A 43,068-nucleotide genomic window follows, 5' to 3' on the forward strand; every position below is an offset into this window, starting at 1 on the left:
CGGTCACCGCCGCGCGGTAGGGGTAGAGGCCCTTCAAGATCCCGTCGTCCACGCCTGCGGGCTTGGGCGGCATCGAGTAGTCCTGATTGTAGAGCGTGAGGTAGTAGAAAATGTCCTCGCCCTCGATGTACATGCGCCGCATTCCTTCGCGCACGATCGCCGCGACTTCGTAGGCAAACGCCGGGTCGTAGGCCTTCACGTTGGGCAGCGCCGCTGCCAGCAGCTGGCTGTGGCCGTCCTCGTGCTGGAGCCCCTCGCCGTTCAACGTGGTGCGCCCGGCGGTGGCGCCGAGCATGAAGCCGCGGCCGCGCGCGTCGCCGAACGCCCACAGCAGATCGCCGGTGCGCTGGAAGCCGAACATGGAGTAGAAGATGTAGAACGGAATCATCGGCTCGCCGTGCACCGCGTAGCTGGTGCCGGCGGCCGTGAAGCTGGCAGTCGAGCCGGCCTCGGTGATGCCTTCCTCCAGAACCTGGCCGTCCTTCTTCTCGGTGTACGAGAGCACCAGCTTCGAATCGACCGGGTCGTACTTCTGGCCGAACGGCTGGTAGATGCCGACTTCGCGGAACAGCACCTCCATGCCGAAGGTGCGCGCCTCGTCGGGAATGATCGGCACCACGCGCCTGCCGTAGTCCTTGTCGCGAAGCAGATTTCGCAACAGCTTCGCGAAAGCCATGGTGGTCGAGACCATCTGATTCTCGCCGGTGCCGGTCTCGAACTCGGTGAAGGATTTGGCAGCCGGCACGGGCATGGGTTTCGCGCGCACGATGCGCTTGGGCACGCAGCCGCCGAGCGCTTTCCGCCGCTCGAGCATGTACTTCACCTCGGGGCTCCCGGCGCCGGGATGGAAGTAGGGCGCGTCGGCCAGCGTCTTGTCGGTGATCGGAAGCTCGAGCCGGTCGCGGAACTTCTTCAGCTCCTCGAGGTCGAGCTTCTTCTTCTGGTGCGTCATGTTGCGCGCTTCGGCGCCGCCGCCCAGCGTCCAGCCCTTGACGGTCTTCGCCAGCACCACGCTCGGGCGCCCCTTCACCGAGGTTGCCGCCGCGTAGGCCGCGTACACCTTGCGGTAGTCGTGGCCGCCGCGGCGCAGCGCCTTGATCTGATCGTCGGTCATGCCCTCGACCATCTTCAGGGTGCGCGGATCCTTGCCGAAGAACTTCTCGCGAATGTAGGCGCCGCTCTCGATCGAGTAGCGCTGCCACTCGCCGTCGACGGTCTCGTTCATGATCTCGACCAGCGCGCCTTCGTAGTCGCGCGCCAGCAGCTCATCCCACTCGCGCGCCCAGATCACCTTGAACACGTCCCAGCCGGCGCCGGTGAAGATCGCCTCCAGCTCCTGGATGATCTTGCCGTTGCCGCGCACCGGGCCGTCGAGGCGCTGCAGGTTGCAGTTGATGACGAAGGTCAGGTTGTCGAGGCCTTCCCGCGCCGCCAGCGTCAGCGCGCCCACCGCTTCGGGCTCGTCCATCTCGCCGTCGCCGAGGAACGCCCACACCCGCTGCTGCGAGGTGTCGGCGATGCCGCGCGCCTGCAGGTAGCGATTGAAGCGCGCCATGTAGATGGCGTTGATGGGGCCGAGGCCCATCGACACCGTGGGGAACTCCCAGAAGTCGGGCATCAGCCGAGGATGCGGGTACGACGAAAGCCCCGCTCCGCGCACGATCTCGCGCCGGAAGTGGTCGAGCTGCGATTCGCTGATGCGGCCCTCGAGGAACGCGCGCGAGTAGATGCCCGGGGCGGCGTGGCCCTGGAAGAAGATCTGATCGCCGGGCGATTCGTCCTTGCCGCGGAAGAAGTGATTGAAGCCGACCTCGTAGAGGCTGGCCGCCGAGGCGTAAGTCGAGAGGTGGCCGCCCAGGCCGTTGAAGCGATTGTTGGCGCGGATCACCATCAGCGCCGCGTTCCAGCGGATGATGCGCCGGATCCTGAGCTCCATCTCTTCGTCGCCGGGGAAGCTCGGCTCCTGCTCGGGCGAGATGGTGTTGATGTAGCGCGTCTGCACCAGACCGGGCAGACCGATCTTCAACTGGCGCGCGCGCTTCAGCAGCCGGCGCAGCAGCCAGTCGGCGCGCTCGTGGCCCGCGTTGCGCACGATGTCGTCGAGTGCCGCCATCCATTCGGCGGTCTCGGTCGGGTCGGCGTCGGGGAGTTGGCGCTTGAAGCCCTCGAGCAAACTGAGGTGGAACGGCTCGTGGTTCTCGCTGCGACCCGAGGGCCGGTCGGCCCGGATTTCCGTGCTCATGGCTCGCGAAGGTCCTTTCCGTTGGGGCTCGAGCCCACAGAATAGCGCAAATCGGTTGGCGCCGGATTCGGGCAACGCGACAGTTCCAGCGTGGGGGCGCGACCGATTCGGCGACGCGGCCGGCGATCGCGCCCGCCCCAGCCGCCGCCGGGCCGGCGTTGGTCGCCTCGTGCACGGCGCTGGTCGGGCAGTCGCGCCGGCGGGGCGATCCCTGACGAATCGGCTTGGGGCCCATGCAACCTTTTGGACCGGTCACCCGTCCAACCCAGCGTTCGAAAGCCAACACCGATGCCCCACGGGGCGCACCGCCGAGGAGACTCCCATGAACAAATTCGGCAAGTGGACCGGGATCGCCCTGATCGGCGCGTCGGTGCTGGCCTTCGATGGAGTGGCGCTGAGTGTGGGAGTGGGCGCGGCAAGAGAGTTCCTGGCCAGCCCCGAGGCCCACGCGGTCGAAGTCGCTTCGCGCATTGTCGGACGCGCCCTGTTGCATCAGGCGGTCGGGGGCGCGTTGCGCATCGCCGACAATCTGCGCGTGGTCGGGCTGCGGGGCGCGCCCGACGCGCTGGCCGACGCGGCGCTGGCGCTCGAGCCGAAGCCGGGCTTCGACATGAACTTCGTCTGCTGCGATCGCACGACCGAAGCGGCGATCCGTGAGGCCCAACAGCAGGTTCGGCAGATGCACTGCGAGCTGAGAGCGCAGCAGCGTCAGTTCGAGATCCAGGCGCGCATGGAGGCGGTGCGGGCGCGGATCGAAGCGCGGTCGGCTCAGCGCGTGATCGATCGCGAGCAGCTTCGGCAGCGGATTCAGCAGCAGATTCAGGAGCAGCGCGAGCTGCTCGAACGGATGAGGGCGCCGAAGCAGACGATTTGATGGTGGGAGGAGCCAGGAAACCCGATTTCCTGGCTCCTCCGGCTCTTCGTCGACCGGGTGCTGGCTGCCTGGTTCGGCACAGGGGCGCGGTGAGAACGGGTGAGCACGCACCCGGAGGATCCGCGCCCCGGCGTTTTCCGTGGTTGGCCGGCCTCGCCCGCCCCCGCTACACTCTCCGCCTTCGCTCCGTTCGCGCGCGCTCGACCTCCCACCCCCGGAGACCCGCCATGTCCGTGATGACGACGCCCGAGACCGTGCTCCACGCCGCACGCAAGGGTCCGCGGCCCATGACCGCCGAAGACCTGTGGGCGATTCCGCGCGTCGGCGCTCCGATTCCCTCGCCCGACGGCTCGCGCCTGGCGGTCGCGGTCACCACCTACGACCTGGAGAAGAACGAGGGCCGCTCGCGCCTCTGGATCCTGCCGGCGATGGGTGGCGAGCCGGTCGCTTTCACCGGCGCCGACATGTCGAGCAGCGAGCCCGCGTTCTCGCCCGACGGCAAGCGGCTCGCCTTCATCCGCAAGGGCGCTTCAGCGGCCAAGGACGCGAAGTCGGAGGCCGGCGCCGGAAAGCCTCAGTTGTTCGTGATGCCGCTCGACGGCGGCGAGCCGCGGCAGGTGACCCGGCTGCCGCTCGGCGCGTTCGATCCCACCTGGCTCCCGGACGGCAAGCGCGTGGTGGTAGCGGGCGCACTGCTCAAGGGCCACCTGACGGTCGAAAAGACGGCGAGCGAGCTCGAGCGCCGCGAGAAGGACCCGGTCAAGGCGCACGTCACCGAAGACCGCGTCTATCGCTACTGGGACCGCTGGCTCACCACCGGCGAGGTGCCGCACCTGTTCGTGGTCGACGTCGAGAGCGGCGAGACCCGCGACCTCACGCCGGACTCGACGCTGTGGTTCGACTTCATGGAACCGTCGGGCCAGTACGACGTCTCGCCCGATGGACGCGAGATCGCGTTCGCCGGCATTCGCGTCGAGGAGAAGACCGGCTTTCTGCGCTCGGCGATCTGGACGGTGCCGGTCCAGGGCGGCGCGATGACCTGCCTCACGCCCGACCATCCCGCCGGCGATCTCGAGCCGCGCTATCGACCCGACGGCCGCGCCATCGTCTACGGCATGCAGCACGATCCGCTCTTCTACGCCGACCGGGTGCGCGTGATGGAATTCGATCGCGGATCGGGCACGCATCGCGAGATCGCGCCGGACTGGAAGCTCTCGCCGACCCACTGGCGGTTCGCGCCCGACGGCACGCTGTTCTTCGAGACCGAAGACAACGCCCGCACCGCGCTGTTCGCGTTGCGCGGCGAGGGAACGCCCAAGCGCCTGGTGTGGGACGGCACGATCGGCGGGGTGCGCACGACCAGGGAGCGCGTGTTCTTCACGCGCCAGACGCTGTCGGAGCCTCCCGAGGTCCACTCCGCCTCGCTCGACGGATCGAGGCTCCAGCGGCTCACGCAGTTCACCGAGGCCGTGACCTCGCGCTTCGCCACCGGCGAGGTGCGCGAGATGACGCTCGAAGGCGCCTACGGTGAGATCGTACAGATGTTCGTGGTGTTCCCGCCCGACTACCAGGCCGGCAGGAAGTATCCGCTGCTGATGCAGGTCCACGGCGGCCCGCACGCCATCAGCGGCGACACCTTCCTGTGGCGCTGGAATTCACAGGTGTTCTCGGCCAGCGGCTACATCACGGCGCTCATCAACTTCCAGGGCTCGACCTCGTGGGGGCAGGATTTCGCGCAGCGCATCCAGGGCTCGTGGGGCGATCGGCCGCTCAAGGACACGATGGCGGCGGTTGACGCGCTGGTCGCCGCCGGCCTGGTGGACGAGTCGCGCATGGCGATGGCCGGGGGCTCGTACGGCGGCTACATGGCGTCGTGGATCGAGGCGCAGACCGATCGCTTCAAGTGCATCATCAATCACGCCGGCGTGTTCGATCTGATTCAGCAGTACGGCAGCGACGTGACCCAGGGTCGCGCGCGATCCATGGGTGGCGAGGCGTGGGACGGACTCGATCGGATCGACCGCTGGAACCCGGCGCGCAACGCCGCTGGCTTCAAGACGCCGATGCTGGTGATCCACGGCGAGCGCGACTATCGCGTGCCGGTCGGGCACGCGCTCGAGTGCTACGGGATCCTCAAGGCCAAAGGGGTCCCGGCGCGCCTGGTCTATTTCCCCGACGAGAACCACTGGGTGCTGAAGGCGCGCAACTCGATCTTCTGGTACGGCGAGTTCATGAGCTGGCTGAAGCGGTGGGTGCCGTAGCGCCCGGAGTCCATCTCGCGGCGAGGCGGCGTCCTCGGCGTCAGTAGCCTTCTTCGTACTCGAAGTCGCCGGGGTCGAAGCCTTCCTTCTTGCCTTCCTTGCGCAGGTCGCGCCAGACGTGCGACTTCGCGCGACCGCGCATCTCCTGCCAGTTTCCGGGTTGCTTGCGGGTGTCGAGATAGATCTTCTTCAGCCCGCGGATGAACTGGCGGAGGATCGGTTGCGCGATCTTCTTGTCGGTCTCGACCGACGGGGTCCCGCTGGCGTAGGTCGCGAAGATCTTGCCGACGTCGATCGGGTTGCCCGCTGCGGGCACCCACGCGCGCAAGTGAGTCACCATGAAGTACAGCGCTTCGGTGAACACCTTGTCCTGGTTCGGCCATAATGCGGTCGAGGTCTTGTAGACGGTATACATCGCTTCCGCCACTGCCTCACGCGTCGCCGGATCCTCGGAGATGCCGATGAGAGCGCAGAGTAGATCGGGTTGCTCGCGGCACGACTTCAGCGGCACGATGTGGCGCCAATCTTCGCCCTTGCTCTTCCCCACGCTGCTGGTCACGACCTTCTTCTTCGCGACGTCCACCACGTGGTAGTCGACGTCGAAGAAATTGATTCCGATGTCGTCCAGCCGCTGCTTCATGGCCGGATCCTTGTTCAGATTCTCGAACGTGTGGACACCGTTGCCGGTGCCGCCGAGCCCGACCCCCCAGGTGACGATCAGCCCGTCGTAGGTCTGCAGGCTGGCCGGGTAGCCTTCGTGGACCAGCATGTTGAGGTACGCGGTCAGCCCCGACTTCTCGTGTCCGGTCACATCGGACTGTTTCTTCTGGAAATACGCCGTCGCCCACTTCTGGTGTGAGGCGGGCGGCTTGTAGTCGTACTTGTCGGGACCTTCGTAGGAGTTGTTCGGACCGCCTTGCGCCGGCGGGAGGGTCTTGGTCGGGTACTTGGCCCGATTGCGCTTGACGATCTCGACGATTTCGTCGGGCAGCGAATCCTTGCCGACGTAGGGTCGCCAGTCCGCGCGCTCGAGCACCGGCGCGGTCGACGGCTTCTGGACTTGGAGCGGCGCCTTGGTCGTGGTCTCGAGCGTGCCGCCGTCGCCGATCGCGGCGGTGACGGTGGCGCGCACCGACGCGCCGGCGCCGAAGTCAGCCGGGATCGGCACCGGCACTTCGATCTTCTTGGCGTTGACGTTGAACTTCGCCGTGCTCGTGACCTGCTTCCCGCTCGCGTCGTCCTTCAAGACGATCGGACATTCCTGGCCGATCTGCAGATCCTCGCTGTGCAGGCACAGCACCGCGGTGCCCCCCGGGGCCACGCTGTTGCCGAACCAGTAGAGATGCTTCATCTCCGGGGCGAGCCCGGGCTTTTCCGAGGTCGCCGCGTGGCCGTCGCGCACCGCCTTCAGCTTCTCGTAGGTGTCCGCGTCGGGCACGCCGGTCACGGGCAGGCCATTGGCCTTCTGGAACTCCTCGACCGCGCTCCGTGTCTGGGCGTGATGGACACCGTTCGCGGGTCCTGGGTCGGTGGAGATCTTCTTCCCGCGATAGAGATCGGCGAGCATGAGCTGCGCGCTCAACTGGGTCACGCAGTAGGGCAGCTGCTTCAGCACCGATCCCAGCGTCTGCTTCCCGACGATTCCGTCGACCTTCAGCTTGAGCAGCGTCTGATACTCCTTGATCGCCGCCTTCGATTTCGGATCGTTGATCATGTCCGGGTCGCCGGGGTCGGACTTGATCCACTCAGTCCGGAAGAATGTTTGCAGCGCAGACTCGACGATCAGCTGCCAGGCCGCCGGCGTGTCGGGGTTCTGCTTTGCGGGTTGCGCGGGCGCCGCCTTCGGCTTCTCCGGATTCTTCTTGAGGTCGGCGCCGGCGATCACGACCGGCCGGGCCGGCGCGTGGGCGGCGACCGGAGCGGCCATCGCCGCCGCGCCGCCTTTCTTCATGCAATAGGGCTCGGGGACCGGATCGGTGTAGTTGAGCCGGCCGACTCTCACCTTTCGGACCGTGAAGGTTCCGTCCTTTGGATAGGCGATCTTGCCCTTGTCCGGCTCGACCAGAAAGGTCTTGGGGTCGATCGAGCCCTCTTTCACCCCCGGAAGCACCAGCCACTGTCCACGCTGCACCACCAGGGGCTCGTCCTTGAAGACCGGGTCCGGGGCGCGCGCGTTCTCGATTCCGGGATCACCGGCCTTGCGATCCATCTTGGGATTGCCCTTGATCCACGGCTTGTAGGCGCAGTGGCCGATCGTCACCCCGGCCCACCAGGGAACCGAGTTCGCGCCGAGGTACTGGAACGCGTCGACCTTCCCGTTGGCGTCGAGATGAACGTCCCAGCAGAAGATGGCGTGGCCGGATTTGTTCACGTCGAGCCAGTCGACTCCCAGAAGGTCGCCGCGACGCATCTCGGTGGGATCCTTCTCCACGCCCAGCATGTATTTTACGATCGATTCGATCGGCTGATTGTCGCCGTTGTGCTGCTGGTAGAAATCGTGGAACGGCAGCTTGTCCTTGCCGTTGTTGAACATCGGCACGTACGGGTCGCCGCCTTTGACCGGCATGTCCTGGCGAGGGTACTCGGGGTCGAACGCGAGGGCGATGACCGTGGCGGTGAACGGCGAGCACGTGGTGCCCTGGTTGACCGCGAGCCCGCCGTGATCGATGACGTTCGCGAGAATGCCGCCTCCGTTCGCGCTCGGGACGTAGCCGTCGCCGTTGCGGGCGCGCAGGTCCTCCCAGATCCGGTAGATCTTCTGGATTCCACCGGGGACACCGTCCTTGCCGGGCGGGATGTCGGTCTTCGTCCACGGCAGCGGGGGATCGGGAAAGATCGAGAGGTGCCTGGGCTTGGTCATGCGATCTCTTCCTCTCCCTCTTCGCTGGTCGGATACTTCGGCAGGGGTTCGGGCGCGTCGGCCTCTTCGGCATCTCCCGCCGAGTCCGGCTCCGACTCCTCGGCGCGCACCACGAACACGTGCACCGCCTCGTCCCGGTCGGCGTCCTCGGCCGGAACGGAATGCGCGTAGAAGGTCTGATCCCCGATCACCAGCTCGTACGCGCCGAGATGCGCCACCGCCTCGATCTGTCCGTCGGCGTCGGTCACGAATGGAATGTCATCGTCGCCGAACTTGGCTTCGACCTGCTGGTTCGCGATCGGGTTGCCCGCCTCGTCGACGAAGCGACAGCGCAGGAAGGCGTGCGAGTCGCCCATCCCGTAGTCCGCGTCCGGGAACTCCATCGGCGTGTCGGGCTCGACCAGCTCGATGTGGTATTCCTTGTTCTCCGGCACCTCGGCGCGCACCACACCCTCGTCGTCGGTGGTCAGGTCGTCGAGCACCACCTTTCCGGTATCGGGGTCGACGATTCGCACCGCGTGGTTCACCGCCGGGTCGTCTCCGATCAGCTTCACCTGGGCCGCGAGCCAGTAGGCTTCGGCGGCGCGAACCCGGAAAACGTGCCGCTTGCCCGTCCACACCATGAACGTCCGGGGCTTCGCGTCGGCTGTTCCCGCGTCGTTCCCCACGTTTCCGGGTGACTCGCTCATTCCGCCTCTCCGCCGCTCTCGCTCCTCGCCATCGTCCGGCCGGACCGCGAAACGTACGCCCGGGGCCCGCTGTCGTCCACGCGCTTCATTCGCCTTCGGGCTCCGCGTCGACCTCCGGGAAGCGGACCTCGAGCTTGCCGCTCTTGAGTCCCGTGAGCCGCGCCAGGCCGTCATCGCCGGTCTTGCCGGAGCGGCTCGAGCCGTCGGCGAGCGTGGCCTCGTACGCCACGCCGGCCACGGGCTGGCCTTCACCCCCGATCAGCAGCAGCTCCGTCCAGTCCGAGGCCTCGCCTGCGTCCAGCGTTTCTTCGGCGTCGTAGTCGGGAAGCCGGAACTGGCATTCGCCTCCCGGAAGCCCCTCGAAACGCACCAGCCCGCTCTTCGTCGTCCGGCCGGTCTGCAGCGTCCCGTTGGTCAGGCGTGCTTCATAGCGGATGTCACCGAGTGGCCGACCCTCACCGTCGGTGACCAGGAACTCGATCCAGTCGGTTCCCGCCGCGCCGTCCACTTCTTCCCACGCATTCCCGTCGAGTCCCTCGAGCACGAACTCGCAGAGTCCGGGATCGAGCTCGTCGAAGCGCACCAGGCCGTTCGAGTCGGTCTGGCCGGTCTTCTTCGTGCCGTCGGTGAGCGTCGCGCGGTACTTGCGCCCCGCGATCGGTTGCCCGGCCATGTCCTCGACCAGGAACTCGATCCAGGTCTTGGTCGGACGCGGCGACTCGGCGGGAGGTGGCGCGGCCGCCTCGCTGGCCCGCTGGGCGGCCACGGCGCCCCGCCACCCTTCGCCGCCCTCCTCGGTGATCATCACCAGCTCGCCCGACTCGACCGCGCGCCGCAGTCTGGGCCCGAGCGTGCGTTGCAAATCCACGGGCGCCATGCCGCCGCGCGCGTGCTGGCGATTCCCGGTGAGGCCTTCCCAGATCCGGAACAGCTCGGAGCGTCGGTGCGGATCCAGGATCCAGGCGTCGATCCAGGCGGTCGCGATTGCCGGAGGCACGCGGCGGGCGCCCGGTTTCACGTCCTTCCACAGCACGAGCGACCAGGGCTTGTGGGAGGTCAGAAGCAAGGCGCAGTCCTCGGCGGTTTCGAGACGGCGATCGGAAGGTGCGAGGATCTCACTGGAGTGACGCCTCGAGCTGGTAGAGCTTCTTCGATGAGCCGACCACCATCCGACCATCGGCGAGCAAGAGCGCCGGAGTGGTCAGCGCGCCGTCGGGACAAGTGAAGAGCAGGTGGGAATCGAATGCCGCCGTGCTCCCCGGCCTGTCGGCCGGACGCATTGCCAGGATCGAAGCCCCCTGCGTGACGAGCGCCCAGCCGTCGGGCGTGAGCGTGAGTCCGGCGATCGGGTTGGACAGCGTGGTCGTCGCCAGCACGCGACCGGTCGGCGACACCACCGTGAGTCGAGCGCCGTCACGCACCCAGGCCCGATGGTCGAGGCCCACGGCGGGCGGCGTCACGTCGGTCGCGGAAAGTCCGGGCAGCTCGCAGTCGTAGAGGCGCCGTCCATCGCGCTCGAGTCGCCAGAGGAACGCGCGGGCGCTCTGGCGCCCGATGAGATAGACGACGTCCCGCTCATCGAGACTCAACGCCAGGGATTCGAATTCGCCCCGCAGCGCGGAGTGAATGCGCAGATCGGGGCCAGCGAAATAGATTGTGTCGTGGCTCGCCACCACCAGCCCCTCGCTGCTTCCCGCGATCGCGACCTCGGCGCTCGAGAGCATGAGCTTCGCGATCCGGTCGGTCCGCTCGAGGAGTCCGATCGAGGTCACCGCCGGCGACTCGCCGATGCGCTGCACTTCGAGTGCCGTGGTCTTGGGGATCCGGCTGCTGTGCGGGTCGGTCACCCGCTCGATGCTGGCGATGGTGAGCGAGTCGCCGTGGCGGGCGACGTGCGCGCGCTCGAAATCCGCGCCGAAGTAGGGCTCGATGGCGTAGCGGAACGCGCCATCGCCGAGATTCCAGACCTTGATCGGCCCGGTCGGGTCGGCGGCGACGAAACAGCGCCGGCCGGCATCCATCGTGGCGCCGCCGCGCCCGATCACGCCGCGCGCGATCGAGTGGCCCGCCGTGTCGAACAACTGCCAGAGCGAGGCGCCGTTCAGCAGCACGCGGTCGCCGGCCGTTGCGATCTCGGTCGGGTAGAGATCCGGAGTGAAATCCGAGGCCCCGACGATCTTCCAGTGCCCGGGAGTGAGCGCGATCGATTGGCGGCCGTTGCGGCGCTCGCCGCCGAACGGCCCGATCCACGCGTCGCGTTCCGGATTGGGCGCGGCGGGCGCCGAGTCGGCGGGCGCGCCGGCGTCGTGGATCGCGGTCGGCGCGAAGCTCAGTTCGTACGCCGGGGCCGAGCGGCTATCGGGATTCGGCGTGGTCATCACGTGTTCTCCAGTCGTGGCCTTGCAGCTCGCGCTCGGCGCCGCCAGCAGCAGGATCGTGGCGAGGGCCCGGGCGCGAGGGTCACAGGATATCGGCATCGGTCAGCACTTTGCTCGCGACCCGTTTCGCATCAGCCTTGTTGGGTGACGCGTCCGGCGCCACCGAAAAGAATCCCAGAAACTCGGTGAAGAAGTTCGAGAACTTCGCCAGCTCGTCGAGCCTGAGCTTGAGATGAGTCTTGCCCGCCCCATCCCATGCCGAGACGACCGCCGGCGGTGGCGGTGGCGGGGGCAGCGGTGGAGGAGGGGGCGGCAGCGGCGCCGCGCCGCGTGCCGGCGCCGGCGCGCGTGGAGCGGGCGCCGGAGGGGGCGGGAGCGGTGGAGGCGGAGGGGGCGGCGAGATCACCTCGACCCAGAGGTGCACGTCGTGCTTCGCGACCAGGGCCGCCACCGCCGTCGCGTAGGCCGCGACGGTCTGCGCGCTCCCGCTCGGGAGCTGGTCCTTCAGGTAGTCCGCACTGGAGGCTTCGAGAGTCACCGTGTCGACGATGTAGCGCGGGACGAAGATCAGCGGACACTTTTCGAACTCGAGCGCTCCAACCTTGCCCTTCGCCACGAACTTTCCGTTGAGCAGGGCGTTCACCTGGTTTTCGAGCTTCGAGAGCACGTCTCGAACCAGACCCATCGTGCCTTCCTTGCCGGCCGGCGGATCGGCGGCGGTCATGGGCCAGTCGGGATCGGGTGGAACGGACAGGCGCATCTTGATCTGCGAGACGACCAGGCCGTCGGCGGGGCCGATCACACTCTGGCTGAACGCGTCCTTGCCGAGTGCGTAGAAGTACACCTCGTACTTGCCGCCTCCAGTGTGGGTGCCGATTTTCGCCTTCATCGGCCAGTAGGTGAAGGTGCGCGTCGGAGTCTTGGTGTCCTTGGTATTGCTGGGGTGCGGGGGCACCTCGTATTCGTAGGCTCCGTGCACGACCTTGTAGTCGCCGCCGTAGAGTTGGCGCGTCCACTCGGCGACGTGCCAGAAGTGTCGCGCCCGCACAGTTCGGTTGGACATCATGATGCTCTCGGCGTCACGATCGAAGAAGTCCGTCAGGCAGCTGTTGTTGCGGATCGGACGCTCGTAGTAGGAGCAGAGCGTGGATTTCTCGGAGTATTCGTCGGGCAGGCTGAATCCGTGGCCGGCCTCGTGCGCGGCGACCAGCGCGCCTGCGCCGCCTCGGCGGGGCTCGATCGTGTGGGCCGACTCGCGCAGCTCGCCCAGCCCGCTGCTCGCCATGAACGATCGGCCGTTGTTGTCGACGGCGTCGATCCGGAAGTGGCTCTGCGGCTCGGGAAGACTCTGCGCCACCCACCGCACCATCATTTCGAACTTGTCAGCCGGAGTCTTCCTCACGATCACCGCGGGCCCGGAATTCTGCGCGCCGTCCGGTCCGTTCCAGCGCTTCGGAATGTTGCAGATCGCGGCCTTGATGTAGGCCTTTTCCTTGGCCGGGTCGCCGGCCATCGCCGAGGGACGGCTGACGCCGGCGAAATTGAAATGAAAGCGGAAGTACTGAAGGCAGATCGCCTTCTCCTTCTCGCCCTCGGCGTCGCAGCACCGCAGCGCGACCATGTCGAAGCGACCGATGCCTCCAGTTTGAACGCGTGCGCCCGCGGGCGGACTCCAGCTCGCCGTGAAATCGTACGCGCCGGCGTCGAGCGCCGCGACTCTTTCGACGTACTGCTGCTGATAGCAGGGCTGAATCGCGAAGAAATCCCACTGGGTCGCGGTCGGCGCGCTGGGATGAAAGATATGGCCGGGTGCCGGCGTCGTCACCGCATCCTTGGTGGCGGATCCGGCGATGAACTGCCAGGTATCGACCCCGGCGAGCGCGCCGGTGGCGTCGACCCAGCACACCGCGGCGCGCGCGCCGACCAGCGGGTTGTCCGCGTTGGCGGGCGTGCGCTGGTCGAAGACATCGAACACGCGGCCCTTCGCGAGTACCAGCCGGGTCCAGTCCGGGTACTCGCAGACCCGGGCGCCCGGAACGTAGGTCGCGGGCGGTTCGCTGAAGTAGGGGAAGTTGCCGTCTTCGTCGGGATTCGCGATGCCGCGCCGGTAAAGCCCGGCGGTGCTGAGGTCGGTGCCCTTCGCGAACGTGTGCTTGAAGATCGCGATCCGGTCGTTCGGGTTCGCGGCGTCTTCCGGAGAGGCGTTGACGATCGCGATCGGTTTGAGCTTGTCGTCCGTCAGCACCAGATCGTCGAACGAGAAGATCAGCGGCTTGTCGAGCGCTCCGGTGAACTTGCCGTCCCCCAGATCCTCCCAGAGCTTCCCGGGCGAATCGCCCTTCGGCTTCTCGCGAACGAACCAGCCGTTGCTGCGCCACAGGTGCGGCAGGTCGTAGAAGCGCAGGCGATCGGCGTTCGCGGTGCGCCGGATGGCCGGCTGCTTGTCGAGCAGCGTCAGCGCGCGCTTCTTGTCCTTCGCCGTTTCGATGAAAGTGTTGGGCTCGACGGTCTTCACCTGGAGCAGGCAGTTCTTGTCGGGCACCTTGAACCGGCGGTCCCCGACCATGGTCAGGATCCACGGGACGCACTGCACCGCCTTCAAGTCGTCGGCGCCGACGTTCCAGCGCGCCTCCGTGAACGGCGTCTTATCGGCGTCGGAGAGCCGGCGATGGCCTTCGATCAGCAGAGGCGGCGTGCTCACCTGCTCGTCGCCCTTCAGGAAGCGATCGTAATAAGTGAGTCGTACGAATTGCCACACCGGCTGGAGCACCAGCTTGCGCGGCGTCTTCTCGTCGCCGAGCTTGTCCGGATCGGTGACGGGGACGGTTTCCTGATTCGTGTCCCAGAACGCCTTGTCTTCGGGATCGAGCTTCCAGGTCGCGCGGTCGAGGGTCAGCCCCTCGGGCAGCCGGAAGAGCCGCTTCGTGGTCTTGAGCGTCCCCGCCAGGTTCTTCGCCGCGACCACTTCGGTGGGCGCGAGAGCCGCGCCGGCCGGCTCGACCACCAGATAGACGGGCGTGTCGCTCACGATCTCGAGGGCCAGGGACTCCGCCTTCTTGAGATCGATCGAGAGCGTGACGCGTCCACCGTCGCCGATCGTGGCGTCGACGCGTTTCGGCTTCACTTTCTTCGAATCCTTGGCCCCCGAGAGCGTGCCGCGCACCTTCAGGCCCTTCGGGAAATCGCGCTCCTTCTGATCGGGATCAAGGAAACAGAGGCGAAAGTATGCCTTCGGGATCTTCGGCTTGATCGGTTCGGGCTTCGCGTTGTGGCCGGCTGGCCGCCGGCGGATCGCGACCTTCGGTCGCTTGGTGGCGACGCCGCCTTCGTCACCCATGCTGCATGTCCAGAGCGGCTACGGTCGCCGGGTCGGCCTTGCCGGTCGGATCGATGCCGCTCGCGGCCTGGAAGGAGCGAAGGGCTTCGGTCAGCGCCTCGCTGTCTTTCCCGTCGAGTTCGCCACTGTAGTAGCCGAGGTTGGCGAGTCGAGACTGGACGCCGGTGCGCTCGGTCGACGGATCGAGGTAGCCGATCGCGATCGTGACCTCGACCCGGTCGTCTCCCTCACCCACCTGGAGCTTCGCCTCCTTGGCGTCGGCGGGCACGAACGCGCTCACGATGCCGTCGGGCGTGGTGGTGCCCTTCACCTGCTTGCCGCCGGCATCCACCGTGAATGGAGCGTCGCCGAACGGCTCGGTGCCCGACGTGAACACTTGCACCTGAATGTGAGCCGGAATGCCCTTGATCCGGATGACGTGCCGGTTGCCGGTCGCGCCGCGCAGCGAGCGTTCCTGGATATCCGGCACCACGACCTTGTCGCCTTCGACCAGTTGGAAGGGATCCTCGCGGAGCGCCTTGAGCTTCGCGTTCCCCGGATGGTTCCACACCGTCTCCCAGAAGTGACCGTTGGCGGTGGCGATGCTGAGGATGCATTCGCCGGCCTGAACGGTGTGGGTCTTCACGGCAGACCTTTCGAGGGACGGTCGTCGTCGAGGGTGGGAACGGCGCTCGGAGTCTAACGCGGACCCCGGGCCCGGTCTACGGCCGCTCGAGCCCCCGCGCGACGCCCCGATCACGCACCAGCACCGCGGCGAGATGCCCGCCGGCGAACGTCAGCACCAGCATGGTGGCCAGGGTGTGGACCGCGGACAGCGCGGTCGGGTAGCTCGCCGGCGTGGCCCGTGGTTGCGCGCGCCACCAGAACCACGCCAGCGCGAGCCCGGTGAGATTGACCGCCGCCATCGACAGCGCCGCGATCAGTCCGAGCACATAGTCGGGGCGCGAGCGCCACGGCGCCACGCGATGCCAGTGGGTCCACTGGTAGATCGTGTAGACGATCGTGAGCGCGAGTCCACCAACGACGTGGATCGTCACCCCGGGCATGGCGCCGAACGCCACGCGGACGAACAGCAGCACCAGTCCGCCGGCCGATTCGAGCGCGAGCAGTGCGGTGAGGCTCAGCAGCAGCGGTGCGCGCAGGCGGGCGAGGCGGGCGGTCGCGATCGGCACGGCCGGTCAGACGAGATAGCGCAGAACGAAGATCGTCTCGCCCGAGATCACGCTGATCGACCACACGATCAGGAATGCGAGGGTGTGCGCGCGATGCTCGCGAAACCAGAAGCGGCCGGCCTGCTGATTCACCCAGGCGATCACGCCCAGCACCACGAACCACAGATAGGCGCCGAGCGACAGCATGCCGTGCAGCGCAAACGCCAGGCGCATGCCGGGGGCGAGCGCCTCGGCGCCGCTGGCGGCGTGCGCGGTGCGATTGGCCATGTACATCACGTTGACCAGCGCCTCGAACAGCGCCACGGTCAGGAACAGCCCGAGCGGGAAGGTCTTGCGATTCCAGTTCCTTCCCACCACCACCAGCACGGCGGCGGTGACGACCAGCTCGCTGATCGCGGAAAACAGACTGAAGGGCGGGGCGCGCATCGAATCCTCCTCGGAGCGGCCAAGCTAGCGGCAGCCCGCCGCGGCTGTCCACCCGCGGCCGGCCCCGTGCTGGGGTAGATTGACGGCGTGGATCGACAGACCGTCGAACTCTACGCGCTGGTCTTCCAGGCCGGTTTCACCCTGCTCCAGGCGCTGGTGTTCTGCGGCCTGTGGGTGAGGCAGCATCGCCCGTTCTTCGCCAGCTGGTCGCTGGCGTGGGCGGTCTATGCCCTGCGACTGGCGTTCATCGCCATCTACATCGCGACGCGCGCGGAAGTGTGGCTGTTCGCTCACGAGGCCGCGACCTGGATGAGCTCGTGGCTGCTGCTGCTGGCGGCGCTCCAGTTCTCGCGCGGGCTTCGCTGGCGGTGGAACTACGCCTGGCTGGGCGCGCTCTCGATCGCGTGGGCCGCGGTGGCGGTGTTCGGCATTCGCAGCATGGCGGTGGCGGGCTCGACCTCGGTGGTGATGCTCGCGGCGGTGACGCTCTGGACCGGCTGGGTGTTCTGGCGTCACCAGCGCCAGAGCCGCTCGGGCGGCGCGCTGTTGCTGGCGGTGACGTTCACGCTCTGGGGACTCCACCGCCTCGACTATCCGCTGCTTCGCCCGCTCGGCAGCGGCGTGCTGTTCGGCGTCTTCATCGACGTGCTGTTCATCGCCATGGTCGGGCTCGGCACGCTGTTCCTGGTGCTGAGCGAGGGCCGCCGAGCGCTGGAAGCGCGCACCGGGCAGCTCGAGCAGCTCACGCACCTGCTGCTCACCAGCCAGGAGGACGAGCGGCGCCGGATCGCACGCGAGCTGCACGACGAGGCCGGCCAGATCCTCACCGCCGTCAAGATCGAGCTGGATCTCGAGGGGCGCCGCGAGGCCAGCGACCTGGTGGGTCACGCGCTGAGCCAGGTGCGCAACCTCAGCAATCTGCTGAGACCCACCGTGCTCGACGACCTCGGACTGCTGCCCGCCCTGCGCGCGCTCACCGACGATTTTTCGAAGCGCGCCCGGGTCGAAGCGACACTCGAATCGCCCGAGACCGTTCCGGCGCTGCCCGCCGAGGCGCAGGTCGCGATCTACCGGGTGGTGCAGGAGGCGCTCACCAACGTGGCGCGCCATGCCGGCGCGCGGCGCGTGAGCGTTCGGCTCGGCCTCGAGCCGCGCTGCGTGCGGCTGCGCGTCGAGGACGACGGCGCGGGGCCGGCCGGCGAGATCACGCCCCACCTCGGCCTGCTCGGCATGCGCGAGCGGGTGACGGCGCTGGGAGGGACCCTCACGCTCGAACGCGCGCCGGGCGCGGGGTTGCGACTCGAGGCGGTGATTCCGCTCGGGGCGGCGGCGTGAACGCGAGCTCGGAGACGCGGCTGTTGCTCGCCGACGACCACACGCTGGTGCGCGCCGGCGTGCGGCGCATCCTCGAAGCGCACCCCGGTTTCCGCGTGGTCGGCGAGGTGTCCGATGGCGCCGCCGCGCTCGCGGCGCTGGGCGACCGCCCGGTGGACGTGCTGATCCTCGATCTCACCATGCCCGGGCTCGATGGCTTCGAGGTGCTGCGTCGCGCGCGCGGTGTCGCGCCCAAGGTGCGCATCCTGGTGCTCAGCATGCACGCCGACCCGGAGTACGTGGCGCGCGCGGTGCGTGAAGGCGCCGACGGCTACCTCCTCAAGGACTCCGCAGTCCAGGATCTGGTCGCGGCGGTCGAGGCGGTGCGCGCCGGCCGGGCCTACCACTCGCCCGAAGTACAGCGTGAGCTGAGCGAGCTGGTGCGCGGCGGCGGGAGCGCGAGTCCGCTCGCCGAGCTCACCGAGCGCGAGCGCGAGGTGCTGAAATGCGTAGCGGAGGGGCTCTCCACCAAGGAGACCGCGGCGCGCTTCGAGATCAGCGCCCGCACCGTCGAAACGCACCGCGCGAACCTGATGCGCAAGCTCGGCGCGCGTTCGGTGGCGCAGCTCGTGCGAATCGCCATCCGCGCGGGGCTGGTCGGTCCTCCGTAGTTCTACGGAGCCCGGCTCCGAATTCTTCCCAATACCGAAACCGTTCTCGAGTGGCGATACTGCGAAACGTAGGAGTACGTCGCCCGATGCGCGATCACATCCCGTGCGTTCGCGCGCCCCAATTCAGGAGGACGGCCTCAATGGCTCTGGGAAGAAATCAAGCCGCCCGGCTCAGCCGGGACATGACCTGCGGTTCACTGCTGCTCGCGGCGCTGCTGCTCTCGACGCCGCGGGCGCAGGCCGCCGATTCGAAGCCGCCCAGGGATGGCACGAAAGCGGCGCCCGCCACGAAATCCGCGCTCGCCGACACCAGCAAGCCGGTGATGTTCCTCGACGAAGTCCAGGTCACCAGCTCACGCTACCCGCGGGCGTACTTCGATTCGCCGCAGGCGTTGTCGTTCGTCTCGCGCAAGGAACTGAATGAGGCGATGCCGAGCGTCCCCGGGGACGTGCTCTACGCGCTGCCCGGCACCGACAACGGCAAGGACAGCCCGTGGGAGCAGCGCCCGGTGCTGCGCGGGCTCGGCGGCCAGCGCGTGCTGGTGTTGATGGACGGCAACCCGATCAACAGCGCGCGCGGCAACGGCCCGCATCCGTCGCTGGTGGATCCGACGCAGATCGACCGCATCGAGGTGGTGCGCGGGCCGTCGTCGGTGTCGTACGGCTCGGACGCGCTCGGCGGCGTGATCAACATCATCACGCGTCCGGCGCCGATGGCTCAGGCGGGCAACGAGCTTCACGGTGGCGCCACGCTCGGTGGCAGCACCGGCGATCGCCAGGTGAACGGCGATCTGCAGTTGATGCCTCAGATCGGCAAGCTCACCGCGTTCATCTCCACCGGCGCGCGCAAGGCCGAGGATTTCCAGACCCCCGACAACGGCAAGGTCGAGAACTCGAGTTTCAAGGCTTACAACGCCATCGCCAACCTGCGCTATCCGCTCTCGCAGCAGACCGCGCTCACCGCCGGCTGGCAGCTCTACCGCGGCAAGGACATCGGGCTGCCGGGGCTCGACCTCTCGGTGCCCGGATTCTCGCAGAGTTTCAACTTCCCCTACTACGACCGCAATTCGGTCGAGGTGAAGGCCGAGCACGCGCACGCTCCGTCGTCGTGGTTCGCCAGCTCGAGCGCCAAGCTCTACTGGCAGAACGAGCGCCGCAATTTCTATTCGACGATGTCGTTCGACAATTCGTTCCTTGGCCCCGGACCTCCCGGCACCTTCGTGGACCAGACCGACCGCAATCTCAAGCTCGACACCTATGGACTCCGCGCGCAGGCCAGCTCGCGGAAGTTCGACCGCTATTCGCTGACGTTCGGCCTCGACGCGGCCCGCGATGTCACCGGCGGCGACAACGTGGATCGCACCGTGGACAACGATCCGACCGGTGCGCCGTATCCACCGGGGGAGACCGCGGCCCAGTCCAGCTCGCTGCCCAAGGGCAATTTCGACAATCTGGGCGTGTTCGCTCAGGGCGAAGCCTATCTGCGTCCCGAGTGGACGCTGAGCTACGGCGGGCGCTATACGCACTACCATGACGTGACCGAGAGCCAGCCCGAGTTCGGCTTCGAATCGAAGACCGTGAACAACGACGCGCTGGCCGGCTCCGCGGGCCTGGTGTTCTCGCCGCGGCCCGACCTGCACGTGAGCGCCAACCTCGCCAACGGCTATCGGCAGCCCAACGCCCAGGACCTGTTCTTCAGCGGCCCTGCTTCGGTGGGCATCGTCAAGGGCAATCCGGACTTGAAGCCCGAGAAGAGCGTCTCCACTGATTTCGGTGTTCGCTGGGCGCCCAAGAATCTCGCGCTCGCCGGCAATCTCTTCTACTCGACGTACAACGACTTGATCGATGCCGTGCAGCTCGCGGGCCCCGTGTTCCCGGGTGCTCCCGCCACCTACCAGTACGTGAACATCACCACCGCGCGTATTTGGGGCGGTGAGGCCGAGGCCGAGTGGATGTTCGCGAAGCAGTGGCGCGCGCACGCGATGGTGGACGGCGCGATCGGCGACATCACCAGTCGCGAGGCGATTCAGGCGCTCTACGGCGTGAGTCAGGACCAGGCGCCGTTGCCCGGTGTGCCGCCCATGAAGGGCAACGCCACGCTGCGCTGGACCAGCTCAAGCGGCCGCTGGTGGGTGGAGCCGGGCACGCGCTTCTCATGGCGCACCAATCGCGCCGACCTCTCCCAGTTCTTTGCATTCCGCAAGGAGTGGATCGTCGGCGACGTGATGAGCGGCGTCCGTCTCGCCAGCGGACAGACGCTGCAGGTCGGGGTCCGGAATTTCACCAACCGTGCCTACACCCTGCCGTTGGCGTCGCTCGAGGAGCCGGGGATCTCGCTGGTGGGTAGCCTTTCGACCAGCTTCTAGGACCACTGCGGGGCCGCGTCACGTCCGTGGCGCGGCCCTGGCCCTGAGGTTGTGCGGCGAAGATTGTTGGCGGCTGCCAAATCGGCCCTTTTGCCCTACCATGGCCACGGCATTTCAATGACTTAGCCGACGGGACCCGAGAATCAACATTCTTCGCCGCACAACCCATGAACTCCAAGCCCGCCTCCGCCGATACCAAGACCAGCCCGCAGCAGGAGCCCCGGTTGCCTCCCGGTCAGATCCTGACCGAGAAGTGGCCGGTATTGCACTACGGCTCGGTGCCGCGGGTGGACCTGGAGAAATGGGACTTCCGGGTTTTCGGGATGGTGGAGAGGCCTCAGCGATGGACCTGGCAGGAATTCCAGGCGTTGCCTCGAGTCCAGGTGAAGAGCGACATCCATTGCGTGACGCGGTGGAGTCGCTACGACAACTTGTGGGAAGGCGTCGCGGTGAGGGAAGTGCTCGACCGCGCCGGCGCGCGCAAGGAAGCCAAGTTCGCGATCGCGCACGCCGAGCACGGATTCACCGCCAACCTGCCGCTATCGGAGCTCCTGCACGATGACGTTCTGCTCGCCGACCGGCACGATGGAGAGCCGCTCGCTCCCGACCATGGCTGGCCTCTGCGCCTGGTCGTGCCCCGGCGTTACTTCTGGAAGAGCGCCAAGTGGATTCGCGGCCTGGAGATCGTCGAGCAGGATCAGCCCGGTTTCTGGGAGCGGAACGGCTATCACAACGAGGCCGATCCCTGGCGAGAGGAGCGCTTCTCGGACTGGTGACGCGCGCGCCGGCGGGGGGAAGGCATGAGCGACCTCGCGAAGAACGCGCAGGACTGGCTGAATCAGCAGATCGAGCAGCTCGGCGCACTGCGCAACGCCTCCACCCGCGATCCGCAGTTCAAGCAGTGGCGCCAGAACACCCTGACCTTCATCCAGCGCATCTGGCCGGAAGACACCGTGCGCTCGGAACGCTTCCGCCGCATCCCGTTCAGCCCGCCGTCCTCCAAGCATGACCTGAAGACCGGGCGCGAGTTCTACGAGCGCGGCTGCGCCGAAGCGCTCGACTTCCTGCAGGCGTTGCTCAAGTCGGTGGACGAAGACGGCATCGCGGCCGCGCCGGCGGCGATGATCGAGGAGGACACCACGCCCGACGGCAGCGAGGAGGACTTCCCGCTCCTCGAGCTCCCCGGCGCGGAGGAGGAGAGCGTCGAAGCGGAGGCCGAGCCCGAGGCCGAAGCGGAAACGGAGCCCGAGCCGGAGCCTCAGCGCCCGGCACGCTCGGTCGGCCCGCCGCCGGTGCCGGCGCGTCGCGGGCCACGGACTCCGGGCGCCACCCACGTTCGGCCCGGGCCGACGGAACCCGAGGCGGGAACGCCCCCGCCCGCTCGCGCCGACGAAAAGGCTTCCGAGGCGAAGACGCTCCCGGTGTCCGAAGTCGCGATTCCGCCGGTGCCGACGCGCAGCACGGGCGCACGCCACGCGAGTGGTCCGCCCCGCATCAGCGTAAGGGGGACCGGCGCGAGCAAGAAATCAGGGGGGGAGCGAGAGTCGGCGAAGACGAATCCGCTCGAGAACATTCTGAGGCCCGTGGAGCCGCCTCCGCCGGCGGAGCCGCCGGCCAAGACGGGTAAACCCGGTCGCGGCGGGAAGAAGAACGGGCACAAGCAGCGACTGAAGGACATGCTGGGCTTTGGCGAGCTCGAATCGCGTGCGGAGTCCGACGACGAAGCGGCTCCACCGGCTCCGGCCGCCGAATCGCCAAAGCCGCAGCCGCCGGCACGTCCATCCAAACCCCCGGGGCGTGGATCGCGGCGCGGGGGCCAGGAATCCGGCCGGCTCACGCTGCCCGAGTTCATGGTGCCCGAAGAGCCGGCCGATGAGAGCGATCGCCTCTCGCCCGAGGACTTCGAACCGCACGTCCTCGACCGCGAGGAGCCGCCGCCGCGGCGGCCCACGCTCGCGCGCCAGCCCGATCCGGCAGGCGAGCGGGGTCCGGTCGAACCGCACATCATCGAAGAGACTCCGCGCGGGTTGATCGAAGCGGATGATGTCGAGGCGATTTCCGAAGTCGAGAGCGGTGCGCTCGACGAGGAGGCCGCCTCGCCCGAGCTGCTCGAATCGGACCTCGAGCTCGAGGAGGACCCCACCGGTCTCGAGGCGCGGGAGGGGGAGGAGGAGGAAGGCGCCCGCGAGGACACCTCCGCCGTCACCGCCGAGTTCGTGCTCAATTCGCCGGTGCTGTCGTCGAAGCCGCGCCCGGCCAAGCGCGAGCAGCCGGCGCCCGCGCTCCAGGCGCTCCAGGCCCAGAGTCCCGCGGCCGCGGCCCTGCTGGCGCTCGCCTCCGACGTGAACACGCTCGGCATTCCCGAAGGGAATCGGGCGTGGGCCCGGGCCGCGCTGGTGGATCTCGCGCGCCGCATCGAGTCCGGCCAGCTCTCGTGGGAGGCGCTGCGCGAAGCCGTCCACTTCCTCATGGAATTCCCGCCGCTCGCGCGACGCGTGCTGCCGCTGCTGCTTCCGTTCTTCGAGAAGGCGGCGTAGCGCGGCGGTTCGGCCTTGGTTGTGCGGCGAAGATTGTTGATGCCCATGGTTCGGAGCCATTTCGGACAGCCCCGGGGCCCAATTTCAACGACTTGGCCGCCTCGGAACCCCCGTCCACAATCTCCGCCGCACGGCCTTCGGCTTTGCGACGTGTGCTAGCGTAGGCGCGTCCCAGGGAGCCGAACTCGATGAATCTCGATCGTTTCACCGTCAAGTCGCAGGAGGCGCTCGAGCAGGCCCAGCGGCTGGCCCGCAGCGGCGGCCATCCCGAGCTGCTCAACGAGCATCTGCTGGCGTCGTTGCTCGCCGACGCCGAGAGCCCGATCGCGGCGGTACTCGAGAAATTGGGCGCTCCGCGCGAGGCCCTGGCCGCCGACGTGAATCGCGCCCTCGAATCGCTGCCTCGCGTCCAGGGCGGCACCCTTCACGCGAATCCCGCGCTGGTCGCGTCGCTCGATCGTTCCGAGACCATCGCCCAGAGCCTGAAAGACGAGTTCGTCAGCGTCGAGCATCTGCTGCTTTCGCTGGCCGATCCCGAGAGCGGCGAGGTCTCGCGGCTGCTCGCCCGGCGCGGCGTCACCGACGAGGCGATCCGCAAGGCGCTGGTCACGGTGCGGGGTGGCCAGCGCGTCACCGATCCCAACGCCGAGGACAAGTACCAGGCGCTCTCGAAGTACGGGCGCGATCTCACCGCGGCCGCCCGGCAGGGCAAGCTCGACCCGGTGATCGGGCGCGACGACGAGATTCGTCGCGTGGTGCAGGTGCTGGCCCGCCGCACCAAGAACAATCCGGTGCTGATCGGCGATCCCGGTGTCGGCAAGACCGCCATCGTCGAAGGTCTGGCGCAGCGCATCGTGTCGGGCGACGTTCCCGAAAGCCTGCGCGACAAGCGCCTGATCGCGCTCGATCTCGGCAGCCTGATCGCGGGCAGCAAGTTCCGCGGCGAGTTCGAGGACCGGCTCAAGGCGGTGCTGAAAGAGGTGACGTCGTCCGAGGCGCGCGTGATCCTGTTCATCGACGAGTTGCACACGCTGGTGGGCGCGGGCGGCGCCGAGGGCGCGATGGATGCTTCCAATCTGCTGAAACCGGCCCTCGCCCGGGGCGAGCTGCACTGCGTGGGCGCCACCACGCTCGACGAGTACCGCAAGCACATCGAGAAGGACGCGGCGCTCGAGCGGCGCTTCCAGCCGGTGTTCGTGGGCGAGCCTTCGGTCGAGGACACGATCGCGATCCTGCGCGGCCTGAAGGAGCGCTACGAGGTCCACCACGGCATCCGCATCAAGGACTCGGCGCTGGTGGCCGCGGCCATGCTGTCGAGCCGCTACATCCCGGACCGCAAGCTCCCCGACAAAGCCATCGACCTGGTGGACGAAGCCGCCTCGCGCCTGCGCATGGAGATCGACTCGATGCCGGTCGAGCTCGACGAGCTGACGCGGCGCGTGCGGCAGCTCGAGATCGAGCGCATCGGCCTCGAGAAGGAGACCGACGCCGCGAGTCGCGACCGGCTGAAGAAGCTCGACGCCGAACGTGAACGGCTGCGCGCCGAGGCCGCGAAGCTCGAAGCCCACTGGAAGCGCGAGAAGGAATCGGTGCAGAAGATCCGCGACCTGAAGGCCGACCGCGAGCGTCTGAAGACCGACGAGGCGAAGGCCGAACGGCTCGGCGACCTGGCGGCGGTGAGCCGCATCCGCTACGGCGAGCTGCTGCAGCTCGAGCGCGCGCTCGAGCAGGAGAACGCGCGGCTGGCCAAGGTCCAGCTCGAGCGCCGCATGCTGAAGGAAGAGGTGGACGAGGAAGACATCGCCGAGGTCGTCGCCAAGTGGACCGGGATTCCGGTCACCAAGCTGATGGAGGGCGACGTCGAAAAGCTGGTGAGGATGGAGGACCGATTGCACCAGCGGGTGGTGGGGCAGGACGAGGCGGTGCGCCTGGTGTCCGAGGCGGTGCGCCGCGCCCGCGCCGGGCTGCACGACCCACGCCGTCCGATCGGATCATTCCTCTTCTTGGGACCCACCGGCGTCGGCAAGACCGAGCTGGCCCGCGCCCTCGCCGAGTTCCTGTTCGATGACGAGCGCGCCATGGTGCGCGTGGACATGTCCGAGTATCAGGAGAAGCACACCGTCGCGCGCCTGATCGGCGCCCCGCCCGGGTACGTGGGCTACGAGGAAGGTGGGGCGCTCACCGAAGCGGTGCGCCGGCGGCCCTACGCGGTCATCCTCCTCGACGAGATCGAGAAGGCGCACCCCGAGGTCTTGAACGTGCTGCTCCAGTTACTCGACGATGGCCGCCTCACCGACGGCCAGGGCCGGACCGTGGATTTCAAGAACACGTTGATCGTGATGACCTCGAATCTCGGCTCGCAGTGGATCCTCGAGCTCGGCGAAGACCAGCGCGAAGAGATGGAGCGCCGGGTCGAGCAGGCGGTGCGCGAGCACTTTCGTCCCGAGCTTCTCAACCGCATCGACGAGATCGTGATCTTCCACTCGCTGAGCCGCGACGATCTGCGTCACATCGTCGACCTCAGCGCCGAAAGCCTGAGGAAGATGCTGGCGGAGCGCCAGCTCTCGCTCCATCTCAGCGACGCGGCGCGCGATGCGCTCGCCGAGGAGGGCTACGACCCCAGCTTCGGCGCGCGTCCGCTCAAGCGAACGCTGCAGCGCCGCATCCAGAATCCGCTCGCCATGAAGCTGCTCCAGGGCGAGTTCAAGCCGGGACAGGAGATCGAAGTGGACTACGCCAGGGGCGAGTACCGGTTCCGGGCCGCGAAGCGCGAGCCGGCGGCGGTGGGGTGAAATTGTCGCAAAGCGGCTGTCCCACCCCGATTTCGGCTTGAGGCGGTGCCTCCCCCTCCAGTAGCTTGTAGACCTTGCAACCTGCCCGTTCGCACGGGCGAATTCGACTCCGACCTTCGAGTTCAGGCGCCTCCCATGAGTCCCAAGCGCTTGGCCCGTCCGCTGATCCGCCGCGGGGGTCACATGCGGGCCAGGGCACGGAACGTGCTGTTTCGCAGGTCTCCCGCATCCTGCTACGGACATCCGGACCCGATCGGAGACTCGAGACCGCTGATGCGATCCTCGCGCCTGACAGCGCTTCTGCTTGCGGCCTCGGCCGGCCTCGGCCTGGCCGCGCCGGCATTCGCCAATACCTACGACGTGAGCCCGGCCGGCACCGGCAGCGCCTGCACGCCGGGAAGCCCGTGCGCCCTGGCCACCGCCAACGGCCTCGCGCGTGCCGGCGACGTGATCCGGCTCGCGCCCGGCAGCTACTCCGACCCGACGATTCCCACCGTCGACGGCACCGCCGGCGCGCGCATCACCTACCTCGGCAACCTCGGCGTGCCGGAAGCGGTGCTCATCAACGCCGACATCCAGATGAAGCGGAAGTACGTCACGGTGAAGGGCATGAGCTTCGCGAACTCGTTCGAGTTCGACCGTCTGAGCACCACCGCCTGCGCGCAGTTCGACTCGATCGCCTGGTGCAACGTCTACAACAGCCTCGGGCTCGATCAGGCCAAAGACTGCGTGGCCTACAAAGTCAACGTGACCAGCGGGCTCGGTCGCTTCACCATGGCCACGCCGGCCGCGCCTCCTTCGGACTGGACGATTCCGGAGCGAAACGTGGTTCGCCGCTGTACCTTCCAGCTCGGCGGCAACGTGACCGACGGCTATCACGTGGTGGTGATGCGCGGCGCGCAGAGGTGCCAGATCGACAGCAATCAGGTGTACATCACGCTGTCGCCCAACATCACCGCCGAAATCGACCCGTTCATCGCCTATTTCATGCAGGGCTGCACGTTCCGCGACAATCGCTGGGAAGTGATGAACAATCACAACGACAATCACCTGTTCCGTTGGCGCGATTCGACCATGTTCAATCGTGTCTATCGCGACACCATCATCCTGCGCGGTCACGCGGTTCGCTTCGCGCCCTCGTCGTCGGGCACCTGGGTGGGCAGCACCAACCAGAACTACTTCGAGGGTCTCTACCTGAAGTGCAGCACCAATCCCTCCGACTACGCGCTCTACTACCAGAACGGAATGCGCGGCGACACGCTCCGTAACTGCGTGGTGATCGACAGCCTGGCCAAGGCGCTCACCTGCGGTCAGGTCGAGAAGTTCGCCTCGTTGATCGACCACTGCACGTTCGTGGGCAACTCCGCCTCGGGCGTGGCCGAGGTGCTGGCCGGCGTGGATCAATGGGGCGACGAGTGGCCGGCGACCGGCTCGCTGGTGTTCACCAACAACATCCTCTATCAGCTCAATCCCGGCGCTTCCGGGACCGAGATGGGCATGAACTGGGACTTCAGCAGCACCTCGAACCAGCTCACCAGCAACGGCAACCTCTACTTCCTTCCCGGCCGCGCCTCGAGCCGCGCGATTCACTGGACCATCAACGGCGGTGGCGGCGGGCAGGTCGCGCCGGGCCCGGGGACGAGCTGGGCCACCACTTTCGGCCGCGACGTGAATTCCTACTGGGGCACGCCGAAGTTCGTGGACTCGACCTTCACGACCTTCGACGCGCATCCCGCCGCCGGCTCGTTCGCGCTGGCCCGAGCGCTGGACGGCACCGCGATCGGCGCACTCCAGCAGGCCGGTCCCGACGGCACGCCGCCGGCGACCATCGGCAATCTCGACGCGAGCGCCGTCTACGACAAGATCGTCACGCTGAGCTGGACCGCTCCGGGCGACGATGGCAGCGTCGGAATCGCCTCCGGCTATGATCTTCGATATTCGACCGCGCCAATCAACGCCGCCAACTTCTCGAGCGCCACGCCGGTCTCGCCTCAGCCGGTCCCCGCGGCCTCGGGCACCGCGCAGAGCTACGTCGTGTTCGGCCTCACGCCGGGCTCCAACTACTGGTTCGCGATCAAGGCGCGTGACGACGCGGGCAACTGGTCCGCGCTCAGCAACGTGAAGCAGGTGGTGACCGCCGCCACCGACAGCTCACCGCCGGCCGCGGTGCACGACCTGACGGCCTCCCCCTAGAGTCGCGGATGGTCTCGAGCGGGAACGGGGTCGCACCAGGTCCTGGCACTCCAGGACCAGGTCAGGCGCACCAGGCCTTCGACTCGCTGGTCCGGTGGACGATTGAGGTGGAGCGCGGCGCCGCGGCGGATTTCCTGCCCGAAGCTGAGCGGGGCGAGTTCCTGAAGTACTACGAGCGGCTGCCGGCAGCCACCGACGAGGTCTCGATCCGTCGCTACCTGCGCGGCATGTGGCGGGGCGAGGCCGGCTGGACGGCGCGCTGGATCGCGGCGCGCAGCGCCATCGCGCCGCCGGTCCGGGTGCTCGACGCGGGCTCGGGATTCGGCACCTTCGCCATGTTGTACGCGGCGGTGGGGGCGGAGGTGGTCGGCGTGGATTTGCGGCCCGATCGCCTGAGCGCCGCCGATCGCCGTCTCGAATACTTCGCGAGCCGGACTGGGCGCTCGCTGAACGTGCACTGCCAGCGAGCCGATCTCACGCGCGAGTGGCCCGGCGACTTCGACGTGGTTTGGGTCTACAACGCCCTCTCGCACATCGACCCGCTCGATGCCTTTCTCGATCAAACGCGCCGCCACCTGCGGCCGGGCGGGGTGCTGGTGGTCGGCGACATCAATGGGGCGAACTCGGCCCACCTCAAGCGGCTCGGACACCTGCGCACCGACGTCCACCAGGAATACGTCGCGCCCGACGGGGAGCGCCACGCCTATGCAGTGGAACGACCGTTCCCGCCCGAGGAGCTGCGCGGCATCATGGCGAGTCACGGACTCAAGGTGGTGCGCCACGAGTTGTACTGGTTCGGGTTGAGCGTGCTGCCCGACCTGCTCTACTGGAATCTGCTCGCGCCGCTGCAGACCGGCTGGCAGCTCGGCGAGCGGGTGGCGAGGCGTCAGTTGCTGGTGGCCACGCCCTCCGCTCCGCCCGCTCTCCATGGGGCCTGAGCGGCCCCGACGCTAGGAGCGCACCGGCTTTCCCGCCCCGCCGCGGCGCGGACCACCGTTCCCGGGCTCGAAGAACACCACGCGATTCTTGGGCGGGCGCTTGGCTTCGAGCAGTGCCTGGTTCGCGGCGCGCCACAGCTCCTGCGGAGTCGCGCCATGTTCGGGGAACAGCGCGACCCCGATGCTGACGGTGACGCCCAGCTCGTGGTGGGCGCGATCGAGCGCCTCGACCGCGACCTGCTGCCGCTCGACCAGCGCACGGAGTCGCTCGGACACCGCCCCGGCGTCGTGAGCCGACACCGGCGAGGTGAGGAGCAGCGCGAATTCCTCGCCGCCCCAGCGCGAGACCGTGTCGAACGGGCGGACGCCGCTGCGCAGCGACTGGGCCACCGTGATCAGCACCTGATTGCCGGCCTCGTAGCCGAATCGCGTGTTGAACAGCTTGAAATCGTCGATGTCCACGAGGCACAGGGCGAGAGAGGCGTTCTCGCGCTGCGCGCGCGCCATCTCGTTCTGGAGCTGAAGGTCGAAATAGGGCCGGTTGTAGACCCCGGTCAGGGGATCCACGAACACCAGCTGCTCGAGCCGCGTGGCGCGCTCGAGCGCCGCCCCGAACGAATCGGCGAGCAGGACCACCAGCGCCAGCGCTCCCTCGTCGAAGGCCAGCGGGGCGCGAGTGGTGACCTCGAGGTGGCCGGCCGGCGGGCCCGGACCCACGGTCACCGCGAGCGCCACGAATGAGCCGACGCCGTTCCGCTCCCCGCTGGCCGCGAGGCGGGACGAACGCGACAGGTCGGGGGCGTGAATCAGTACGTGCGGTTCGCTCAGCGCGAGCGCGGCGACCTCCGCGTCGAACGGCGTCGGCGCGAGCGACGCCTCGCCGCCCGGTCGGGGCACGAATCGCACCCGCGCCGCTCCCAGCAGTTCGCGCCCGGTCTGCTCGAGGTGTTCGCGCAGCAGATCACGCACGGCGACCGAGCGCGGATCGTGATGGAGCGCGGGGTCGTCGAGTCTCAGCAGGCGCCGGACCTGTTCGATGCCGGCCGGTGCGCGGGAGGGAAGACTCAGGCGGGGGATCCGCCGGATCCCATCCTGCTCCTCGGGAGCCGCCACATGGATGGTGAAGACGCGCAGCGAATCGCGCGCCTCGTAGCGGAGCACCGGGCCCAGACCGTTGGGACTCGCCGGAACGCGCACCAGCGCGCCGGACTCTTCCAGGCGCCGCAGGGCGAGAAGCGCCGCCTGTTCGATCTGCTGACCCACGCCCGACAGCAGGGCCGACTGCACCGACCGTCGCTCGGCGGGCGGCAGCTCGTCGAGGGGGAGCAGCCGCTCGAGCAGCTGCCGAAAATCGATTGTCTGCTGGTTCACGAGGCTTCCGTGCCTCCCAGCGTCGGGGGATTTCCCATGTCCGGGGACCTCGGGTCGGGGGAGCTGAGTGCACGATGCAGGGTCGATACCCTGGTTCGGACAAAGACAGTTTAGCACGGGAATCCGGCGAGCCGGCCGGGAAATCACCATTGGCCTGCGGAAATAGGCCGGCGTGAGAACCCGAGAAGCCGCCGCTGGCACTCGACGCGCCCGCTCCGCCGTCGCTTGACCGGACTGCGGTCGGTCTTTACGTTCCAGGTTCTTTGGGTCCCGCACCGCCAGAACTCTGGAAGACCACCCGATGAAGCTCTCCGAACTCCTCAATACGCGCGCCATTCGCCTGCGTTTGCAGGCTCGGAACAAGCGCGAGGCGATCGCGGAGCTGGTGGCCCTGCTGGAGAACGCGCACGGCTGTGACAGTCATGGCGAAATCCTCGATCGGGTCCTTCGCCGCGAGGAGATGATGACCACCGGCATCGGCTACGGCGTGGCCATTCCGCACGGGAAGGCGCGCAGCGCCGATCACATGATGGCCGCCTGTGCGGTGTCGCCCGAAGGCCTCGATTTCGACGCCGAGGATGGGCAGCCGGCCACCCTGTTCGTTCTGTTCGTCTCTCCCGAGCACGCGGCCACGTTGCACGTGAAGGTGCTGGCCAACATCTCGCGACTCCTCAAGGAAGAATCGGTGCGCAGGAGCCTGCGCGAGGCCCGGAGTCCCGAGGACTTCCTCGCTGCCGTCCAGAATGCCGAGGCGGCATTCATTCCCAGCTCGAGCTGAGCCGGCGCGCTCGCCAGCCGGCGGACGCTCGCAAAGACGCCCCAAGAGTTCCACCGACCGGGAGGTCCTCGATGCACTTCCTCGACGCGTGGAGCTCGCTCTCGCTCCTCGATCAGCTCCGACTGATCGCGCCCGCCGCGCTGATGGTCGCCGCCATCCTGCTTCCCGGCCGGCGCGCCGCGATCGCCGTGGCGTTCGCGCTCGCGATCGCGGTGCCGGTGAGCGACGCCGCCGGCGAAGGCTGGGCCACCAACCTCGGCTGGGGATTGCTGTGGGCGGGCGTTGGTCTGGTGCTGGTGCGCGGATCGGGCTCGGGCATGCGCCGTCCGGTTGAAGGGGCCGGTGGATTCGAGTCCTCGGTGATCGGGCTGATGCTCGGGATTCCGTTCTGCGCGCTGCTCACGCTGGCGATCGCGCGGCAGGATCTCTCGAGCGGGTTGACGCGCACCGCCACCATCGGCGTCCTCTACCTCACGCTCGGGCTCATCCATCTGATGGTGCGCCGCCACGTGCTGCGCTCGGCGCTCGGCTGGGGCTTCGTGGGCTTCGGGCTCCAGGTGCTCGAGGGCGCGGTGCGCGCCACGCTGCCGCCGGCGCTGGCGCCGCCCTCGGGGGTCGCGCTGCTCGCGACCTTCGTCACCCTCGCGCTGGTGCTCCGGCTGGGTCTCGCTCGAGCGCGCTGGGTGGGCAGCGCGTGGCTGAGTGACGCGCACGATCTTCACGACTGACATGTTTCGACTGCCGCTCCGACCCACGCTTCCGACCCTCGCGGGCGTGCTGTGCGGGCTCGGCTTCGCGCTGCTGGTGGTGCGCAATCTGCTGGCCGGCGCGCTCGGTCTGGAGTGCCTGTGGGCGGCGTTCTGGCTCGCGGCGCGCGCGTCGGCCGATCCGGATCGTCAGATGCGGCGCTGGGAATGGCTGCGGCGCCCGGCCACGGCGCTGTGGCTCGCGGTGGCGGCCCGCGCGATCGAGCGCGCGGTGCTTCGCGATGGCATCGCGCCCGAATCCTGGGCGCTGGCGCTGGTGCGAGGTACCGCGCAGGTCGCCGTGTTCTGGGCCGGGCTCGACCTGCTCGGCGCGCTGCCCGGCGCACGCACCTTTTCGGATCGCAGCGGACCGCTCGCCGGCGGTGCCTTCCGCATGCCGGCGTTGCTCCCGGCGGCCGGCGCGTTGATCTTCCTGCGCCAGTCGCAGCCGCGACCGCTGCTCAGCACCGGCGTGGACTGGGCGCAGGCCGTGCTGCTCGTCGCCGCCCTGATCGCGGTGCTGCGCGCCTTCGGACGCAGCTCGTGGCGGCGCTGCCTGCGCTGGCTGGTGGTGGCCGAATGCGCGCTGGCCGCCGAGCTGGCCGCGGTCGGCACCCTGCATCCGAATCTCGTGCTCGCCCTGTGGCTCGGGGCGGGCGGGGGCCTCGCGGTGTGGCTGGTGGCGGAGCACCGCGGCGCCGCGCTGCGACGCGATCCGCGTCAGATCCACCTGTGGCGGCTGGCCGGCTGGGTCAGCACCACCGCCCTGGTCTGGCCGCTCCTGGTCGCGTACGTGCACGGCGTTTCGCGGCAGCCGGTGATGGCGGCCGGCGTGTCGCTGGTGGCGGGCTTCGTCGCCTGGCTGATGGTGAGGCGCCCGCAAATGGCGCCCGAGCGGCGCTCGATGCCGCGGCTCGCGACGCGTGCTCCGTACACGTTCCTCGCCGCGCTGCTCACGCTCGCGATCGGTCCGGCGACGCTGGCCTTCGCCTGGCGACTCGGATACCGCACCACGCTGCTCGCGGCCGCGACGGCGCTCGCGCCCGCCGTGCTCGGCGGGCTGCTCGCGCTGGTCCATCGCGTGCCGGCGCCGCGCACCGCAGCGCGCGCGGTGGCCCACGGACTCTTTCACACCGTGGCCCGGGGCGAGCACCAGCTGGTGGTGCGGGGCACGGGAATCGGGCGCCTGCTCGCCGGCCCGCTGCGCGATCTTCACACCGGAGACGCGCAGGAATACCTGTTGTTCCTGGTCGGGCTCAGCGTGCTCATGCTGCTGGTGCCCATCCTGCAATGATCCCGCTGGCATTGGCCGCCGCGCTCGCCGGGCTTTCGGGCGCGCTCATCCTGCCGCTCGAGCCGCGCCACGGCGGCGGTTACTCGATCGCCGGGAGAGCCTTCATGCTGGCGCCGCTGGTGCTGACGTTCTCGAGCGTGTTCGCGTCGCCGGCGCTGGCCGCGCTCACGGTGGCGCTGGCGATCGCGCTGCTCGCACGCCGCGCGCACGACGCGTTTCACACCGAATGCGCGCTCAAGGTGCTGTGGGTCGCGGGCGCGGCCCTGGCGCTCTCGGCCGCGGGCTGCGCACTGATGTCGGCGCTCACCAGCACCACCGCCCCGCGCGAGCAATGGGCCGTGCTCGGACTCGAGCTGGAACCCAGCACTCTGTGGCGGACGGCGCTGCCGCTCACGTTGATCGTCGGCCTGGTGCTGCTCGGCGCGGCGCCCTTCCACTTCTGGCCCTCCGACGTGCTGCAGGGCGCGTTCCCGGCGCTGGCGCCGCTGGCGGTGGTCGCGCTGCAGGTGGCGGGCGCGGGCTGGCTCTCGTGGCGGCTCGAGGGCGTACACGCGTGTCCGGCCGCCGCCGAGCAAAGCGCGCACGTGCTGGAATCCGTCGCCTCGATCGGGTTCGTGGCCGGGGCCGCCACGCTGCTGGTGCAGCGCGAGCCCGAGCGGCGAGTGGGCGCCCTCGCCGGACTGAACGGGGCCCTGCTGCTCGCGGCGCTGTCGGCGGGCCAGCGCCTGTCGGATTCGGCGCTCGCGTCCCAGCCCGACGCGATCGCGGCATGGGCGGCCCATCTCGCTCTCGCGCTGACCGGCGCCGGCATCCTCTCGCGCTTCACTCCGGCCGCCACGCCCGAGGCGCAGACGGCGGCCGTGCTGTTTCGCCGGCATCCGTGGAGCGCCGCGGCCGGACTCTACGCGCAGCTCTCGCTGGCCGGTGCACCCGGCACGCCGGGCTCGCTGGTGTGGTTCATGGTGGCGCGCGACGTGGTGCGGTCTTCGCCGCTGTGGCTGGTGATCGCGCTCGGTCTCGCGTGGCTCGCCGCGTTCGCGACCGTCGTACGGCATACGGTGGCCGCCTGCGGCGTGCGCACCACTCAGCCCCCGCCCGAAGCCCCGGTGCCCTTCTCGGCCCGCGCCGCGCTGTGGGTCTGCGGACTCACGCTGGCGGCGGATTTCGCCGGACGCATGCTCTGGCGCTGAGGAATCGACTCGTTGATCTATCCCCTCGCACGTCGGGCGGTCCACGCGTGGCGCCGGGCGCGCCTTGCGCGGCTGGGCAATGAGCCGGCGTGGCGGCGGGTCGGTGAGGGTCTCGAAATGGAGATCGACCCCGCCGACGTGATGGATCAGGCGTTCTACCTCGGCACCTACGATCCCTGGCTGCTGCAGGTGATGCGCGACGTCGTGGGTGAGGGCGATCACGCGCTCGATCTCGGCGCGCACAAGGGCTACGTCACGCTACGAATGGCGAAGCGGGTGGGCCCGGCGGGCCGCGTCTTCGCTTTCGAGCCGGACCCGCGCGCGCGTGAACATCTCGAAGCCCACGTCCGTCGCAATCGCCTCGGTCAGGTCACGTGCTACCCGTACGCGCTCGGACGAGAGGCGGGGAATCTGGAGCTGTCGCTGTCGTCGCAGCTCGGCTGGTCGAGTTTCTTCCCCAACGAGATGGCGCGCCCGGCGGTCACCGGGCGGATCACGGTGCCGGTGCGCAGCGTGGACGGCCTTCGCGCCGACGGCACGCTCGCGATCGATCCGGCGCGGCTCAGCTTCGTCAAGATCGACACCGAGGGCGCCGAGTTGCAGGTGCTCGAGGGGATGCGCGATCTGCTGGCGGCGAGCCGCCCGACAATCTGGCTCGAAGTCAATCGGGGCTCGCTGGCGGCGGCCGGCGCGCGTCCCGCGGCGATCGCCGATCTGCTGCACGGTCTCGGATTCGCGCTCTTCGTTCCACATCGCGGACGCCGGCTCGGACTCCCGCGCGTCTCGATGCTGATGGCGCGCGATCTCGAGCAGCAGCCGGAGTCGGTGTTCGACGTGGTTGCCAGCCGGGACCGCCCGCGCCTCGCGGTGGGCTGAATCGTCGGATGCTATATTGCGGCGCAATGCATCGCGTGTCCCCGCTGGAACCCCTCTCCGACATCTTGCTCGCTGAATGAACCTGGCCGCTCCCCCCGTCCGCAGCTTCGCTCGCGGGACGGTCAGCCGCGACGCCGCCTGGTCGCTGGCGTACAGCGCCGTCGTGCGGCTCGCCACGTTGGCCGCCTCGGTCGTGTTGGCGCGAATGATCGGCCCGTCCGGCACCGGGGCGTTCGGAGTGGCGCTCCAGGTGACGGCACTGGGCAGCATGCTGGCGACGTTCAATCTCCCGCAGAGCCTGTCACGCCATCTGGCGTCGACAGAAGATCCGGCGCGCCGCCATCGCCTGCTGCGCACCTCGGGCTGGCTGCTGCTCGGACTCTCGACCCTCACCGGAACCGCGCTGATGGCGCTCTCGAGCTGGCTCGCGCGAAGCGTCTACCACGTTCCCGAGCTGGCGCCGGTGCTGTTCTGGTGCGGGCCGCTGGTGATCGCGACCTCGGCCACTTCGTGGGTCGAGGGAGCGCTTCAGGGGCTGCGCCGATTTTCGTCGCTCACGCTCTGGGGCGTGCTGGTCTCGGTGCTCGACCTCACGCTGGGATCGCTGGCCGCGGCGTTCGGCGTGGTGTGGGTGCTGGTCAGTCGTTCGATGATCCGCGCGCTGGCGGCGGCGGGCGCGGTGGCGCGCTGGTTCCGTGGCGCGCCCGCCGGCACGAGCCCCGGCACCTTCGCCTCGACCGCAGCGCCGCTGCTCGGCTTCGCGGGTCCCACCCTGCTCGCGACCGCGACCGTGCTCGCCACGCAGACCGTGCTGCGCCTGCTGCTGGTGCGGAGCTCGGCGCTGGTGGCCGCGGGGCAATATCAGGCCGCCGACAGCATCGCCCAGGGACTGAGTCTCATTCCGACCGCCGCTTCGATCGCGTTCATGCGATCGGTGGCGATGGGCGCGGAGGCCGGCTACCCCGGACTCGCGGTGTCGTTGCGGCGCGGGCTCGAGCGGCTGGCGGGCTCCAATCTGCCGCTGTGTCTGCTGCTCATGGGCGTGTTGCCGTGGGCCACCGTCGCGCTGTTCGGTCACGAGTTCACCCGCTCGCGTCCGGTGCTGGTGCTGCTTTCCGCGTCCTACGGATTGCAGGGTCCGTCGGCTTTGTTTGGCGCCGCCATCCTCGGACGCGGCGAGGTGTGGACCGGGGCGTTCCTCAATCTGATGTGGGCCGGCGTGGTGCTCGGGGCGTTCACGCTCGCCGGGGCGCCGCTCGGTGCGGTGGGCGCGGCGATCGCGATGCTGTCCGGCTATTTCGTGCTGCTGGTGGTGTGTGCTCTGGCGCTGGCCCCGCGCTGGTCGGTTCCGCTGAAGAGCCTGGCCCCCGCGATCCTGGCGACGGTCGGCAGCCTTGCGCTCGGCTGCTCGCTGGCGCTGACCCCCGGAGTTCCGCCGCTGGTGACGGCCCTGGTGTGCGTGGCGCTCGCCGGCGCGGTTGCGGTCCGCTGGGGTCTGCCCGCGATTTCGTCCGCCGCTCGAGGCGCCGGTGACTGAGCGCGTCGCCACGTCCTCCCCGACGACCGTGGCGCGCCGCGTCATCCTCGTCACCGAGCAGGTGCGCCCGGGCGGCAAGCGCTCGCATGTCGAAACCCTGCGAGACGGGCTGCGCGAGATCGGCTGGGACGCCACGATCGTCGACTGGGCCCGGCTCTCATGGCTCGAACGCGCGTGGGTCGCGGGCCCGCTGCGCGTACTCGATCGCTTCGAGCCCGCGCTGGGGCATCGTTGGATGATTCCGGCCTTCAACCGGCGAGTCGCGATACGCGTGCGGCGCGAGCGCAACCGCGGCGCCGGGCCCGGCGTGATCCACGTTCAGGAGGCCGGGAGCTACGCGGCCGCTCGGGGCGGCGCCGGCGGCTGGCCGGTGGTGCTGACCGTTCACGGCCCCTGGCATCGCGAGATCGCCATGGTCACCGGGCTCGCTCTCGAGCACCCCACCATCCGCTACCTGCGCGACCTCGAGGGGGTCGCGTTTCGCGAGGCGGATGCGGTGATTGCGGTGGACCGCGCGCACGCCGAGTACGTGCGCTCGTTCGGCCGCTCGGACCGGATGTGGGTCATCACCAACTTCGTCGACACCCAGGTGTTCAACGATCGAATCCCCGCGGCGCCGTTTCCCGATCCGGTCGAGCGCTGGATCGCGGGTCGTCCGGTGGTGTTCTGCCCGCGCCGCTTGACGCCGAAGAACGGTGTGCCCACCGCGGTCCGGGCGATGACGCTGCTCAAGGAACGGGGGACACGTTGTGCGCTGGTGGTGGCCGGCTACGGGCCGCAGCGCGACGAGATCGAGCGGCTGATTCGCGAGCTGGGGGTCGCCGATTGCGTCTGGCTGCTGGGTGCGGTGGCGCCGGGGCAGATGCCGGCCTGGTTCCGGCGCGCCGCTCTGTCGGTGGTGCCGTCGGTGTCGATCGTGGGCGTCGAGGAAGCCACCTCGATCGCGGCGCTCGAGGGCCAGGCGTGCGGTCGTCCGGTGGTGGCCTCGGCGCTGGGCGGATTGCGCGAGATCATCGAGGATGGCGAGACCGGCCTGCTGGTGCCGCCCGGGGAGCCGGCGCCGCTCGCCGACGCGATCGAGCGCGTGCTGAGAGACGCCGACCTCGCCGAGCGGCTGTCGCGCTCCGGCGCCGCGGCGATCCGCGATCGTCGCTCGCATGTCGCGGCGGCCCGCGAGTACGCCGCGATCTACGACCAGGTGCTCGGCTCGGCCTGAAGTCCGGGAGCGCCGCGAGGAGTCGGGTGCGGCGCGGTGCCCGGACTCCTAGAACCGCTCGCCCAGATTGAAATCGAGCCGGAACTCGCTTCGGTCGTCGATGCCCCAGTCGAGATCGAGCGGGCCGAACGGCACGGCGAGCTCGAGCCCCGCGCCTCCGGCGAAGTGAAGCTGGCCGTCGAGATCGGGGCGCGAGACCGATTGTGTGATCAGTCCGGTCTGTCCGTACGCGAACACCCGTCCGATGGAAGTGAAACCGTGGAGCAGCCGCAGCTCCCCGGCGACGCGATCGTGCCCGAGCCACTCGTCGCGGCGGAGTCCGGCGAATGAATCCGGCCCGCCCAGCGCCTGCAGCTCGTCGGGCGGGGTGAATTTCGAGGAGCTGCCGGCTCGGGCCGACGCGCGCACCGTGATCGGGCCGGCGCGGACCTGGGCGCTCGCGCGCGCCAGGATCGAAGCGTAGGACTCGTTACCCGCGAGGAACACCGCCTGCACGCCCTCGTTGAACGCGCTGCCCGACTGAATGCTCACCGAGGTGAGCAGGCCGGAGAGGTCACGCGCGTCGGTTCCGGCGAAGCCGTACCCGGCCCCGGCCAGCAGCAGGTAGCCGTGCGGGAGCTCCTTCTGCCCGCCGGCCATCCCTTCGAAGCGCTGCACGCGCGATTCGTGAATGCTCCGTTCCTCGTCGAACAGGCGGACATCGGTCTCTCGCCAGCCGCCGCGCAGGAACCAGCCATCGCTGGCGCGCGCGAGCGAATGGGGCTCGAAGGCGAAGAACGCGTTCTTCCGCAGCGGATCGAGAGTGGCGCCGAGCAGGATTTTGTCCGGCAGTCGGCGATTCAACGGCCGCAGCACCAGCGTGCCATTCATGCGGCCGCGGACGTCGTTGTCGTAGCCGAAGGCGAGGGTCAGCTCGCTGGCCGGCCGCGATTCGACGTGCATGGAGATCGTAGTGGAGTCGTTGACGACCGAAAACGATGGCCAGGCGCTCACGAACATGTCGCCGCGGTAAACGTCCTCGACGGCGGACCGCAGCGCCCCGGGCTCGAACGGAGCCCGGGGTGCCTCCCCGAACAGACGCGCCGCCACGTCGGCGCGCGGGGACTCGTTTCCGTGGCGGTCCAGCCACCGCACGCCGGGCCTCGCCGGTGGCAGGATCACCGCGACGCTGTCACCCGGCGTTGCGTCGGGTGCGCTTCGGACCAGCTTCGCGAACTCGCGGATCTCCTCGCGGGCCTCGCGGTAGCCGCGCTCGATCAGGCTGTCGCAGGCGGTGAAGTCCATCGGCCCGTAGCCGGGCAGCCTGAGCCACACCAGGCGATCCTGCTTCGACAGCGTGTCCTGCTGGCTGCGCTTGTTGAGTCGGTCGAAGATCGAGAACGACACCTCGACCAGCGAGCTGCGATCGCTGAGATTGACCGGCGGCAACGACACATCCACCGCGAGAATGTGGTCGGGCGAAAGCGTTCGCGCGGTGCTGACCGGCAGATTGCTGGCGAGCCCGCCGTCCACCAGCAGGGTGTTGCTGTCGGGCACCGCCGGGAACAGCGGCGGGATGCTGATCGAGGCGCGCACCGCCCGGGCGACGCTGCCGGCGCCAAACACGATCGGATTGGTGGTCTCGGCGTCGGTGCCCACACACCGGAACGGAATCGGCAACCGATCGAAGTCACCCCGCGCGATTCCTTCGGCGCGCAGGAAATATTCAGCCAGCATGAAATTGAGATAGGTGTCGTCGACCACGCCCGAGGGCAGATGGAGCTGCAGCCCCTCGCCGATCAGGGCCAGCCACGGCTGCGGCACGATCGTGTCGCGCCACTCGAAGCGCTCGCGCTGGTTTCCGAACACTGCGTCCCAGTCGGTGTGCCGCACCATTTCGCCGATCTGGCTGCTGGAGTAGCCGGTGGCGTAGAGCGCGCCGATCAAGGCGCCCATGCTGGTGCCGCAGACCAGGCCGGGCCGGATGCCCTCTTCCTCGAGCGCCCGCAGCACGCCGATGTGGGCGAGGCCGCGCGCCGCGCCGCCCGACAGCACCAGCGCCCATTGCGGATGCGGCGGCTGAGTCGGCGGGAGCGCGAGTTTCGCTGACGAGCTGGAGTCGGGCCGCGAAGCCTGCGCCCATGCGGCCGATGCCGACAGCGCCATCGCCGCGGCGATGAGCATTGGAACCCGGACGATGCGGGTGCAAGCCAGCATCCGCCGATCCTGCGCCGTGGATTCGGTGCGTGCAACAGTGCTCAGTGGTCGCGGGCGCCGCGCAGGGTTCGAGCGATCTCCACCGGACTCACCCAGAACAGCCAGGCGTGGCTCTTCTGCACGCTGTCATCCTCGAATCTTCGCTGCGATTCGCTGTACTGGAAGCCGCCCATTGCGCCGAGTGGCAGCGCAAGGGCATAGCCCCAGTCGTGGCCGTTGTCGTCCTGGCCGAGTCGCAGGAAGGCGACGTTGGCGAAACCCAGCTCGCCGCCGAGGTGGCTCGCGTCATCGAACGTGGGGCCGTCGCCCGCCGTGATGAACTCCCGATCCCACGCGCCGCCGATGGACACCAGAGGATCGAGCCCCGGAGCGACCCAGACCGGCATTCGCTTGCGCCACGACGCGGGGTGATCGAGCGCGAAGCGCGCCGCGAGGCTGTGGCGGTGGGGGCGATTGACCGGTGAGGACTGGTTGAAGCTTGCATCATTCGCGTTCTGGACCGAGTAGGCGTAGGCGGCCTCGATTCGCGCCGGAATGCCGCCCGAGCCCAGCTGCATCGGTAGCGTGCCGCGCGCGAGCACGCCCCAGTCCTCGCCCGTCGTGTGAACGACAAGGGACGGGTCGGTACTGAACTTGTCGGTCTTGTGGTTGTACCCGACGACGACGTCCGCGTACCGGGAGATCGCGGGCGGCTCTTGCCCTCGGAGCCCCGCGACAGTGCTCAGGATACGTGAAACGCTCAAGCCCATGCCCCACGACTGGGTCTCTTCCGAGACGTCGAAATCGCCCAGACCGGACACCGAAAGAAAGAGCGAAGACTCGAACTGGGCCAGCCCCGAGAACGGCGGTCCGGCGGTGGCGAGTCCGACGCCGCCGTACCCAAGGGTCAAGCGGCGCGCTTTGCTGTCCGAGGCGAAGGTCCCGCGAGCCGCGTCCTCGTACGCGATGCCCTCGACGAATCCCAGTAGCGCCGGATTCGCCCAGTAGTTCGGGTTCTGTCCCCAAAAGACGGCGCCTGACGCGCCGCCCATTGCCTGCGAGCGCACCGAGGGGTCGACCGCAAACCCGACGACCGTGAGGCCCGCGTTCCCGAAGATGTTCGCCGCGCGCACGGGTGACGCGAGCACGAAGCTCGCGAGCGCTCCCGTGACGGACGCCACGGCACACCATGGCCGTGAGCGAATCGACTTCCGCGGCCCCGCCATCGTCAGCTCACGGTGGCCTCGGGCGCCGATTCCCCGGCGAGGAACTGCTCCTCGTAGAGCCGGGTATAGAGCCCGCCGCGCTCCAGGAGCTGCGCGTGAGTTCCGCGCTCGATGATGCGCCCCTTGTCCATCACCAGGATCAGTCCGGCACGCAGCACGGTGCTCAGCCGATGCGCGATCACCAGGCTGCTGCGGCCGGCCAGCACTGCCTCGAGCGCGTCGCGAATCAGGGCCTCGGAACGGGAGTCGAGCGCCGAGGTGGCTTCGTCGAGGATCAGCAGCCGGGGATCGCGCAGCACCACGCGCGCGAGCGCCAGTCGCTGGCGTTCGCCGCCGGAGAGTTTGTAGCCGCGCTCGCCGACCAGCGTGTCGAAACCCTGGGGAAGCGCGGTGACCACGTCGAGCACCTGCGCGATCCGGCAGGCGCGCTCGAGCTCTTCACGCTTCGCGTCGGCCTTGGCGTAGCGCAGGTTCTCGGCGATCGTGGCGTGGAACAGCGTGGTCTCCTGAGTGACCTTGGCGGTCCAGCGCGAGAGATCGGCGAGCGCCAGGTCGCGCAGATCGACGCCATCGAAGCGCACCATGCCCTGCGTCGGATCGTAGAGACGCGTCGCCAGATAGGTGACGGTGGTCTTGCCCGAGCCGCTCGGTCCCACCAGCGCCACCATCTGCCCGGGCGCGATCTCGAACGATAGATCCTCGACCGTCCAGGGCGGACCCTGGCCCGAATAGCTCATGCTCACGTGCTCGAACGCGAGCGCACCGCGAGGCGCGGCGATGCGCTTCGGCTGCTCGGGATCGGTGATCTCGATCGGCAGATCGAGGTAGTCGAAGATGCGGCGGAACACGGCACCGGCGCTCAGCACGTCGACCTGGGCATTGACCAGTGCGGTGCACGGCATGTAGAGCCGGCCGAGGTAGCTCACGAACGCGACGATCGTACCGATCGAGATCGCTCCGCCAATCGCCTCGTGGCCGCCGATCCAGTAAATGAGCGCCGGCCCGACCGAGGCGAACAGCATGATGAAGGCGAGGAACCAGCGCCCGACCGTGCCCTGCCGCACCTGCAGGTCGCGCACCGCTTGCGATTTCTCGCTGAAGCGCCGGCGCTCGTAGTCTTGCGCTCCGAACAGCCGTACCAGCAGGAAGCCGCTCACCGACAGCGCCTCCTGGATCACGTTCGCGATCTCCGACATCTTCTCCTGGGTGGCGGAGGCGATCTTGCCGCGCAACTGACCGACGCGACGGGTGGGCAGGATGAAGAACGGCAGGACCGCCACCGCGACCAGCGACAGTCGCCAGTCGATCCGGAAGATCACGAACAGCGTGCTCGCCACCACCAGAACGTTGGAGACCAGGTTGACCATGGTGCCGGTCACCACGCCCTGAACGCTGCCCACGTCGTTCTGCAGCCGCGAGACGATCTCGCCCGACTTGGTGTTGGTGAAGAAGCGCAGCGACTGGCGCAGCAGCCGATCGAACATGTCGACGCGGATCTCGTGCATGACGTCCTGGCCCATCAGCGTGGCCAGGTAGCTCTGCCAGACGCCGAGCAAGCTGGCCAGCACCGGCGCGCCGATCATGCCGGCGATCAGCAGATCGAGCAGGC

At 68.7% G+C, this 43,068-nt stretch carries 30 protein-coding genes; 17 read left to right on the forward strand and 13 right to left on the reverse strand.

From position 1 onward, the window contains the following. Positions 1 to 2,242, reverse strand: a 2,242-nt coding sequence (gene aceE / locus VMJ70_01850) for a pyruvate dehydrogenase (acetyl-transferring), homodimeric type (protein HTO89851.1), incomplete at its 3' end; no start/stop codon positions are given. A gap of 322 nt (positions 2,243 to 2,564) precedes the next feature. Here aceE and VMJ70_01855 point away from each other — a divergent pair. Both VMJ70_01855 and VMJ70_01860 read left to right on the forward strand, forming a co-directional pair. Next, complete coding sequence (locus VMJ70_01855; GenBank protein HTO89852.1) at positions 2,565 to 3,116, forward strand: hypothetical protein; 552 nt, start codon at positions 2,565 to 2,567, stop codon at positions 3,114 to 3,116. A gap of 227 nt (positions 3,117 to 3,343) precedes the next feature. Beyond that, positions 3,344 to 5,377, forward strand: coding sequence for a S9 family peptidase (locus tag VMJ70_01860; protein ID HTO89853.1), 2,034 nt, complete (start codon positions 3,344 to 3,346; stop codon positions 5,375 to 5,377). A gap of 40 nt (positions 5,378 to 5,417) precedes the next feature. Here VMJ70_01860 and VMJ70_01865 read toward each other — a convergent pair whose 3' ends face one another. The 8 genes from VMJ70_01865 to VMJ70_01900 form a co-directional block, all read right to left on the reverse strand. Next, positions 5,418 to 8,237, reverse strand: a complete 2,820-nt coding sequence (locus VMJ70_01865) for a peptidoglycan-binding domain-containing protein (protein ID HTO89854.1) — start codon at positions 8,235 to 8,237, stop codon at positions 5,418 to 5,420. Next, positions 8,234 to 8,926, reverse strand: a complete 693-nt coding sequence (locus VMJ70_01870) for a hypothetical protein (GenBank protein ID HTO89855.1) — start codon at positions 8,924 to 8,926, stop codon at positions 8,234 to 8,236. Before VMJ70_01870 ends, VMJ70_01865 begins: the two co-directional genes overlap by 4 nt. Before the next feature lie 85 nt (positions 8,927 to 9,011). After that, positions 9,012 to 9,992, reverse strand: a complete 981-nt coding sequence (locus tag VMJ70_01875; protein ID HTO89856.1) for a hypothetical protein — start codon at positions 9,990 to 9,992, stop codon at positions 9,012 to 9,014. Between the two features lie 49 nt (positions 9,993 to 10,041). Then, positions 10,042 to 11,403 (reverse strand): hypothetical protein, encoded by a 1,362-nt coding sequence (locus tag VMJ70_01880; GenBank protein HTO89857.1) that lies wholly within the window; start codon positions 11,401 to 11,403, stop codon positions 10,042 to 10,044. Further along, positions 11,387 to 14,641, reverse strand: coding sequence for a hypothetical protein (locus VMJ70_01885; protein HTO89858.1), 3,255 nt, complete (start codon positions 14,639 to 14,641; stop codon positions 11,387 to 11,389). The genes VMJ70_01880 and VMJ70_01885 overlap by 17 nt, the downstream gene beginning before the upstream one ends. Then, positions 14,634 to 15,266: a peptidoglycan-binding domain-containing protein gene (locus tag VMJ70_01890; GenBank protein ID HTO89859.1), complete on the reverse strand. Its 633-nt coding sequence runs from the start codon at positions 15,264 to 15,266 to the stop codon at positions 14,634 to 14,636. Before VMJ70_01890 ends, VMJ70_01885 begins: the two co-directional genes overlap by 8 nt. Positions 15,267 to 15,342: 76 nt before the next feature. Further along, positions 15,343 to 15,813 carry a hypothetical protein gene (locus tag VMJ70_01895; protein HTO89860.1) on the reverse strand — a complete coding sequence of 157 codons (471 nt, stop codon included), beginning with the start codon at positions 15,811 to 15,813 and terminating at the stop codon, positions 15,343 to 15,345. A 6-nt stretch (positions 15,814 to 15,819) separates the two neighbouring features. Further along, entirely contained in the window at positions 15,820 to 16,239 is a 420-nt protein-coding gene (locus VMJ70_01900) for a hypothetical protein (GenBank protein ID HTO89861.1), read from the reverse strand. Between the two features lie 87 nt (positions 16,240 to 16,326). On the opposite strand from VMJ70_01900, the gene VMJ70_01905 reads away from it, so the two are divergent. The 8 genes from VMJ70_01905 (at position 16,327) to VMJ70_01940 (ending at position 29,050) form a co-directional block, all read left to right on the forward strand. Further along, positions 16,327 to 17,574 carry a sensor histidine kinase gene (locus tag VMJ70_01905; protein HTO89862.1) on the forward strand — a complete coding sequence of 416 codons (1,248 nt, stop codon included), beginning with the start codon at positions 16,327 to 16,329 and terminating at the stop codon, positions 17,572 to 17,574. Beyond that, positions 17,571 to 18,224: a response regulator transcription factor gene (locus VMJ70_01910; protein ID HTO89863.1), complete on the forward strand. Its 654-nt coding sequence runs from the start codon at positions 17,571 to 17,573 to the stop codon at positions 18,222 to 18,224. Before VMJ70_01905 ends, VMJ70_01910 begins: the two co-directional genes overlap by 4 nt. 140 nt (positions 18,225 to 18,364) lie before the next feature. Continuing rightward, positions 18,365 to 20,590, forward strand: coding sequence for a TonB-dependent receptor (locus VMJ70_01915; protein HTO89864.1), 2,226 nt, complete (start codon positions 18,365 to 18,367; stop codon positions 20,588 to 20,590). Positions 20,591 to 20,757: 167 nt separating this feature from the next. Next, complete coding sequence (locus VMJ70_01920) at positions 20,758 to 21,366, forward strand: sulfite oxidase-like oxidoreductase (GenBank protein HTO89865.1); 609 nt, start codon at positions 20,758 to 20,760, stop codon at positions 21,364 to 21,366. 24 nt (positions 21,367 to 21,390) lie between these two features. Next, the gene (locus VMJ70_01925; GenBank protein HTO89866.1) at positions 21,391 to 23,127 is read left to right on the forward strand and encodes a hypothetical protein; all 1,737 of its coding nucleotides are present in this window, start codon (positions 21,391 to 21,393) and stop codon (positions 23,125 to 23,127) included. Between the two features lie 188 nt (positions 23,128 to 23,315). Further along, positions 23,316 to 25,919: an ATP-dependent chaperone ClpB gene (clpB, locus tag VMJ70_01930; protein HTO89867.1), complete on the forward strand. Its 2,604-nt coding sequence runs from the start codon at positions 23,316 to 23,318 to the stop codon at positions 25,917 to 25,919. Positions 25,920 to 26,192: 273 nt separating this feature from the next. Next, positions 26,193 to 28,112, forward strand: coding sequence for a fibronectin type III domain-containing protein (locus VMJ70_01935; protein ID HTO89868.1), 1,920 nt, complete (start codon positions 26,193 to 26,195; stop codon positions 28,110 to 28,112). 107 nt (positions 28,113 to 28,219) lie between these two features. Further along, a complete protein-coding gene (locus tag VMJ70_01940; GenBank protein ID HTO89869.1) occupies positions 28,220 to 29,050 on the forward strand; it encodes a class I SAM-dependent methyltransferase in 831 nt (276 codons plus the stop codon). Positions 29,051 to 29,062: 12 nt separating this feature from the next. Here the strand turns inward: VMJ70_01940 and VMJ70_01945 are convergent, their stop codons facing one another. Next, complete coding sequence (locus tag VMJ70_01945; GenBank protein ID HTO89870.1) at positions 29,063 to 30,421, reverse strand: GGDEF domain-containing protein; 1,359 nt, start codon at positions 30,419 to 30,421, stop codon at positions 29,063 to 29,065. Between the two features lie 301 nt (positions 30,422 to 30,722). On the opposite strand from VMJ70_01945, the gene VMJ70_01950 reads away from it, so the two are divergent. The 7 genes from VMJ70_01950 (at position 30,723) to VMJ70_01980 (ending at position 38,058) form a co-directional block, all read left to right on the forward strand. Further along, positions 30,723 to 31,199 carry a PTS sugar transporter subunit IIA gene (locus VMJ70_01950; protein HTO89871.1) on the forward strand — a complete coding sequence of 159 codons (477 nt, stop codon included), beginning with the start codon at positions 30,723 to 30,725 and terminating at the stop codon, positions 31,197 to 31,199. Between the two features lie 71 nt (positions 31,200 to 31,270). After that, entirely contained in the window at positions 31,271 to 31,927 is a 657-nt protein-coding gene (locus VMJ70_01955; protein ID HTO89872.1) for a hypothetical protein, read from the forward strand. A 1-nt stretch (position 31,928) separates the two neighbouring features. After that, positions 31,929 to 33,239, forward strand: a complete 1,311-nt coding sequence (locus VMJ70_01960; protein ID HTO89873.1) for a hypothetical protein — start codon at positions 31,929 to 31,931, stop codon at positions 33,237 to 33,239. Next, positions 33,236 to 34,429 (forward strand): hypothetical protein, encoded by a 1,194-nt coding sequence (locus VMJ70_01965; protein ID HTO89874.1) that lies wholly within the window; start codon positions 33,236 to 33,238, stop codon positions 34,427 to 34,429. Before VMJ70_01960 ends, VMJ70_01965 begins: the two co-directional genes overlap by 4 nt. A gap of 117 nt (positions 34,430 to 34,546) precedes the next feature. Then, complete coding sequence (locus VMJ70_01970; protein HTO89875.1) at positions 34,547 to 35,305, forward strand: FkbM family methyltransferase; 759 nt, start codon at positions 34,547 to 34,549, stop codon at positions 35,303 to 35,305. 76 nt (positions 35,306 to 35,381) lie between these two features. Continuing rightward, positions 35,382 to 36,842 carry an oligosaccharide flippase family protein gene (locus VMJ70_01975; protein ID HTO89876.1) on the forward strand — a complete coding sequence of 487 codons (1,461 nt, stop codon included), beginning with the start codon at positions 35,382 to 35,384 and terminating at the stop codon, positions 36,840 to 36,842. Further along, positions 36,835 to 38,058 (forward strand): glycosyltransferase family 4 protein, encoded by a 1,224-nt coding sequence (locus tag VMJ70_01980; protein HTO89877.1) that lies wholly within the window; start codon positions 36,835 to 36,837, stop codon positions 38,056 to 38,058. Before VMJ70_01975 ends, VMJ70_01980 begins: the two co-directional genes overlap by 8 nt. A 48-nt stretch (positions 38,059 to 38,106) precedes the next feature. On the opposite strand, the gene VMJ70_01985 is transcribed toward VMJ70_01980, so the two are convergent. The 3 genes from VMJ70_01985 to VMJ70_01995 form a co-directional block, all read right to left on the reverse strand. Next, positions 38,107 to 40,254, reverse strand: a complete 2,148-nt coding sequence (locus tag VMJ70_01985; protein ID HTO89878.1) for a patatin-like phospholipase family protein — start codon at positions 40,252 to 40,254, stop codon at positions 38,107 to 38,109. A gap of 41 nt (positions 40,255 to 40,295) precedes the next feature. Next, complete coding sequence (locus VMJ70_01990) at positions 40,296 to 41,381, reverse strand: hypothetical protein (protein HTO89879.1); 1,086 nt, start codon at positions 41,379 to 41,381, stop codon at positions 40,296 to 40,298. A gap of 80 nt (positions 41,382 to 41,461) precedes the next feature. Continuing rightward, positions 41,462 to 43,068: ABC transporter ATP-binding protein (locus VMJ70_01995; protein HTO89880.1), on the reverse strand; the 1,607-nt coding region annotated here is incomplete at its 5' end.

This window comes from Candidatus Sulfotelmatobacter sp. (assembly GCA_035498555.1).
Taxonomy (GTDB): Bacteria; Eisenbacteria; RBG-16-71-46; order RBG-16-71-46; family RBG-16-71-46; genus DATKAB01.

What these genes read in the sequence shown, in the direction of transcription:
- VMJ70_01865 (HTO89854.1), bottom strand. Translation starts at nt 8,237, where the DNA reads ATGACCAAGCCCAGGCACCTCTCGATCTTTCCCGATCCCCCGCTGCCG.
- clpB (HTO89867.1), top strand. Translation starts at nt 23,316, where the DNA reads ATGAATCTCGATCGTTTCACCGTCAAGTCGCAGGAGGCGCTCGAGCAG.
- VMJ70_01975 (HTO89876.1), top strand. Translation starts at nt 35,382, where the DNA reads ATGAACCTGGCCGCTCCCCCCGTCCGCAGCTTCGCTCGCGGGACGGTC.
- VMJ70_01970 (HTO89875.1), top strand. Translation starts at nt 34,547, where the DNA reads ATGGAGATCGACCCCGCCGACGTGATGGATCAGGCGTTCTACCTCGGC.
- VMJ70_01935 (HTO89868.1), top strand. Translation starts at nt 26,193, where the DNA reads ATGCGATCCTCGCGCCTGACAGCGCTTCTGCTTGCGGCCTCGGCCGGC.
- VMJ70_01965 (HTO89874.1), top strand. Translation starts at nt 33,236, where the DNA reads ATGATCCCGCTGGCATTGGCCGCCGCGCTCGCCGGGCTTTCGGGCGCG.
- VMJ70_01915 (HTO89864.1), top strand. Translation starts at nt 18,365, where the DNA reads ATGGCTCTGGGAAGAAATCAAGCCGCCCGGCTCAGCCGGGACATGACC.
- VMJ70_01920 (HTO89865.1), top strand. Translation starts at nt 20,758, where the DNA reads ATGAACTCCAAGCCCGCCTCCGCCGATACCAAGACCAGCCCGCAGCAG.
- VMJ70_01870 (HTO89855.1), bottom strand. Translation starts at nt 8,926, where the DNA reads ATGAGCGAGTCACCCGGAAACGTGGGGAACGACGCGGGAACAGCCGAC.
- VMJ70_01955 (HTO89872.1), top strand. Translation starts at nt 31,271, where the DNA reads ATGCACTTCCTCGACGCGTGGAGCTCGCTCTCGCTCCTCGATCAGCTC.
- VMJ70_01960 (HTO89873.1), top strand. Translation starts at nt 31,929, where the DNA reads ATGTTTCGACTGCCGCTCCGACCCACGCTTCCGACCCTCGCGGGCGTG.
- VMJ70_01985 (HTO89878.1), bottom strand. Translation starts at nt 40,254, where the DNA reads ATGCTGGCTTGCACCCGCATCGTCCGGGTTCCAATGCTCATCGCCGCG.
- VMJ70_01900 (HTO89861.1), bottom strand. Translation starts at nt 16,239, where the DNA reads ATGCGCGCCCCGCCCTTCAGTCTGTTTTCCGCGATCAGCGAGCTGGTC.
- VMJ70_01880 (HTO89857.1), bottom strand. Translation starts at nt 11,403, where the DNA reads ATGCCGATATCCTGTGACCCTCGCGCCCGGGCCCTCGCCACGATCCTG.
- VMJ70_01925 (HTO89866.1), top strand. Translation starts at nt 21,391, where the DNA reads ATGAGCGACCTCGCGAAGAACGCGCAGGACTGGCTGAATCAGCAGATC.
- VMJ70_01950 (HTO89871.1), top strand. Translation starts at nt 30,723, where the DNA reads ATGAAGCTCTCCGAACTCCTCAATACGCGCGCCATTCGCCTGCGTTTG.
- VMJ70_01855 (HTO89852.1), top strand. Translation starts at nt 2,565, where the DNA reads ATGAACAAATTCGGCAAGTGGACCGGGATCGCCCTGATCGGCGCGTCG.
- VMJ70_01885 (HTO89858.1), bottom strand. Translation starts at nt 14,641, where the DNA reads ATGGGTGACGAAGGCGGCGTCGCCACCAAGCGACCGAAGGTCGCGATC.
- VMJ70_01860 (HTO89853.1), top strand. Translation starts at nt 3,344, where the DNA reads ATGTCCGTGATGACGACGCCCGAGACCGTGCTCCACGCCGCACGCAAG.